The organism is Stenotrophomonas sp. DDT-1, from assembly GCF_001580555.1.
In the GTDB taxonomy this organism is placed as follows: Bacteria; Pseudomonadota; Gammaproteobacteria; order Xanthomonadales; family Xanthomonadaceae; genus Stenotrophomonas; species Stenotrophomonas sepilia.
Map to the genome: position 1 here is coordinate 55,349 of NZ_LEKR01000013.1, position 49,830 is coordinate 105,178.

General features: G+C 67.6%; 45 protein-coding genes (1 of these 45 running past the window's edge). 20 read left to right on the plus strand and 25 right to left on the minus strand.

Annotation, left to right across the window (positions count from 1 at the left end):
• The 7 genes from AB839_RS09035 to AB839_RS09065 form a co-directional block, all read right to left on the minus strand.
• A protein-coding gene (locus tag AB839_RS09035; protein WP_061479081.1) for a TonB-dependent receptor crosses the window boundary here: on the minus strand, positions 1-1,085 show its start. It extends 1,387 nt beyond the left edge of the window; 1,085 of the gene's 2,472 nt are visible here — the first part of the coding sequence; its start codon is at positions 1,083-1,085; the stop codon falls past the left edge of the window.
• Between the two features lie 64 nt (positions 1,086-1,149).
• Entirely contained in the window at positions 1,150-2,076 is a 927-nt protein-coding gene (locus tag AB839_RS09040) for a FecR domain-containing protein (protein WP_061479082.1), read from the minus strand.
• Positions 2,073-2,582 (minus strand): RNA polymerase sigma factor, encoded by a 510-nt coding sequence (locus AB839_RS09045; protein WP_061479083.1) that lies wholly within the window; start codon positions 2,580-2,582, stop codon positions 2,073-2,075. The genes AB839_RS09040 and AB839_RS09045 overlap by 4 nt, the downstream gene beginning before the upstream one ends.
• A gap of 127 nt (positions 2,583-2,709) precedes the next feature.
• Positions 2,710-3,216, minus strand: coding sequence for a hypothetical protein (locus AB839_RS09050; protein ID WP_061479084.1), 507 nt, complete (start codon positions 3,214-3,216; stop codon positions 2,710-2,712).
• Positions 3,217-3,314: 98 nt separating this feature from the next.
• Complete coding sequence (locus tag AB839_RS09055) at positions 3,315-3,539, minus strand: hypothetical protein (protein WP_061479085.1); 225 nt, start codon at positions 3,537-3,539, stop codon at positions 3,315-3,317.
• Positions 3,536-4,237, minus strand: coding sequence for a glutamine amidotransferase (locus AB839_RS09060; protein ID WP_061479086.1), 702 nt, complete (start codon positions 4,235-4,237; stop codon positions 3,536-3,538). Before AB839_RS09060 ends, AB839_RS09055 begins: the two co-directional genes overlap by 4 nt.
• Positions 4,234-5,007 (minus strand): YggS family pyridoxal phosphate-dependent enzyme, encoded by a 774-nt coding sequence (locus tag AB839_RS09065; protein WP_061479087.1) that lies wholly within the window; start codon positions 5,005-5,007, stop codon positions 4,234-4,236. Before AB839_RS09065 ends, AB839_RS09060 begins: the two co-directional genes overlap by 4 nt.
• Before the next feature lie 76 nt (positions 5,008-5,083).
• On the opposite strand from AB839_RS09065, the gene ptsJ reads away from it, so the two are divergent.
• Complete coding sequence (gene ptsJ / locus AB839_RS09070) at positions 5,084-6,370, plus strand: transcriptional regulator PtsJ (protein ID WP_061479088.1); 1,287 nt, start codon at positions 5,084-5,086, stop codon at positions 6,368-6,370.
• 169 nt (positions 6,371-6,539) lie between these two features.
• On the opposite strand, the gene AB839_RS09075 is transcribed toward ptsJ, so the two are convergent.
• From AB839_RS09075 to AB839_RS09105, 7 genes are all read right to left on the minus strand, one after another.
• Positions 6,540-7,046: a hypothetical protein gene (locus tag AB839_RS09075; RefSeq protein ID WP_061479089.1), complete on the minus strand. Its 507-nt coding sequence runs from the start codon at positions 7,044-7,046 to the stop codon at positions 6,540-6,542.
• Positions 7,047-7,127: 81 nt separating this feature from the next.
• A complete protein-coding gene (locus AB839_RS09080; RefSeq protein WP_061479090.1) occupies positions 7,128-10,238 on the minus strand; it encodes an error-prone DNA polymerase in 3,111 nt (1,036 codons plus the stop codon).
• Between the two features lie 6 nt (positions 10,239-10,244).
• Entirely contained in the window at positions 10,245-11,654 is a 1,410-nt protein-coding gene (locus tag AB839_RS09085) for a DNA polymerase Y family protein (RefSeq protein WP_061479091.1), read from the minus strand.
• A 9-nt stretch (positions 11,655-11,663) separates the two neighbouring features.
• Positions 11,664-12,278 (minus strand): translesion DNA synthesis-associated protein ImuA, encoded by a 615-nt coding sequence (gene imuA, locus AB839_RS09090; RefSeq protein ID WP_061479092.1) that lies wholly within the window; start codon positions 12,276-12,278, stop codon positions 11,664-11,666.
• Between the two features lie 340 nt (positions 12,279-12,618).
• Entirely contained in the window at positions 12,619-13,626 is a 1,008-nt protein-coding gene (locus tag AB839_RS09095) for a cyclase family protein (protein WP_061479093.1), read from the minus strand.
• 36 nt (positions 13,627-13,662) lie between these two features.
• Positions 13,663-14,313, minus strand: a complete 651-nt coding sequence (locus AB839_RS09100; protein WP_061479094.1) for a DsbA family protein — start codon at positions 14,311-14,313, stop codon at positions 13,663-13,665.
• Positions 14,314-14,405: 92 nt separating this feature from the next.
• The gene (locus tag AB839_RS09105; RefSeq protein WP_185807371.1) at positions 14,406-15,356 is read right to left on the minus strand and encodes a LysR family transcriptional regulator; all 951 of its coding nucleotides are present in this window, start codon (positions 15,354-15,356) and stop codon (positions 14,406-14,408) included.
• A gap of 102 nt (positions 15,357-15,458) precedes the next feature.
• Between AB839_RS09105 and AB839_RS09110 the strand changes: the two genes are divergently transcribed.
• Positions 15,459-16,349, plus strand: coding sequence for a sterol desaturase family protein (locus AB839_RS09110; RefSeq protein WP_061479095.1), 891 nt, complete (start codon positions 15,459-15,461; stop codon positions 16,347-16,349).
• A 9-nt stretch (positions 16,350-16,358) separates the two neighbouring features.
• Here AB839_RS09110 and AB839_RS09115 read toward each other — a convergent pair whose 3' ends face one another.
• On the minus strand, positions 16,359-17,063 hold the full coding sequence (locus AB839_RS09115) for an AraC family transcriptional regulator (protein WP_061479096.1): 705 nt from the start codon (positions 17,061-17,063) through the stop codon (positions 16,359-16,361).
• 134 nt (positions 17,064-17,197) lie between these two features.
• A complete protein-coding gene (locus AB839_RS09120) occupies positions 17,198-17,632 on the minus strand; it encodes a glyoxalase/bleomycin resistance/dioxygenase family protein (RefSeq protein WP_010485036.1) in 435 nt (144 codons plus the stop codon).
• A 338-nt stretch (positions 17,633-17,970) separates the two neighbouring features.
• Between AB839_RS09120 and AB839_RS09125 the strand changes: the two genes are divergently transcribed.
• The gene (locus tag AB839_RS09125; RefSeq protein WP_082783316.1) at positions 17,971-20,766 is read left to right on the plus strand and encodes a glycoside hydrolase family 3 C-terminal domain-containing protein; all 2,796 of its coding nucleotides are present in this window, start codon (positions 17,971-17,973) and stop codon (positions 20,764-20,766) included.
• A gap of 180 nt (positions 20,767-20,946) precedes the next feature.
• Here AB839_RS09125 and AB839_RS09130 read toward each other — a convergent pair whose 3' ends face one another.
• Positions 20,947-21,852 carry a LysR family transcriptional regulator gene (locus AB839_RS09130; RefSeq protein ID WP_061479097.1) on the minus strand — a complete coding sequence of 302 codons (906 nt, stop codon included), beginning with the start codon at positions 21,850-21,852 and terminating at the stop codon, positions 20,947-20,949.
• A gap of 105 nt (positions 21,853-21,957) precedes the next feature.
• Between AB839_RS09130 and AB839_RS09135 the strand changes: the two genes are divergently transcribed.
• The 3 genes from AB839_RS09135 (at position 21,958) to AB839_RS09145 (ending at position 25,833) form a co-directional block, all read left to right on the plus strand.
• The gene (locus AB839_RS09135) at positions 21,958-23,316 is read left to right on the plus strand and encodes an MFS transporter (RefSeq protein WP_061479098.1); all 1,359 of its coding nucleotides are present in this window, start codon (positions 21,958-21,960) and stop codon (positions 23,314-23,316) included.
• On the plus strand, positions 23,316-23,702 hold the full coding sequence (locus AB839_RS09140; protein ID WP_061479099.1) for a DUF4440 domain-containing protein: 387 nt from the start codon (positions 23,316-23,318) through the stop codon (positions 23,700-23,702). The genes AB839_RS09135 and AB839_RS09140 overlap by 1 nt, the downstream gene beginning before the upstream one ends.
• 220 nt (positions 23,703-23,922) lie before the next feature.
• Complete coding sequence (locus tag AB839_RS09145; protein ID WP_061479123.1) at positions 23,923-25,833, plus strand: CocE/NonD family hydrolase; 1,911 nt, start codon at positions 23,923-23,925, stop codon at positions 25,831-25,833.
• Positions 25,834-25,953: 120 nt separating this feature from the next.
• Here AB839_RS09145 and AB839_RS09150 read toward each other — a convergent pair whose 3' ends face one another.
• The gene (locus AB839_RS09150; protein ID WP_061479100.1) at positions 25,954-26,907 is read right to left on the minus strand and encodes an AraC family transcriptional regulator; all 954 of its coding nucleotides are present in this window, start codon (positions 26,905-26,907) and stop codon (positions 25,954-25,956) included.
• A 320-nt stretch (positions 26,908-27,227) separates the two neighbouring features.
• Here AB839_RS09150 and AB839_RS09155 point away from each other — a divergent pair, with 320 nt between their 5' ends.
• From AB839_RS09155 to AB839_RS09185, 7 genes are all read left to right on the plus strand, one after another.
• Entirely contained in the window at positions 27,228-27,986 is a 759-nt protein-coding gene (locus AB839_RS09155; protein WP_061479101.1) for an SDR family NAD(P)-dependent oxidoreductase, read from the plus strand.
• A gap of 126 nt (positions 27,987-28,112) precedes the next feature.
• Positions 28,113-28,565 (plus strand): MgtC/SapB family protein, encoded by a 453-nt coding sequence (locus AB839_RS09160; RefSeq protein WP_005413774.1) that lies wholly within the window; start codon positions 28,113-28,115, stop codon positions 28,563-28,565.
• 223 nt (positions 28,566-28,788) lie between these two features.
• Positions 28,789-30,447: an L-lactate permease gene (lldP, locus tag AB839_RS09165; RefSeq protein WP_061479124.1), complete on the plus strand. Its 1,659-nt coding sequence runs from the start codon at positions 28,789-28,791 to the stop codon at positions 30,445-30,447.
• 53 nt (positions 30,448-30,500) lie between these two features.
• Positions 30,501-31,265 carry a transcriptional regulator LldR gene (lldR, locus tag AB839_RS09170; RefSeq protein WP_061479102.1) on the plus strand — a complete coding sequence of 255 codons (765 nt, stop codon included), beginning with the start codon at positions 30,501-30,503 and terminating at the stop codon, positions 31,263-31,265.
• A gap of 4 nt (positions 31,266-31,269) precedes the next feature.
• Positions 31,270-32,409, plus strand: coding sequence for an FMN-dependent L-lactate dehydrogenase LldD (gene lldD / locus AB839_RS09175; protein ID WP_061479103.1), 1,140 nt, complete (start codon positions 31,270-31,272; stop codon positions 32,407-32,409).
• Positions 32,406-34,106, plus strand: coding sequence for a D-lactate dehydrogenase (gene dld / locus AB839_RS09180; protein WP_061479104.1), 1,701 nt, complete (start codon positions 32,406-32,408; stop codon positions 34,104-34,106). Before lldD ends, dld begins: the two co-directional genes overlap by 4 nt.
• Before the next feature lie 121 nt (positions 34,107-34,227).
• Positions 34,228-35,112, plus strand: a complete 885-nt coding sequence (locus AB839_RS09185) for a hypothetical protein (protein WP_061479105.1) — start codon at positions 34,228-34,230, stop codon at positions 35,110-35,112.
• A gap of 102 nt (positions 35,113-35,214) precedes the next feature.
• Here AB839_RS09185 and AB839_RS09190 read toward each other — a convergent pair whose 3' ends face one another.
• Complete coding sequence (locus tag AB839_RS09190; RefSeq protein WP_049414567.1) at positions 35,215-35,511, minus strand: hypothetical protein; 297 nt, start codon at positions 35,509-35,511, stop codon at positions 35,215-35,217.
• A 170-nt stretch (positions 35,512-35,681) separates the two neighbouring features.
• Here AB839_RS09190 and AB839_RS09195 point away from each other — a divergent pair, with 170 nt between their 5' ends.
• Both AB839_RS09195 and AB839_RS09200 read left to right on the plus strand, forming a co-directional pair.
• Entirely contained in the window at positions 35,682-36,341 is a 660-nt protein-coding gene (locus AB839_RS09195; RefSeq protein ID WP_061479106.1) for a hypothetical protein, read from the plus strand.
• Between the two features lie 68 nt (positions 36,342-36,409).
• Positions 36,410-37,186, plus strand: coding sequence for a CDP-diacylglycerol diphosphatase (locus AB839_RS09200; protein ID WP_061479107.1), 777 nt, complete (start codon positions 36,410-36,412; stop codon positions 37,184-37,186).
• Here AB839_RS09200 and AB839_RS09205 read toward each other — a convergent pair.
• Positions 37,183-37,818: a GNAT family protein gene (locus AB839_RS09205; RefSeq protein WP_049414571.1), complete on the minus strand. Its 636-nt coding sequence runs from the start codon at positions 37,816-37,818 to the stop codon at positions 37,183-37,185. The two genes, AB839_RS09200 and AB839_RS09205, sit on opposite strands and share 4 nt — an antisense overlap.
• A gap of 182 nt (positions 37,819-38,000) precedes the next feature.
• On the opposite strand from AB839_RS09205, the gene AB839_RS09210 reads away from it, so the two are divergent.
• The gene (locus AB839_RS09210) at positions 38,001-40,727 is read left to right on the plus strand and encodes a TonB-dependent receptor (protein WP_061479108.1); all 2,727 of its coding nucleotides are present in this window, start codon (positions 38,001-38,003) and stop codon (positions 40,725-40,727) included.
• 80 nt (positions 40,728-40,807) lie between these two features.
• Here the strand turns inward: AB839_RS09210 and AB839_RS09215 are convergent, their stop codons facing one another.
• Positions 40,808-41,452 carry a hypothetical protein gene (locus AB839_RS09215; RefSeq protein WP_061479109.1) on the minus strand — a complete coding sequence of 215 codons (645 nt, stop codon included), beginning with the start codon at positions 41,450-41,452 and terminating at the stop codon, positions 40,808-40,810.
• 182 nt (positions 41,453-41,634) lie between these two features.
• Here AB839_RS09215 and AB839_RS09220 point away from each other — a divergent pair, with 182 nt between their 5' ends.
• On the plus strand, positions 41,635-42,795 hold the full coding sequence (locus AB839_RS09220; protein ID WP_061479110.1) for an amidohydrolase family protein: 1,161 nt from the start codon (positions 41,635-41,637) through the stop codon (positions 42,793-42,795).
• A 48-nt stretch (positions 42,796-42,843) separates the two neighbouring features.
• Here AB839_RS09220 and AB839_RS09225 read toward each other — a convergent pair whose 3' ends face one another.
• The 3 genes from AB839_RS09225 to AB839_RS09235 form a co-directional block, all read right to left on the minus strand.
• Positions 42,844-43,281 (minus strand): DUF3806 domain-containing protein, encoded by a 438-nt coding sequence (locus AB839_RS09225; RefSeq protein WP_061479111.1) that lies wholly within the window; start codon positions 43,279-43,281, stop codon positions 42,844-42,846.
• A 176-nt stretch (positions 43,282-43,457) separates the two neighbouring features.
• Positions 43,458-43,931 (minus strand): DUF3806 domain-containing protein, encoded by a 474-nt coding sequence (locus AB839_RS09230; protein WP_061479112.1) that lies wholly within the window; start codon positions 43,929-43,931, stop codon positions 43,458-43,460.
• A gap of 162 nt (positions 43,932-44,093) precedes the next feature.
• Entirely contained in the window at positions 44,094-44,975 is an 882-nt protein-coding gene (locus tag AB839_RS09235) for a LysR substrate-binding domain-containing protein (protein ID WP_061479113.1), read from the minus strand.
• A 115-nt stretch (positions 44,976-45,090) separates the two neighbouring features.
• On the opposite strand from AB839_RS09235, the gene AB839_RS09240 reads away from it, so the two are divergent.
• The gene (locus AB839_RS09240; RefSeq protein WP_061479114.1) at positions 45,091-45,792 is read left to right on the plus strand and encodes an ankyrin repeat domain-containing protein; all 702 of its coding nucleotides are present in this window, start codon (positions 45,091-45,093) and stop codon (positions 45,790-45,792) included.
• Positions 45,793-45,846: 54 nt separating this feature from the next.
• Positions 45,847-47,304 (plus strand): amidohydrolase family protein, encoded by a 1,458-nt coding sequence (locus AB839_RS09245; RefSeq protein ID WP_061479115.1) that lies wholly within the window; start codon positions 45,847-45,849, stop codon positions 47,302-47,304.
• A gap of 93 nt (positions 47,305-47,397) precedes the next feature.
• Here the strand turns inward: AB839_RS09245 and AB839_RS09250 are convergent, their stop codons facing one another.
• Complete coding sequence (locus tag AB839_RS09250) at positions 47,398-48,327, minus strand: LysR family transcriptional regulator (RefSeq protein ID WP_061479116.1); 930 nt, start codon at positions 48,325-48,327, stop codon at positions 47,398-47,400.
• Between the two features lie 93 nt (positions 48,328-48,420).
• Between AB839_RS09250 and AB839_RS09255 the strand changes: the two genes are divergently transcribed.
• Positions 48,421-49,614, plus strand: coding sequence for an MFS transporter (locus AB839_RS09255; protein WP_061479117.1), 1,194 nt, complete (start codon positions 48,421-48,423; stop codon positions 49,612-49,614).
• Positions 49,615-49,830: the final 216 nt, after the last annotated feature.

A 49,830-nucleotide genomic window follows, 5' to 3' on the forward strand; every position in this document is an offset into this window, starting at 1 on the left:
AAGTCGTTTTCGTAATGCATGTGGCTCAGGTCCAGCCGATGCTGGTCGCTCGGCTGCAGGCGTGCTTTCAGCAGCCAGCTGCTGGGCTGCTGGCTGCCCGGGTCGGCGTCGTTCTTCTGCCCCCGCGCGGTGGCGTATTCGCTGCTGCGGCTGCTGCTGGCAGCGGCCAGCAGGCCGAACTGGCGATCACCGCCGTCCTCGCTGTGGCGCCAGGCGCCGGCGAAGGTGCGTCCATTGCCGTAGCTGTTGTTGCCGTGGCGGTAGCCTGCACGCAGGCCCCAGTCACGGTCTTCACCGAGCAGGTCATCGATATCCAGTGTGCGGAAATTGGCACTGCCGGCCAGCGTGCCTGCGCCATCACCACCGGCGACCGCACCGCGTTGCACGTCCACGCCGGCCAGCAGGAACGGGTCGACGTAGGCAAACGGACCACCGGAGCCATGGCCCGCGTTGTTGCGGAAGGTCTGGGTGACACCATCGATCATGGTGTTGACCCGCCCGGCGCCGGTCATGCCGCGGATGTTGACCTGCAGGCCGGGCTGGCTCCGCGAATGGAAGCTGTGGGTGCCGGGCATCGAGCGCAGCAGGCTGTTGCCGTCCTGGCGCTCGGCCATGGCTACGCGTTCGCTGCCGACGGAGGGCGCGAAGCCATCGCCGGTGGCCGGTACATATTGGCTGGCGCCGGCACCCGGTGCCGGGCCGTGCGCGGTATCGCCCTGTACGCGCAGCGGGCCGGTTCGACGGCTGCCGTCGGTGGGTTCGGCCGGCGCCGGTTCCAGCGTTGCACGGCGTGTGTCGATGAAGCGGGGGCGCAGGCCGCTGCCGACCAGCAGGCGCGACAGCGCCTGCGCATCATCGAACTGTCCGCGCAGCGCCGGTGCCGTCTGGCCACTCGGCAATGCCGCCCCAATCACCAGATCGACACCGGTCAGCCGGCTGTACGCATCCAGCGCGCTGGCCAGCGGTTGTGCAGGAAGATCGAAGTGGCGCGTGACGGTCTGCGCGTGCGCGCTGGCCGACAACAGTGGAAGCGGAATGGCGCAGGCCAGTGACAGGGCGAGGACAAGGGGGCGGTGAAACGGCATCGGGAGCTCCAGGGGATGACGCAGCGCGTCGTCATCCTGGGTAGACGCAGCGGCAGGGCCGATGTCAGGGTGCATCGCGATGTCCCTTGCGTGGCGGCAGCCACACCTGCACGCCCGCGCCCAGGCGGAGCACGCGCACACGCAGCTGTGTGGCCAGCTGGTCGCGGCTGCGCGCCGCGCCGTCGGCGCTGCCGAGCAGGGTGACCGGCTGCTGGCGCAGCTGTGCGCCGATGATCCAGGTGTGGCCGCCATGCCAGCGATCCAGGCCCTGGGTGACCTCGGTCAAGGGTGCGGAGACCCAGTGCAGGCGCCGCTCGCGCCAGGCCAGGGCAGCCCCCTCCGCTGGAAGCAGCGTGGCGGATGCCTTCGCGTCGAATCGCATCTGCTGCCCTTCGGATGCTTGGCGGGTGCTGCTGCCGGACACCACGTTGACGCGGTGCTCGGTGACCGTGACCACGCTGTCGCCGCGCAGTACCGCCAGATCGAACGCGGTGCCCAACGCGGTGACGGTACCGTGCGGGGTATGCACCTGGAACGGTCGCGCAGCGTCGGCGCTGACCTGGAACCAGGCCTGGCCGCGCTCCAGCTGCAGCTGTCGGCGCTGTGCATCGATGCGGACATGGACTTCGCTGCCGGGCGAGAGCAGTACGCGCGAGCCATCCGGCAGTACTTCTTCGCGGATCTCGCCTGCCGCCGTCCGCATCGTCTGCGCGGCCGGTGGCGCGGCTTGGTGGGTATACAGGCCGAACGCACAGAGCAGCAGCACGGCCGTACCGGCGTCGCGCAGGCGCCGGCGCTGCCGCCGGAGCTGGTGCCGCTGCAGGCTGGGTGTTGCATCACCGGCCAGCCAGAGCGCCTGCAGGTGCTGGTACTGCGCGGCGTGGCGCGCATCGGCGTGGTACCACTGGCTGAACGCACGCTCGTCACGGCCGCCGTCGCGGCCGTCCAGCCACCAGCGTGCGGCCTCGCGCGCGATCGCCTCCTGGCTCATGCGCCGGGTACCTGCTGCAGCGCGACCAGCGCACGCAGCAGATGGCCGTGCGCGGTCTGCCGGCTGATCCCCAGCTGTCGGCCGATCTCTACCAGTGCCATCTGCTCCACCCGTGCCAGCAGGAACACCTGGCGCGACCGGGGCGGCAAGGCGGCAATGACCGCGTCGAGGTGGCGCAGCTGTTCGGCATCGAGCAGGCGCTGCTCCGGAAGGGGCGAAGGATCAGCGATGGCGAGCAGCTGCGCGTCATCCAGAGCGTCTTCGCGCCGGCGTTGGCGTTGCCGGTAATGATCGGCGATCAGGTTGTGGGCGACGCGGTACAGGTAGGCGCGGCCATTGCTCAGCAGGCCACTGGCGGCGATTCTGACGACGCGCAGCCAGGTTTCCTGGACGACGTCATCGGCGTCGCTGCGTTGCGGGAGTTTACGGCGGACATGGGCGTGCAGCGGCCGGTAGTGGGCCGCGCACAGCTGCGCGACATCCGTCGGTTCGACAGGCGTGGACACGGGGCGGGCGACAACTGGGAAAGGGAAAACAGCCCGCGGCGGCAAGGGCAGCGGCTGCACCTTACAGCAAAAGAGAATCATTTGCATCCATGAGCGCAAGGCGCGGCATGCATGGCCGACTGCGAGGTCAGCGCGGACGATAATCGCAGTGGATCTGCAGGGCTTCGGTGGGGTTGCGATGCAGCTCGAAACCGCAGTGCTGGAGGCTGCGCTTCACCCGGGCGATCGCTTCGGCATGGCGGGCGGTGCGACGATGCTGCCAGCGCGGCGGGGTGAACACGCCCAGTGGCAGCAGCCGTAGCCGCTTGCCGTGCAGTACCACTGAGACATCGATATGACGGCCATCGATGTCGTGGCCGTTGGCGCCGAAGATGGCATCGACTTCATCATGGCGCTGCGGATAGCAGGCGCGGAACACTGCGATGCCGAGCCAACGCACGCCACGACGGAAGCTGCCGAGCCGGCTGTGGCTGGGTTCGAAGCCGCGCGTGACGAGCAGGCGCAGCCCGGCAGGCAGCAATGCCTGCGCGTCGAGCAGGCGTTGCAGTACCTCTTCTTCCAGCTGGATGCGGGTGGAGGGCCAGCGCGGTGCGATGAGCAGTCCGTGGTGGCGGCCGCGTTGCAGGGTCAGCATGGGTCAAGCCTCGCATGCGGGCGAACAGCCGGGGGTAGTGCCGGCAAATCTGTTCCCCGTCGGGTGCCGGCCAGCGGCCGGCACTACCGTGATGATCGTCAGAGGTCGCGGTACAGGATCTGCGAAGCCAGTACGCGCAGGCCATCGGCATTGCTGGACAGGATGCGCTCTTCGCTGATGCCTTTCTGCCGTTTCAGCTGGAAGCCCTGGGCTGCAGGCAGCTGCGCGGCGATGCTGTCCATGCGCTGCAGGGCATCAGGCCCGCTGCAGTCGAAGTGGCCCCAGTAGGCGCCATCGCGGTGAATCTGCAATCGGTAGTTCATCGCGGTAGCTCCGGCAGGTCCTGCAGCCAATGGTCGAACATCGCGGTGGCGGCCGCGGCCAGTGGCGCGCCATAGCGACGCGCCTGCGTGCGCAGGTCGTTCGGATCGATGCCGGCCTGCGCCAGTTCCAGGGTGTGACCGATCAGCCAGCGCTCGAACTGGCGCGCGTCCAGCTCCGGATGGCATTGCAGTGCCAACGCATGGTTACCGATGGCAAAGGCCTGGTGGCGGCAGGCCGGCGTGCTGGCCAGGCGGCGTGCACCCGGCGGGAGTTCGAACGCCTCGCCATGCCAATGCAGTACCGGAATGCCCTGCAGGGCCTGCAGTGGCGAGCGCTGGCCGTCATCGGTGAGCAGCAGTGGCGCAAAGCCGATCTCCTTGCCAGCACTGGCGGCGACGTCGGCACCGAGTGCACGCGCCATCAGCTGCGCGCCCAGGCAGATGCCCAGCGTGGGCCGCTGCTGCTGCAGCCGACATTGCAGCAGCGCGATGCTGTCATCGAGGAAGGGATAGAGATCAACGTCGTTGACGCTGACCGGACCGCCCAGCACCACCAGCAGGTCGGCGGCTTCGGCCGGATCGAGGGCGTCGACACCGGCTTGCAGCACCTGCAGCTGCCAGCCCTGTGCCATCAGCAGAGGCTGCAGGGTGCCGAGGTCTTCAAAGGCGACGTGTTGCAGGACGACCGCGTGCTTCATGCCAGGGCTCCATTGCTGGGCCAGTAGAAACTGTCCGGGGTGGCGCGTGCGCCGAAGATGGCCTGCCCGACGCGGACCACGGTGGCACCTTCCTCGATGGCCACTTCGAAGTCACCGGACATGCCCATCGACAGCTGCGACAGGTCGATGCCGGGAGGTGCAGTGCGCTGCAGCTGGTCGCGCAGTTCGCGCAGGCGCACGAAGCAGGCACGCACGCGCTCGACCTCGGGGGTGAAGATGGCCAGCGTCATCAGGCCGCGTACGTGCAGGCGGTCGAACGCTGGAAGCTGCTGCACAAAGGCCTCGACGGCAGCGGGTTCCAGACCGTACTTGCTGGGTTCGGCGGAGGTGTTGACCTGTACGAACACATCGAGCGTGCGGTCTTCCAGCTGCAGGCGCTGCTGCAGCGCTTCGGCCACGCGCAGGCTGTCAAGCGCCTGGAACTCGCTGGCGAAGCGCGCCACGTAGCGCGCCTTGTTGGTCTGCAGATGCCCGATCACCGACCAGTGCACGCCCAGATCGGCCATCGTCTCGGCCTTGCGCTGCGCCTCCTGCACCTTGTTCTCGCCCAGCTCGCGGCAACCGGCGGCCACTGCCATGCGGATGCGGGCGTCATCGACGGTCTTGCTGACCGGCAGCAGGCGCACGCTGGCCGGGTCCCGGCCGACGCGGGCGCAGGCAGCGGCGATGCGTTGGCGCACCGTGACCAGGTTGGCGGCGATCTGTTCAACGGACTGGGCGATGGGCCAGTCGGCGGCGGCAAGGGGCACGCGGGCACCTCCAATGCAGGATGGCCAGGGTGGGATACACTGGCACAGGACAAGAATTATTTTGGCATAGGACAAAATGAAAATCACCGGGCATAGCGCCGAGTCGATCTTCGACAGCATCCGTGATGGCATCGGCAAGGGCCGCCTGCCGGCGGGCAGCGTGCTGCCGCCGGTGCGCGAACTGGCCGATCAGCTGGGGGTCAATCGCAACACCGTGGCTGCTGCCTACAAGCGACTGGATGCGGCCGGCCTGGCCAGTACCGCGGGCCGACGCGGCACGGTGGTGCGTGGCCTGCCGCCGACGCTGGCGCGCGAGGGCAGTACGCCGGGGTTGGCGCTGCAGGACCTGGCCGGTGGCAACCCGGATCCTCGCCTGCTGCCCAGCCTGCGCCTGGCCCCGGCGGCGCCACGGCTGTATGGCGTGGGCACGGTCGCCCCGAGGTTGCAGGCGTTGGCACGCGCCTCGCTGGATGCGGATTGCCCCGAGGGGTACGCGCTGGAGCTGACCCATGGCGCGGTCGATGGCATCGAGCGCCTGTTGGCGGCATGGCTGCTGCCGGGGGATCGCATCGCGGTGGAGGATCCATGCTTCCTCGGCAGCCTCAATGTGCTCAATGCCGTGGGCCATGCGCCGTTGCCGGTGACGGTGGATGCGCATGGCATGCAGGTTGAATCGCTGCGACAGGCGCTGGAGGCCGGGGCACGCGCGGTGCTGCTGACCCCGCGTGCGCACAACCCGACCGGGGCCAGCCTGGATGCGAAGCGGGCACGGGCGTTGCGCCAGCTGCTGACGGCCTACCCGCAGGTGGCGGTGCTGATCGATGACCACTACGCACTGCTCTCGCAGCAGGCCTACCACTCGGTACTGCCGCTGGATGGCCGGCGCTGGGCGCTGCTGCGTTCGCTGTCCAAGCCGCTCGGCCCCGACCTGCGCCTTGCCTGGCTGGCCTGTGATGACGAGACCGCGATGCGGTTGCGGTTGCGGTTGGCGTCCGGCATCGGCTGGGTCAGTCATCTGTTGCAGGATGCCGCCACTTCGGTGCTGGCCTCGGCGCCGCAGCGGGCGAAGATCGCCTCGGCAGGCGAGCGGTACCAGCAGCGCCTGCAGTCGCTACAGGAACTGCTGCGCGCGCGTGGCGTGCCGACGCCGTTGCCGATGGAGGGATTGAACCTGTGGCTGCCGTTGCCGGCCGACAGCCATCCACAGGTACTGGCGCTGGCTGCGCGCGGATGGCATGTGCGTGCTGGCGAAGTGTTTGCGGTGGCTGCACCAGGGCATGGCCTGCGCATCACCTGCGCGGCGCTGGGGTCGGCGCAGCTGCGGCAGCTGGCCGATGACCTGGCGGCGGTGTGTGGGGTATAGCGCCCAGCCATGCTAGACGCTACTTCGCCTTGTAGAGCCGAGCCATGCTCGGCTGCTGTTGGTAGAAGCAGCAGAGCATGGCTCGACGCTACATGGCCGGCAGCCGAGCATGGCTCGGCGCTACAGGGGCGAAACAAAGTCGAGCATGGCTCGACGCTACAGAAGCAGATCAGGGCGCGGCGTTGGCGCCGGGGCGCACGTAGTAGGACTGGCCACTGTCATCGACGAACATCAGCTCCGGCTTGCCCTGCCAGGAGGTGAGCATGGCGCCGGTATTGTTCTGGTGCTTGACCATCAGGCTGGCGCCACGGTCCGGGTTGGCGACGACCTTGAAGACTTCGGTGGTGCCGGTGGCATCGTCCAGAGTGAGCAGGGCTTCGCCGCCGCGGTCGCTGGTGCCATAACCGCCGCGCTCGGAACCGTCGGGGCCAAGCAGGATCAGGCCGGACAGCGCGGTTGCACGCGGTCCTTGGGTGCGGCCCCTGCTGAGGGGGTCCGGCACCGGCGCGCCGAGGATCAGCCGTGGTTGGCCAGTGTCATCGTGGATGACCAGGCCGCGCGCTTCGATGATCCGCTCAGGCGATTGGCTGCGATGCAGGCTCCAGGCGGTCCAGCCGGAAACGAGCAGGGCAAGGGTCGAGACCACCAGGGTGGTCAGCAGCAGCACACGGGGCATCGGGTCGTCCTTCCTTGGATAGGCCGACGATAGCGGATGCCGGCGGGCAAAGGCCAGTTCGTTGTGTGACGATGTGTATCGTCAGTGGAAATCGCGGCTGTGGCTGCGCAGTCCCTGCAGCAGCTCATCCAGGCAGTGCATGCGCTGCACGATGACATGCTGCACGCCATCAACGCGCTCCAGGCGGCCATCGATCTGCATCAGCTGGGTGTCGACCAGCACCCGGTGCTGGCGGTCGGCCAGGTGGCGCCAGACCACGGCGTTGACCATGCCGGTCTCGTCTTCAAGGGTGAGGAAGGTAACGCCACTGGCGGTCTGCGGGCGCTGGCGCATGCGCACCAGTCCGGCGATGCGCACACGGCGGCCGTGGCCGTGCCCGGCCAGCTGTGCGGCATCCAGGCAGCCACGACTGCGCAGCTGCGCGCGCAGGAACGAGATCGGGTGGCGGCCGAGGGTGGTGCCCGTGCTGCGGTAGTCGGCCTGCATGTCCTCCCAAGCGCTGGGCAGTGGCAGAGGCACACGGGCTTCGGCAGTGGCACGGGCCTGGTCGAACAGCGGCAGCCGGTTCTCTACGCCGGAGATATCCCAGCGTGCACGATGGCGATGGCCGCTGAGCCCGCGCAGTGCCCCGGCATCGGCCAGCAGGCCTTGCTGGCGGCGGTCCAGCGCGGTGCGCTGGCACAGGTCGCCGACGTCGTCGAACGGGCGCCGCGCGCGCTCGCGCATGATGGCCTGCACGGCATCTTCGTTGCAGCCGTCGATCAGGCGCAGGCCCAGACGGATCGCCGCCGGCCCCTTGCTGAAATCCAGCGTGCAGTCCCAGTCGCTGTGGCGCACGTCCACCGGCAGCACGCGGATGCCATGCCGGCGCGCGTCCTGCAGCAGCTGGTCGGGGCTGTAGAAGCCCAGCGGCTGGCTGTTGATCAGGCTGGCGGTGAACGCGGCCGGGTGATGGCACTTCAGCCAGCAGCTGGCATAGGTCAGCAGGGCGAAACTGGCGGCGTGGCTTTCCGGGAAACCGTAATCGCCGAACCCCTTGATCTGCTCGAACAGGTGCTCGCCGTATTCGCGGCTGAAGCCGTTCTTCAGCATGCCGGACAGCAGCTTCTCGCGATGCGGCTCCAGGCCGCCACGGCGTTTCCATGCGGCCATCGAGCGGCGCAGGGCATCGGCCTGGCCCGGCGTGTAGCCGGCCGCTTCCACCGCCAGCTGCATGACCTGTTCCTGGAACAGTGGCACGCCCAGCGTACGCGCGAACACGCGTTCCAGCCGCGCTGGATAGAGTGGATTGTCTGGATCGTTCAACGCGTCAGGACCCTGCTCGCGCAGGATCCTTCGCCGTTCCAGGTAGGGGTGCACCATGTCACCCTGGATCGGGCCAGGGCGCACGATCGCCACCTCGATCACCAGGTCATAGAATTCGCGTGGCTGCAGGCGCGGCAGCATCGCCATCTGCGCGCGCGACTCGATCTGGAATACGCCGATGGTGTCGGCGGCGCAGATCATGTCGTAGGTGGGCTTGTCGTCATCCTCGATCGCATCCATGCGTCCACTGTGCAGGCCATGCTGCTTCAGCATCGCCAGACATTTGCGGATGGCGGTGAGCATGCCCAACGCCAGGCAGTCGACCTTCATCAGGCCGGTGGCATCGAGGTCGTCCTTGTCCCACTGGATGACGGTGCGGTCGGCCATCGCTGCGTTCTCCACCGGTACCAGCGTCGACAGCGGGTGCTCGGAGATCACGAAACCGCCCGGGTGCTGCGACAGGTGGCGGGGGAAGTCGATCAGTTCGGTGGTCAGTGCCAGCAGGCGCTGCATCAACGGCGTGTCCGGATCGAAGCCGCGCTCGCGCAGGGTCTCAGGCAGCGGTACATGACCGCCCCAGTGGTCCATCGCCGCGCCCAGTTCGTTGACCTGGTCCATCGGCAGGCCCAGTGCGCGGGCCACGTCGCGGATCGCGCTGCGACCACGGTAGCTGATCGCCACCGCGGTCAGTGCGGCGCGCTCGCGGCCGTAGCGCTTGAACACGTACTGCAGCACCTCCTCGCGACGCTCGTGCTCGAAGTCGATGTCGATATCCGGTGGTTCGTCGCGCTCGGCGGAGATGAAGCGCTCGAACAGCAGGTTGCTGCGTGCCGGGTCGATCTCGGTCACGCCCAGCACGAAGCACACCGCCGAGTTGGCCGCTGAGCCACGGCCCTGGCAGAGGATGTCCTGGCTGCGCGCAAAGCGCACGATGTCCTGCACGGTGAGGAAGTAGGAGGCGTAGTTCTTCTGCTTGATCAGCGCCAGTTCGTGCTCGATCTGCGTGCGTTGCTTCGCTTCGATGCCGCCTTTCCAGCGCCACCGGATGCCGCGCTCGACCAGCACGCGCAGCCAGCTGTCCGGATCGTGTCCTTCGGGCACCAGCTCACGCGGATAGGTGTACTGCAGCTGTTCCAGGGTGAAGTGGCAGCGCTCGGCGATGCGCAGGGTTTCAGCCAGCAGTTCGGGCGGATACAGCTGGGCCAGCGCGGTACGCGGGCGCAGGTGGCGCTCGCCATTGGGAAACAGGCGCCAGCCGGCCTCGGCCACGCTGCAGCGGTGGCGGATCGCGGTCAGTGTGTCCTGCAGGGCACGGCGGCGGCGCACGTGCATGTGCACATCGCCACTGGCGACCAGGGGCAGGCGGTGGCGTTCGCCGAAGGCCTGCAGCTGCTGCAGGCGGCGTGCGTCATCGTGTTCGCGGTGCAGTTCCACCGCCAGCCACAGCCGATCATCGAAGCCGGTGCGCAGCAACTCGAGATCGGTGGCGGATGGCTGCCGGTCCAGCCACAGGCACAACAAACCGTCGGGCAGGCCGAGCAGATCGTCGCGCAGGCAGCGGTATTCGCCCTTGGCAGCCCGCCGCCGACAGGTCGTGATCAACTGGCACAGCCCCGCATAGGCGGCCTGGTCGGTGCACAGCAGGGCCAGCTTCGGCCCGTCCTCGACCTGGAATTCGGCGCCGACGATCAGCGCCACGCCATGGGTCTTGGCTGCCTGCCAGGCGCGCACGATGCCGGCCAGCGAGCATTCGTCGGTGATCGCTAACGCGCGGTAGCCCTGGCCAGCGGCGCGCGCGAACAACTCTTCGGCGATCGAAGCACCGCGCTGGAAACTGAAGGCCGACAGGCAGTGCAGTTCGGCGTAGCCGGGCAGTTCGCTGTGCATGGCGGCTCAGCCGAACCAGCCGTGCAGCATCCACGGCGCATGCGGATCGTTGCGCACGCGGAAGGCCCAGCCGCGCTGGCCATGCGCGGTTTCCACCACGTAGTAGTCGCGGCGCGCGTCAGCCTGGTCCCACCAGCCCGATTCGATCCGCTCCGGCCCGGCGATGATGCGCAGGCGCGGGTCACGCAGCGGCTGTGGAGCGTCCAGCAGCCAACCGGGGCGCAGTGGCCAGTATGCCGGTGGCCTGGCCGCTGGCTGGGTGCCGCTGGCGCGTTCGGGGCGATGGTCGGCCTGCACTGCCAGCGGCTGCACGGCATCATCGCCGAGCCGCGCGCGCAGGCGCTCACGCAGCTGGTTCCACGGCATCGCCTGCGCCGGACGGGTATCGAACAGGTCACGCGCGGCGGGTACGAACGGCGGCAGCTGTTCGGCCTGCAGGCGCAGTGCGCGGCTGCCGGCCGGCAGGGCGAACGCTTCCATGCGGTTGCGCGCGATCTCGAACAGCAACGCGGGATCGCGTTCGGGCGCCAACAGGCCGATGGTCAGCACGCTGGCCGGCAACAGGTCATGCTCGAAATGCAGGTCGAAGCGCTGCACGCCGCCATCGCGCGAGCACAGGAAGGCGGCCAGGTCGAGCAGCAGGCGGCGCAGCGGGAACAGCAGGGCCTGGCTGGATTCGATCTCGTACTCGAATTCGATGCGCGCATCGAAACGGTCTGGTGGCTGGTAGTAGCGCAATGGCGCGGTGGGCAGCCCGCGCAATGCATCCAGCTGCTGCAGGACCTCGGGGGCGAAGCGCCGGGCCAGGCTGTCGCGCGGCAGCTTGAGCACCGCGCCCAACGTGCGCAGGCCGGAGCGGCCGAGCACCGTCACCGCCTCGCTGGGCAGGCCGCAGCGCGCCAGGGGCAGCTGCGCCAGCACCGCCGGCAGTTGCTGCGCATCGATGCCGAGGCCATCGTGGACGTTGGCCAGCACGCGCGCGGCATGTGGGGTAGGCGCGGCCACCAGGCGGTGGCGGAAACCGAGTTCGTGCAGTTCATTGCGCAGGCGCTGCTGGATCGTCAGCCAATCACCGAACAGGGCGCGGCTGGCACCGATTTCCAGCACCAGTGCATGCGGAAAATCGAGGCTGACCTGCGAGCTGTAGGCATAGGCCCAGCTGGCCAGCAGCTGCCGGGTGTGCTGTTCGGCATTGGGGTCGTAGTCGTGCAGGTGCATGTCCTGCACCAGTACCTGTGCAGCCGACAGCAGCATGCCCGGGCGCAACCCCGCGGCGCGTGCCGACGGGCTGACTGCACGCACTACGCGTCGCTGTGCCGGCCCCTGCAGCAGCACCAAGGGCCGCTGTTGGTCGGGCTGCAGGCGCAGCACGCTGTCCAGCGCCAACTGCGGCAACAACAGGCAGGCCCAGTGCATGGCGCGGCCTCAGTGGGCGATGGCCAGCGGCAACGGTTGTGCCGGCGGCAGGCCGCCACGGCACTTCAGCACCCGCACCTGGCCGTGGTCGAGCTGCAGGCGCAGGCTGGCCGGGGAGGGATTGCGCGCGGCCTGCGCCTCGCGGAACACGAAGCCCAGGCACTGGCCGCTGTCGGCGGCCACCTGCAGGCGGCGCAGGGCGCGGTCGTCGGCTTGATGCGGCCAGCACAGTACCGCCGCGCAGGCCGCAGAGCGCAGGCACTGTTCGGCGGCCCACAGTGCCTGCTTCGGCGCGGCGTGGATGATCTGCAACTGGCCCAGGTCCAGCCCGGCGGCGGCCCAGGCCGGGGCATGCGGACGGTACGGCGGAGCGACCAGGACGATCGGGCGGTCGCGCTGGCTCAGCCTGGCCAGTGCCGGCCATACCAGCGCCAGTTCGCCAACGCCGGGCACCGCCTGCAGTACCTCGCACAGTCCGCTGGCCGGCCAGCCACCGCCGGGCAGGCGTGCATCCAGTGCCGGATGGCCGCTGGCCAGATGGTCGCTGGCGGGGCCCTGGCGGGCCGGGCCACGCCACAGCTGGCGCCCGTCCAGCAGCCGGTCGAGGGCGACGACGGCACCCATCAGTCAGCCCTCCAGGGGAGGCGCCGGGCGGGCTGGAAACGGCAGGAACGGGCGGAAACGGCGGGCATGGCGCGAGTATCGACGGACCGGTATCAGGGGCTGAGACCAGACATGCTACTCGCGTTGTAAGTAGAATTACTAATGAAATCGGAGGGTCCGGTTTCAGGTTGCTGAAGGGGGAAAGCATCCACGCATGGCGTGGATCTACTGGAGAGAGCCCCGGCAAATCCATGCCGCAGCCTGGTAGATCCACGCCATGCGTGGATAGCGGTAAAGCGCGGTGCCGACCAAGGTCGGCACCCACCCGGCATGGACCGTTGCTACCCGGGGATGCCCCTGGTTACGGGCGCACCGGCAGCGCCACCGGGCGCAGCGGCGCGGCATCGCCACCGCGGATCTTCAGCGGGCCGCCGATGAAGGCGAATTCGTAGACCTTGTCGCGGGCCAGTTCGTCCAGCGCCACCAGCTCGATGATCGGCGCACCCTGCTGTGCCAGCAGGTAGGTGTGCAGCGGCACGTAGTCGTCGGACACCTCCGAAGGGAAGGTCTCGAAGCTGAGGTTGTCGGCACCGACGATCATCGCGCCGCCGTCCTCGACCAGGAAGCGTGCCGCGTCCAGGCCCATGCCCGGCGGGTTGGCCATGTAGGCCCTGGGCTGCTCGAACAGGCGCATGCGGCCGGTGCGGATCAGCACCACGTCGCCCTGCTGCAGTTTCACCTTCTGGCGTGCCAGCGCATCCTTCAGGTCCTGGCGGGTGACGCGGTAGCTGTCCGGCAGCATGTCCACGCCCTTGGCGCCGGCCACGTCGATCAGCACGCCACGCGCGATCAGCGGCGGGAACTTCTCGATGCCGGTGACATTCCAGCCACGGTCGCCGAGGTGCTTGTCGGCCTCGAAGCCGTTCCAGATCTTCCCGTGGATGCCGAAGTGGTTCAGCGCATCGATGTGGGTGCCGGTGTGGCTGTACATCGAGAACGCGGTGCCGGTGTAGCTGCGGGTGAGATTCATGGCCTCGCCCACGCCCATCGGATCGTCCATCACTGTGCCGCGCGGGGTGTGGGTCATCCAGAACTGGTAGTGCGGGTCGCCGGCATCCTGCCAGCTGGGCATGCCGACGTAGTATTCGGTGGCCAGGTCATAGGCCTTGCCGCCGCTGACCCGCGACAGGATCGCGGCGCGCGAGGCTTCGGTGATCAGGTTGAGGCGGCCGATCTCGTCCTCCGGCCCCCAGGGGCTGGTGCCGACCTGCTGGCCGGAGGGAACGCGTTCGTGCGCGGATACGGTGGTGGAAGCGGCGGTGGCGGCCAGCAGCAGGGCCAGCGCGGTGGACAGGGTACGTGGGGTCATGGGGAAATCTCCTTGCAGGGTGGGGGAGGGTGCGGCTCAGGCCGCGACCAGGGGCGCCAGGGCCTGGCGCAATTGCGGCAGCGGCAGGGTCTGCAGGCGCAGGCCGTTGCCGCCGATCACGGTGGGGATGGACCGGATGCCGAGCGCGGCAGCGTCGGCGCGATCAGCCTGCACGCGCTGGCGCACCGCGTCGCTGCGCATGTGGTCAGCGAAGGCGCCACGTGGATGGCCCAGCGATTCGGCAATATCCAGCAGTACTTCCGCGTCGCCGATGTTGCGGTGCTGGTGCAGGTGCGCCCATTGCACCGCGTCGAACATCGCGCCATGGGCATCATTGCCACCGATCAGCCCTGCGGCCTGGCAGGCCAGTGCGCCGAGCCAGCCGGAGGGATACTCGAAGTCCTGTGCGCGCATGCCTTCGATATCGATGCGCGCGGTGTCCTCATGCGCGGCGCAGTCGGTCCAGTGGCGCAGGATGATCGCCTTGGCGCGCGCCATCGAGCCGAACACCTCGACCATCTGCGCGCGCGAGTCCTGCAGCACGAAGCTGCGGTGGCGCACCTGGATGCCGAGTTCGGCCGAGACCTGCTGCAGGCGCGGGGCCAGCACGAAGCACCAGCCGCAGACCACGTCGTGGAAGAAATCGACCACCGGCGCGGCGGTGGCGGGGGAAGGAACGGAAGACATCTGCCTGCCATCGGTGATAGGGGAGGCGGCAGAGTAGGCAGCGCGGCGTGGCCGAAACAGCACGCCGTGGGCAGCTCAGTTTTCGCTGGCGGTTACGAATCCAGGCCGGCGCAGCCGGGCAGCTCGGCGTGCAGGAAGTCGATGAAGGCACGCACCTTGGGCTGCAGGTGGCGCGAGGTGGGGTAGACCGCATGCACGAAGCGCGGCGGATAGCGGTGGTCGGGCAGCACCTGCTGCAGTTCGCCACGGGCCAGCGCTGGTGCCGCCAGGAACGAGGGCAGGGCGCCGATGCCCATGCCGGCCACCAGCAGGTCACGCAGCAGCAGGCTGTTGTTGACGGTCACGCGTGCCGGCAGGGTGATCGTCACCTGGCCATCCGGGCCGAGCAGCGGCCAACTGCCCGGTGAGTCGGACAGGCTGTAGGCCAGCACGCTATGGGCCTGCAGATCGCCTACTGCCTGGGGCGCCGGATGCTGCTGCAGGTAGGACGGCGCCGCGCACAGCACCTGCTGCAGCGAGGCCAGCCGGCGTGCCACCAGGCGTGAATCATCCAGCTCGGCACGCAGCCGCAGCGACACATCGAAACCCTCGCCGACTGCATCGAGCAGGCGGTCTTCCATCACCAGGTCCAGCGACAGCTGCGGATGCTGCTGCAGGAAGCGGGGCAGCAGCGGCGACAGCGTGCTCAGCGCGAACGACTGCGGCACATTGACGCGCAGGCGCCCGGTCACCTCGCCACGCTGCTCGGCGATGCCACGTTCCAATGCGTCCAGCTCGTCGAGCAGGCGGCAGCATTCGCGGTAATAGGCGTGGCCGGTCTCGGTCAGGCTCATGCGCCGCGTGGTCCGCTGCAGCAGTACCACGCCCAGATGCGCTTCCAGCGTGCGCAGCTGTTTGCTGAGCCCGGCCGGCGACATGCCCAGGTCTTCGGCGGCACGAGCGAGCCCGCCGCGTTCGACGATGCGACGGAAGGCACGCATCAGGTTGAAGGAATCCATGCCGGCCCCGGGCGCGATGAGGGCGCCATTGTAGATCCACGCCATGCGTGGATGTGGGAAGCGTGGTGCGGCAGGGTTGCGCCGTTTGTTCAAGCCAGCAACCCGCACGCCACGCCAGCATGCAGGCCCTCATTTCCCGGGTTGCCCATGAAACACTGGATCCTCCGCCTGTATGCCCCGCTGTTCCTGCTGGGGTTCGTCGCCACTGCCGTCGTCTGGGTCGGCCACTGCCATGGCGATCCGTTGTGGCTGCTGGCCCTGCTGGCGGCCGCCATTGCGCTCTCGTTCGCCGCCGAGCGCGCGTGGCCGTACGATCCTGCGTTCAACCACGATCATGGCGACCGCCTGCGTGACACCCTGCATGCGCTGGTCAACGAAGGCCTGAACCTGTTGTCGATCGCGGCGGTGCCGCTGCTGGCGGCGATCATTCCGTGGCAGGTCTGGCCGCTGCAGTGGCCGTTCGCACTGCAGGTACTGGTGGCGATCATCGCTGCCGATCTCGGCATTACCCTGGTGCACTACGCAAGCCATCGCATCGGCTGGTTGTGGCGCCTGCATGCGGTGCATCACAGCGTGACCCGCATGTATGGCTTCAACGGCCTGATGAAACACCCACTGCACCAGGCGGCCGAAGCGGTGGGCGGTGTGCTGCCGTTGCTGCTGTTGGGCCTGCCGATGCCGGTGGCGGCGGTGCTGGCGTTTGCCATCGCCATCCAGCTGCTGCTGCAGCACTCCAACGTGGATATGCGCCTGGGTGTGCTGGGCCGGGTGATGGCGTGGGCACCGCTGCATCGCTTCCATCACATGCGTTACGGTACCGCCGGTGACGTCAACTTCGGCCTGTTCCTGACCGCATGGGATCATCTGCTGGGGACCGCCTTCGATGCGCCCGGTTATCGGCTGCAGCAATGCGATCTCGGTATCGGCAGCCAACCGGACTATCCACGCGATTACGCGGGGCAGCTGCTGGCGCCGTTCCGCGAACTACCGCATGGCGAGGTGCCGGAGCTGCCCGAAGGCCTGCGCAGGCGTGGGTGATCGGCCGTGTCAGGTCGCATGCAACTGCAGGCCCTGCAGCTGTGCGGCACCGATGCCGAACATGCGGCGCAGGCTGCGCGAGAGATGGGCCAGGTCGGCGAAGCCGGCGGCATGCGCGCTGGCGGTCAGGGTGTGCCCGCGCAGATGATGCGTGAGCGCAGTGCGTAGCCGTTGCCACAGCACCCAGCCGCGCAGGGTCACCGCCAGCTCGGACTGGAAACGCCGGTGCAGCTGGCTGGTCGACAGGTGCGCCGCCTCGGCGATATCGGCGGCCGGCACCGGGCCCGGAAGGTGCTGGGCGATGCGGGCCAGCGCTGCCTGCACCCGCCGGTCCAATGGCTGCGCGCGGCTCAATCGCGGCAACCAGTCCTGCAGTTCCATCGCAGTGCCGGGCAGCACGTGCAGGTGCTGCTGGATCTGTTCGAGGTCGGCATGCGCCGGCTCAAGGAACACCGTGCAGCCTGCTTCCGGTGCCGACAGGATCGCGTGCGGCTGGAACGAAGGCAGCCATAGCCGCTGGCCCTGCTGCTGTACGCCATCGATCTCGACGTGCCAGGGCGTACCGTCGCTCAGCAGCAATTGATGGGCGTAGTGCGCATGCAAAGCGCTGTCACCAGCATGGCCGTGCAGCACGGCGGCGTGCGCATCCAGCAGCAACGTGCCGTTCCAGGGCAGGGCGGGGGAGGACATGGAGGGATTGTAGATCCACGCCATGCGTGGATGAATCTCCATCGAAATCGAATATTCCGACAGTTGAACGAAGAGCAGCCGAGCATGGGCTCGGCTCTACAGCAGGCCGTGCAGGGAACTGTCGAATCTGCGGGTACCGGCGCCGCCCGGCCGCGCCCTCACCGCCCGTGCGGATCCGGCCGGTGATGCACGTACTCGACCACCGTGCCATCGGGATGCACCGCATTGAACGCCGCCCCGGTCGGCACCACCTGCAGCGGGAAGATGATCTCGGCACCGGCGGCGACCAGTTTGTCGTGATAAGGCCGAACGTCATCGACCAGCAGCGTCCCCGTGGTCGAAGTGAATGGCGCCAGCGCCTCATCGCAACCTTCGATCAGCAGGAATGCACCGACCATCGCCAGGCGTAGGCCGGCATCGGGAAACGGGAAGCCCGCATCGGCCACCACACCCTGCAACTGCTCGTAGAACGCCACGCTGCGCTCCAGTTCGCCAGGGGCAACGAATACCCGGATCAGCACGCGTGGGCTGCGCTGGGTGGAGGTATCACAGCGGTCACGCCAGAGATGATCGAAGTCGCGGTGTATGTTCATGGGCGGGGTCCAGGGCCGGTGACACCTCATTATCGGCAGCCCCACGCGGCCTGCTGATGACCGCCGGTGATGGCCTGATAACCGCTGGCCGGGTTGCCTCTGTGACTTAGGTCCTGTTGACAGGTGTGAACACCCTCGCACAATCTTCACAGGATTGGGTCGCCCTGCGCGGCCCGGACAGGCAGGTTGTCACGCCGGGAGGAGGGTCCCAGGCGCAGACCGGCCCGTCCTTCGGCCTGCGGGAGGTTGCCTGGCAATTCCTGCGCGGCATGAACGCTGCACCCTTCGGCGGCACTTTCCCTGGACCGATTGCCTTGGCAACGGAATTACGCCTGCCGATGAAAACGTTTACAAAGCCGCTTGCACTGTCCCTGGCCCTGTCTGTCGCACTGGCCGCCCCGGCCTGGGCCGACCCTGCCGCGTTCACCGTGCTGACCCTGGAACAGGCCCCGACCGCCGAGGCGATGCCGGCCCTGGCCGCCCAGCTGAAGACCCTGCAGGTGGACGCGGTGAGCGTGCGCCAGGTGCAGCGCGGTATTGGCCAGGTCGATCCGCTGCAGGTGCTGGCCGACGGACTGGGTTACGAATACCGCTTCATTGCTGCGGGCAAGGACGATGGCCAGACCCAACGCGGCCAGGCCGTGCTGACCCGGCTGCCGATCGCCGCTGAATCCGGCCCGGACCAGCCGGGTCTGAACTACCTGCGCCTGGACGATGGCCGCCACACCGTGGCGGTCTATACCGACGCCGGCGCAGGTGCCGCGCAGCTGCCGGCGCTGGTCACCCGTTCGCGGCTGGGTGCACCGGCGGTGCTGCTCGGCGCAGTGGCCGGTGAATCGGCCAAGGCCGCCGGCTTCGATCCGGCGCGTGTGGCGCTGGAAGCGGATGCCAGCTATTTCAGCGACGGTTTCCAGGCCGCCAGCAGCGCACCGTTCAAGGTGGAGGGCAGCACCCTGCGCGCCACCCTGCTGACACTGGCCTATGCCGCCGACAAGCACGGCGAAAAGCCATGGATGGACACCGCCCTCAACGCCGATGCGCGCGCTGCGCTGCTGCTGAAGGCGATGACCGAGGATGAGAAGTTCCAGATGCTGCACAGCTACTTCGGGCTGGGCAAGGATGGTGGCCCACTGCCGGAAGGTGCGGTCGGTTCGGCCGGTTTCGTGCCGGGCGTGGCGCGGCTGGGCATTCCGTCGCAGCAGTCGGCCGATGCCGGCGTCGGCGTGACCAATCCGGGCGGCATCCGTCCGGGCGATTTCGCCACGGCAATGCCCTCAGGCCCATCCACCGCGTCCAGCTGGAACCGCGAAGTGGCCTTCGCCGGTGGCGCGACCATGGGCCGCGAGGCATGGCAGCAGCGCTTCAACATCCTGCTGTCAGGCAGCGTCAACCTGCAGCGCGACCCACGCAACGGCCGCAATTTCGAATACGCCGGTGAAGACCCGCTGCTGGCCGGTTCGATGGTCGGCGCGCTGATCCAGGGCGTGCAGAGCCAGCACGTGATCTCCTCGATGAAGCACTTCGCGCTGAACGACATGGAGACCCGCCGCAACTTCCACGACGTGCGCATCGGCGAACAGGCCATGCACGAATCGGACCTGCTGGCCTTCGAGATCGCGCTGGAAGCCGGTCGCCCGGGCGTGGCGATGTGCTCGTACAACAAGATCAACGGCACCTACGGCTGCGAGAACGGCTACCTGATGAACCAGGTGCTGAAGCAGGAATGGAAGTTCCCCGGTTTCGTGATGTCCGACTGGGGCGGCGTGCACAGCGGTTCGAAGGCGGCGCTGGCCGGCCTGGACCAGCAGTCGGCCGGTGAAGTGTTCGACGCGGCGGTGTTCTTCGACGAGCCGCTGCGTCTGGCCGTGCATGGCGGCGTGGTGCCGCAGGCGCGCCTGAATGACATGGTGGCGCGCATCCTGCGCACGATGTTCCTGCATGGCAACTTCGACAACCCGCCGCAGCACCAGAAGGTGGATGCCGAGGCCGGCTTCGCCGTGGCCCAGCGCACGGTGGAAGAGGGCAGCGTGCTGCTGCGCAATGAGGGCAACCTGCTGCCGCTGGCCGACAGCGTGAAGCGCATCGTCATCATCGGCGGCCATGCCGACAAGGGCGTGATCGGCGGCGGTGGTTCGTCGATGGTGGGCGTCACCGCCAAGGGCACCAATGCGGTGCCGGGCGTGATGCCGACCACCTGGCCGGGCCCGGTGATCTTCCACCCGTCCTCGCCGCTGGAATCGCTGCGTGCGGTGCGTCCGGACGCGACTATCACGTATGTGGATGGCACCAACGCAGCTGCTGCGGCCAGGGCGGCCGCGCAGGCCGACGTCGCCATCGTGTTCGCCACCCAGTGGGCCGCCGAATCGGTGGATCTGCCGGACATGCAGTTGCCGGACAACCAGGACGCGCTGATCTCGGCGGTGGCCAAGGCCAACCCGAAGACCGTGCTGGTGCTGGAAACCAATGGCCCTGTGCGCACGCCATGGCTGGCGCAGGTGCCGGCGATGCTGCAGGCCTGGTACCCGGGCATCCGCGGTGGCGAAGGCATTGCCGCGCTGTTGACCGGTCAGGTCAATCCGTCCGGCCGCCTGCCGGTGACCTGGGTGACGGACGAATCGCAGCTGCCGCGCCCGCATATCGATGGCCTCGGCTTCAAGCCGGCCAAGCCGTTCGGTGATGTGTTCGATTTCGATATCGAAGGCGCCAACGTCGGCTACAAGTGGATGGCGGCCAAGGGCCTGAAGCCCACCTTCGCGTTCGGTCATGGCCTGTCCTACACCTCGTTCGCCTATGAAAACCTCAAGGTGAGCGTGGAAGGTTCGCGCCTGGTCGCCAGCGTGGACATTCGCAACACTGGCAAGCGCGCCGGTGCCGACGTGGCCCAGCTGTACCTGAAGCTTCCAGCTGGCAGCACCACGCCGATCCGCCTGATTGGCTACGACAAGGTGAACCTGCAGCCGGGCGAACAGCGCCGCATCCGCATCGAAGCCGAGCCGAAGACCCTGGCCCACTACGATGCGCAGGCCCGCCAGTGGAAGATCGACGGCGGTACTTACCAGGTGCAGCTGTCGCGCAATGCCGCCGAACCGCTGCAGAGCGTGGACGTGCAGCTGGTGGAACAGGTGCTGCGCTGATGCTTGAAGACACGGCCCCGTAAGGGGCCGTGTCCGTTTGTAGATTGCCGCTGCGCTCGCCGGGCACGGCCCGGCGCTACCGGATATCTACTGTAGCGCCGAGCCCATGCTCGGCTGTTGTAGAACGGAGCCGAGCGTGGGCTCGGCTCTACAGAACGCCGCGCCCGGCGGACGCCGTCATCACCCGGGCGCGCTGCCAAACCACCTGCGCAGGAAATCGATCAGCTGCCGCACCTTCGGTGAAGGCTGCGAACTGTGCGGATAGACCGCGTACACGCTCTGCTGCGGGAAACGGTGCTGGCGCAGCACCGGGCGCAGCCGGTCCTGGGCCAGGTCGTCCTCGATCAGCCAGCGTGGCAGCACGGTGACCCCGGCGCCGGCCACGGCGAAGGCACGCAGGCTGCTGGCACCATCTACGCGCACCACGGCATTGCCCGGGTTGGTGGCAAACAGGGCATCGCTGCCGTCAGGTGCAACCACCGGCACATCGGCCAGGCGTGGGTAGCCCAGGCGGGGCAGGGTGCCCAGCTGCACGGGGTCATCGGCCGCATCGGCAGAGGGCAGGCGCGCCAGTAGTGACGGCGCCGCTACCGCGCACAGTGGATGCCGTTCCAGTTCATTGGCGTGCAGGCCCGAGTCCGGCAGGCGGCCGAGGCGAATCGCCAGATCGAAGCGTTCGGGAATGAGGTCCGCTGGCGCTGGAGAAGTTGAAAGGTGCAGCTGCAGGGCCGGGTGCTGCGCGCGGAACGCCTCCAACGCGGGAATCAGGCGTAGCTGGGCGTACTCCGGCGTGGTCGTCAGGCGCAGCACGCCCTGCAGCTGGTGCTGGTCGCGGCGCGCGGCATCGATCGCCGCCTGCGCAGCATCCAGTGCCTGCACGCAATGTTGCAGGAACTGCTCGCCGGCCTCGGTCAGGGCTAGGTGGCGGGTACTGCGCAGCAGCAGGGCCACGCCCAGCTCCTGTTCCAGCCGCTTCAGGTTGAAGCTGACCACCGCGCGGCTGAGGCCGCGGCGATCGGCGGCGGCGGTCAGGCTGCCGGCCTCGACCACGGCGCGGAAGATATCGAAGCGGTCGAGGCTGACCATGGCGATCCATTGTCAAAATAGATTTGACAGTGTTGCAGCTGTCGTCGTGTTTTTCCAACAAGGCCCGCACGGCATGCTGGCGACTTCTCCGCTGGAGCGCCGCCGATGCCGTCCCCCCGCCTGCGCCATGAGGCGATTTTCCTGCTGGTATTCGCCCTGGATCTGGTCAACATGTTCATCGCCACGGTGGCCTATCCGGCATTGGCAGCGGAGCTGCACGCCGACGTCAGCACCCTGGCCTGGGTCGGCACGGCGTACATGCTGGGCCTGAGCGTGGTGATTCCGCTGGCGCCGTGGCTGGCCGCGCGCTGTGGCGAGCGTCGCTTGCTGCTGGTGGCGTTGCTCTTGTTCGCGGTCGCCGCTGTGCTGGCCGGCGCTGCGCCGGGTATCGGCTGGCTGCTGGGCTGGCGCCTGCTGCAGGGGCTGGCCGGCGGCCTGCTGATTCCAGTGGCGCAGGCCGCGGCCTACCGCCAGTGCACGCCCGAGCAGCGTGGCGCGTTGACCCGGCGCATCCTGCTGGTGGCGCTGCTGGTGCCGGCACTGGCGCCCGCGTTGGGCGGGCTGCTGGTGCAGTGGTTGTCCTGGCGCGGTGTGCTCTGGGCCAGCCTGCCCTTGGCGGTGGTGGCGATCGGGCTGGTGCTGGCCTGGATGCCGGCCGATGGCGCGCGCAGTGCGCCGCGCCTGCAGGCCTATGCGCTCTCCACGGCGATGATGGCGCTGGGCGCGCTGCTGCTGGCGCTGACCTGGCTGGGTGAACCCGGCCATCGGGCCGCCGGTGCCGTACTGCTGTTGATCGCAATGCTGTTGGCGGCGGCCCACCTGCGGCATGCACGTCAGCAGGCGCAGCCACTGCTGCGCTGGTCGCTGCTGTCCCATCGCGGGCTGCGGCTGGCGATGCTGGTGTATCTCGCCGTACCCGGTGTATTCATCGGCAGCCAGCTGGTCAGTACCCTGCAGCTGCACCAGGCCGGCTACAGCGCGGCACGCATCGGCGCGTTGATGCTGCCCTGGGCGCTGGCCTCGGCCATTGCGATCACCGCCAGCAAGCGCCTGCTGGCTCGCTTCGGCCCGGCCACGGTACTGCGCGCCGGCATGCTCCTGCAGGCCAGCGGCCTGTTGTTGATGGCGCTGCTGCCACAGCCGTCCTTCGTGCTGGCTGGATTGTTGTTCGCGCTGATGGGCGCCGGCGGCAGCCTGTGCAGCAGCACCGCGCAGACGCTGGCCTTCCATGGCGTGGAACGTGAGGCGTTGGGCGATGCCAGTGCACTCTGGAACCTCAACCGCCAGCTCAGCTTCTGCCTCGGCACCGCCGCCATCGCACTGCTGCTGGCATTGGCCATGCAATGGCTGCCGGCACGCGCCACCAGCGTGGCGCTGGGTTTGGCTGCTGCAATGACGCTGCTGCCGATGGCGCTGCTGCGCCGGTCGGACGCAGTTTCCCTTTTCCAACCTGAGAATGCTTGATGGACATCAGTGCAGAACATGAAATCCACCTCCTGCACGACAAGCTGCAGGCTTGGCTCCGTGCCGACGTCGGCACCGATGCGCTGGAGGATCTGATGGCGCACTTCAGTGCGGACTTCAGCATGGTCGGTATCGCAGGACGCCGAATGGACCGGAAGGCCGTGCAGGCACTGTTCGCGGGCGGTCATGGCGCGCGTCCAGGACTGCAGATTTCCATCGACGCCGTGCAGGCGGTGGAGGCGCCATCACCGCTGGCGGTGCTGCGCTATCGCGAAGGGCATTCGGTCGACGGCGGCGCACCCGCATGGCGGGAGTCGCTGGCGGTACTGAGGCACGAGCAGGGGCGCTGGTGCTGGCTGGCGCTGCATGAGGTGACGGCAGCCTGATGCTGTAGAGCCGAGCCCACGCTCGGCTGCTCTTCGGAGGTTGCGGTGGCCACAGCCGAGCGTGGGCTCGGCTCTACAACGGCCAGATCGATGCGTGCCCGTCGAGCCGCACATGTGCCATCAGTCCTGCCTGCATCCACCGAAGAATGCAAAGCCTGCACACACTTCACGGCGCCAGGCAGGAGTAGGCTTGGGGCTTTCCTGCCGGGAGGGGTTGTCCATGCGTGTGCGTGCCGTCGCTGTAGCCATTGCCCTTTGCCTGTCCAGCACCGTGCTGGCCGCCGATACCCCGCCGATGACCCCGGACATCAGCGGCAAGCCCTTCGTTGCCCCCGATGTCGGTCGTGACTACGACAAGCGCGTGGTGATGGTGCCGATGCGTGATGGCACCAAGCTGTATACCGTGATCGTGGTGCCCAAGGGTGCCCGCAACGCGCCGATCCTGCTGACCCGCACACCTTACGATGCCGCTGGCCGCGCCAGCCGCAGTGATTCGCCACGCATGCGCGACCTGCTGCCGCAGGGCGACGAGGTGTTTGTCGACGGCGGTTACATCCGCGTGTTCCAGGACATCCGCGGCAAGTACGGCTCCGAAGGCGATTACGTGATGACCCGGCCGCTGCGCGGGCCATTGAACAACACCCAGGTCGACCATTCCACCGACGCCTGGGACACCATCGACTGGTTGGTGAAGAACGTGCCGGAGAGCAATGGCAAGGTCGGCATGCTCGGCTCGTCGTACGAGGGCTTCACCGTGGTGATGGCGCTGACCGACCCGCACCCGGCACTGAAAGTGGCCGCACCACAGAGCCCGATGGTCGATGGCTGGATGGGTGACGACTGGCTCAACTACGGTGCGTTCCGCCAGGTCAACTTCAACTACTTCGCCATGCAGACCGAGAAGCGCGGCAAGGGTACGCCGCTGCCCAGCCTCGGCTACGACGATTACAGCACCTTCCTGCGCATCGGCTCGGCAGGCGACTACGCGCGTTTCACCGGCGTGGACCAGTTGACCTGGTGGAAGAAGCTGGTCGAGCATCCGGCCTATGACGGCTTCTGGCAGGGCCAGGCGCTGGACGCGGTGATGGCAAAGACACCGCTGAAGGTGCCGACCATGTGGCTGCAGGGCCTGTGGGACCAGGAGGACATGTGGGGTGCCAACCACGCCTATCAGGCGATGGAAGGACGCGATAGCGGCAACAACCGCAATTACCTGGTGATGGGCCCGTGGCGCCACAGCCAGGTGAACTACAGCGGCAGCGAACTGGGTGCGCTGAAGTTCGACGGCGATACCGCGCTGCAGTTCCGCCGCGACGTGCTCAAGCCCTTCTTTGACCAGTACCTGGTGGATGGCGCGCCGAAGGCCGATACGCCACCGGTGCTGATCTACAACACCGGCGAAAACCACTGGGACCGCTTGAAGGGCTGGCCGCGCAGCTGCGACAAGGGCTGTGCCGCCAGCAGCAAGCCGCTGTACCTGCGCGCCGGGGGCAAGCTGGCGTTCCAGGCACCGGCGGCGGGCGAGGGTGATTTCGAGGAATACGTGTCCGACCCGGCCAAGCCGGTGCCGTTCGTGCCGCGCCCGGTGCGCTTCGGTGACCGCGACATGTGGACCACCTGGCTGGTCAAGGACCAGCGCTTTGTCGATGGTCGCCCGGACGTGCTGACCTTCATCACCGAACCGCTGACCGCGCCGCTGCGCATCGGCGGCGCGCCGGTGGTGCATCTGCAGGCCTCGACCAGTGGCACCGACAGTGACTGGGTGGTGAAGCTGATCGACGTGTATCCGGACCAGGAAGCGTCCACGCCGGAGATGGGTGGCTACGAGCTGCCGGTGTCGCTGGCGATCTTCCGTGGCCGCTACCGCGAGAGCTTCACCGATCCGAAGCCGCTGGCCGCCAACCAGGTGCTGCCGTATCGCTTCGATCTGCCCAACGCCAACCATACGTTCCAGAAGGGCCACCGGGTGATGGTGCAGGTGCAGTCCAGCCTGTTCCCGCTGTACGACCGCAACCCGCAGACCTACGTGCCGAACATCTACCTGGCCAAGCCGGGCGATTACCAGAAGGCCACGCAGCGCGTGTGGCACAGCGCTGCGCAGGCCAGCTACATCGATCTGCCGGTGTATTGAGGCCCGCAGGGTGGCGCCGGGCCGTGCCTGGCAGCACGTGGTAGTGCCGGCCGCTGGCCGGCATCCGCAATGGCGCAGGAGCATGTCGACCAAGGTCGACACCTACCAGGGCCCGGGCCTTCAGCCCACCTTCGACGGGCCCGTGCGCCAGCGGCTGGGGACCAGGCCGAAGCGCTTGCGGAACGCGGCGGCGAAGTTGCTGGGGTGGCGGTAGCCGCTGGCGGCGGCAGCCTGCTCGACGGTCCATCCGTTTTCGCGCAGGCCCTGTTCGGCATGGCGCATGCGCTGCTCATGCAGGTAGTCGAACACCGAGCTTCCATATTGCTGGGCAAAATGGCGGCGCAAGGAACTCGGACTCATACAGGCCAGCTGGGCCAGTTCGATCAGGCTGTGGGCATGGCTGGGGTCGTCATGCAGGTAACTGCGCACCCGTTCCAGTCGCTCGCGCTGGCCGGCGCGCAGCGTGCGTACATGCTCGGTCTGCATATCCTGGGCCTGCAGGCCGACGGCCAACACCTGAAGGGCCACGCCTTCGCGCCACAGCGCATCGATGTCGTCCTGCCAGGGGCTGTCGAACAACTGGGCGAGCGTCGGCAGCAAGGCATGCGGAATGGCCCAGTGACGGCACTGCAGAGGGGAATGAAGGACCCGTTGCAGTGCCGGCAGGCGCAGCATGTCCACGTCCAGATCGGCCGGTACGCTCAAGCTGACCCCCCGCAGGTGGCTGCCACCGGGATGCAGTCCGGCCATCGACACTGGTTCATGGTGGCTGGTGGTCATGCCTGTGCCGGCGCGCAGGGTGAATCCCTTGCGACGAGGAAACTGGACATCCACTTCGCCCTGCAGCATCAGGCGGATGGTCAGGCCGGCACCGTGCACAGCGGTGGCCGTGTAGGTGAACCGGTTGTGCACGTCCGAGGCGATCAGGCCCAAGCCACCGCGCAGTGACTGTTCGTGGACGTCGCCACGCCCTGCCCATTGGTCGTCGCGCAGTTCACTCCCTTCGATCCGGTAGTCGTAGCCATGGCGTTCGCCGAACTGGCGGTAATCAGCAAAAGTGAAATATCGGGACATCGCTCTGCGCAAACACAGGTTGAATTGAAGGTGTCGAAGAAACTGGAAGCGTTTCCCATTGTCGCCGCGATTCGCGCGCTATTGACTTCAATAAGGTCAAACCGATTGGCGATTACGGCCAAAGTGAAAATGTCGACGAGCATACGCCGGCGTTTTGCACGCATATCCGTACGTAATTCCATACATAAACTGCAGTTGAGGTTTCATGGCTGGAACGATCTGGAGACGCGGTGTCAGCCCGGCCATCACGGGCGCGCGCGTAAGGTGGGTGGGTTGGCTGTTGCAGGCCACTTCGATACCCCCGCATATGGAAAACGCAGATGATTGACTACCAGCTCACCGGCAAGACCGCGATCGTGACCGGCGGTGTGTCGGGCATCGGCCTGGCCGTGGCCCAGACGCTGGCCGCATCCGGTGCCCGTATCTCGGTCTGGGACCTCAAGCAGGATGCAGTGGATGCCACCGTGGCGCAGTTGCGCAGCACCGGCACACAGACCATCGGCATCGCGCTTGACGTCACCGACGACGCGGCGGTGGAGGCAGCGGTGCAGCGCACGATCAAGGAACTCGACGGCCTGCACGTGGCGGTCAACAACGCCGGCATCAGCGGGCCGGCCGCCGCCAGCGGTGACTATCCTATCGATGGCTGGCAGCGCGTGATCGATGTCAACCTCACCAGCGTGTTCCTGTGCCAGCGTGCGCAGATCCAGGCCATGCGCGCGGCCGGCACGGGCGGCAGCATCATCAACATGGCCTCGATCCTGGGCCAGGTGGGCTATGCCGGTTCCACTGCGTACGTGGCGGCCAAGCACGGCGTGGTCGGGCTGACCCAGACCGCCGCCTGGGAGCATGCGGCCGACGGCATTCGTGTCAACGCGGTCGGCCCGGGCTTCATCAGCACACCGCTGCTGGAGAAGATGGACCCGAAGGTGCGCGCCACGCTGGAAGGGCGGCATGCGTTGAAGCGGCTGGGTACGCCGGAGGAAGTGGCCGCATTGGTAGCCTGGCTGGCCAGCGACGATGCCTCGTTCGCGACCGGCACGTACTACGCCATCGATGGTGGCTACCTCGCGCAGTGAGCGAATGCGGCCCGCAGATCCACGCCATGCGTGGATGAAAGCGGGCGGTGAAGAAGGCGTGCCATGGCCTTCACCGCCGTCCCACAATCGCCGCGCGACGCTCCGGGAAAATTCCGGAGCTTTCCCATGGAACTTACCCAGGATGTCTCGATCCTGCTGCGCGTTGCCGCAGCGATGCTGTTCGGCGGCGTGCTCGGCGTCGAGCGCGAGATGGGCAAGCACGCCGCTGGCCTGCGTACGCACATGCTGATCGCAGGGGCCGCCGCGTTGATCGTCGGCCTTGGCGACTCGGTGGCCGAGCATTTCCAGCAGGAGCGCTACCGCGACTTGCTGCAGGTTGATCCGGTGCGCCTGATCGAAGCGGTGGTCGCCTGTGTCGGCTTCGTTGCCGCTGGCACCATCCTGCGTGGGTCACGCGAGGACCAGGTCAGCGGCCTGACCACGGCCAGCTCGTTGATCATGGCGGCGGCCATCGGCATCGCGGTGGGGATCAGCAAGTACGTGATCGCTATCGGGGTCAGCGTGCTGTGCGTGCTGGTGCTGGCGGTGATGCGGCGGTTGGAGAAGCGGATTTCGTAGGGAAGGTCGAGTTGCCGGCCAGCAGCCGGCACTACCAGCAAGTCCATAATGGTCGGACCAATATGAAGGCTAGCCCTATGGTCTAATAGGCTCTTCGTCGGAGAGGCGGTTAAATCCGCCGCAAGTGGTCGGATCGCAATCATTAATGGTAATACCAATGATCAGCGGCCACGGCGACCCACCGCCTGCGGTGGGCCCCTTCCGTTTCCAGTCGAGAGTCTTCATGCAGCCCTGGCAACACCTGTACGACCCCGCCGGCAACCTGTGGTTGTCCAGCCTGATCGCGCTGCTGCCGATCGCGTTCTTCTTCGTTGCCCTGGCCGTGCTGCGCATGAAGGGCTGGCTGGCCGGCACGATCACCGTGGCCATCGCACTCGGCGTGGCCCTGTTGTTCTACCGCATGCCGTTGCCCCAGGCGCTGGGCGCGGCCGGCTTCGGCTTCGTCTACGGCCTGTGGCCGATCGCGTGGATCATCATCGGCGCGGTGTTCCTCTACAAGGTCTCGGTCAAGACCGGACAGTTCGACATCATCCGCGCCTCGATCCTGTCGGTGACTGAAGACCAGCGCCTGCAGATGCTGATGGTCGGCTTCGCCTTTGGTGCCTTCCTGGAAGGTGCGGCCGGTTTCGGTGCGCCAGTGGCGATCACCGCGGCGCTGCTGGTCGGGCTGGGCTTCAAGCCGCTGTATGCCGCCGGCCTGTGCCTGATCGTCAACACTGCGCCGGTAGCGTTCGGCGCGATGGGCATTCCGATCATCGTGGCCGGGCAGGTCACCGGCCTGGATGCATTCGAGATCGGCCAGATGGCCGGTCGCCAGCTGCCGTTCCTGACCATCATCGTGCTGTTCTGGATCATGGCGATCATGGATGGTTGGCGGGGTATCAAGGAGACCTGGCCGGCGGTGCTCGTTGCGGGTGGTTCGTTCGCCATCGCGCAGTACCTGACCTCCAACTTCATCGGCCCGGAGCTGCCGGACATCACCGCCTCGCTGGCGTCGCTGGTGTGCCTTACCCTGTTCCTGCGCCGCTGGAAGCCGGTACGGATCTTCCGTTTCGACACCGAAACCAGCGCCGAGGCGGCCGCACAGGCACTGGAGGCACCGCGCCACAGCGTCGGCCAGATCGCCAGGGCATGGTCGCCGTTCCTGATCCTCACCGCGATGGTCACGCTGTGGAGCATCAAGCCGTTCAAGTCGCTGTTCGCGGCGGGCGGCCCGCTGGAAGGCTGGGTGCTGAAGATCCCGGTGCCGGGCCTGGATCAGCTGGTGCAGAAGATGCCACCGATCGTGGATGCGCCGCTGAGCTATGAGGCGGTCTATAAATTCGACTGGTTCTCGGCCACCGGTACCTCGATCATCCTGGCCGCGTTGATCGCCATCATCGCGCTGCGCATGCCGGCCCGTTCGGCGCTGCAGACCTTCGGCGAGACCGTGCGTGAGCTGCGCATGCCGATCTACTCGATTGGCATGGTGCTGGCGTTCGCCTTCATCGCCAACTACTCGGGACTGTCTGCCACGCTGGCCCTGGCGCTGGCGCATACCGGCGACGCGTTCCCGTTCTTCTCACCGTTCCTGGGCTGGCTCGGCGTGTTCCTGACCGGTTCGGACACCTCGTCCAATGCCTTGTTCTCGGCACTGCAGGCCACCACCGCACAGCAGATCGGCGTGTCCGACGTGCTGCTGGTGGCGGCCAACACCACCGGTGGTGTCACCGGCAAGATGATCTCGCCGCAGTCGATCGCCATTGCCTGCGCGGCGGTCGGCCTGGCCGGCAAGGAGTCGGATCTGTTCCGCTTCACGGTCAAGCACAGCCTGATCTTCACCACGATGGTCGGCCTGATCACCCTGGCCCAGGCTTACTGGCTGACCTGGATGATTCCCTGAGCCATGCGCGGCTGGCCGACCACCCGCTGCGCGCTTCGGGCCACAATGGCGCCATGAGCACGCAACGTATTTCCGACAAGGTGGCCGCGCAGCTGCGCGGCCTGGTGCAGGAACAACGGCTGCAGCCGGGTGACCGGCTGCCCGCAGAGCGCACCCTGGCGGTGCAGCTGGGGGTCTCGCGCACGGCCTTGCGCGAGGCCATCGCGCAGCTGGCCAGCCAGGGCCTGCTGACCGCACGCGTCGGTGGCGGCACCTACGTGGCCGAGCCTGCGGCACGCGCGCGGCAGGCGCTGGATGAACCGCTGGCGCCGTACCTGCCGCTGTTCCAGGGCGACCCGGAATACCGCTTCGACGTGCTGGAGATCCGCCACGCGCTGGAAGGTGCCACCGCCTGGCATGCGGCGCTGCGTGCCACCGACGAGGACCGCGCGCGCATCGCACAGGCCTTCCAGACCATGATGGACGCGCACGGTAAGGACGACCCCACCGGCGAAGCCGAGGCCGACGCGGCCTTCCACCTGTCCATCGCCGAGGCCTCGCACAACCTGGTCCTTCTGCAGGTGATGCGCGGCCTGTTCGAACTGCTGCAGACCAACATCTCGCAGAGCCGCGAAAAGCTCTACACCTCGGCGAGGACCTTCTCGCCGCTGTCCGACCAGCACCGCGAGATGATGGATGCGGTGCTGGCCGGCGACGCCGAACGCGCGCGCGCCGCCGCGCATGCCCACCTCGAGTTCGTGCACACCACGCTGCGCACCCTCGATGACAACGAAGCCCGGCGTGCGCGGGCCTCGCGCCTGCCTTCCCCCCACGGTTGACCCCATGATCATCTCCGCCTCCACCGATTACCGTGCTGCTGCCGAACGCCGGCTGCCGCCGTTCCTGTTCCACTACATCGATGGCGGCGCGTATGCCGAGCACACGCTGAAGCGCAACGTTTCCGACCTGTCCGACATCGCGCTGCGCCAGCGCATCCTGCGCAACATGTCCGACCTGAGCCTGGAAACCGAGCTGTTCGGCGAAAAACTGGCGATGCCGGTGGCGCTGGCGCCGGTCGGCCTGACCGGCATGTATGCGCGGCGCGGCGAGGTACAGGCGGCGCGCGCGGCCGACAGCCGCGGCATCCCGTTCACCCTGTCCACGGTGTCGGTGTGCCCGATCGAGGAAGTGGTACCGGCCATCCAGCGGCCGATGTGGTTCCAGCTGTACGTGCTGCGCGACCGTGGCTTCATGCGCAATGCGCTGGAGCGTGCACAGTCCGCCGGCGTGACCACGCTGGTATTCACCGTGGACATGCCGGTGCCGGGCGCGCGCTACCGCGATGCACACTCGGGCATGAGCGGCCCGAATGCCTCGCTGCGCCGCATCGGCCAGGCCATCACCCATCCGCACTGGGCGTGGGACGTGGGCCTGTTCGGCCGCCCGCATGACCTCGGCAACATCTCCACCTACCGCGGCAACCCGACCGGGCTGGAGGACTACATCGGCTGGCTGGGCAGCAACTTCGATCCCTCCATTTCGTGGAAGGACCTGGAGTGGATCCGCGAATTCTGGAAGGGCCCGATGGTGATCAAGGGCATCCTCGACCCGGATGACGCGCGTGATGCGGTGAAGTTCGGTGCCGATGGCATCGTGGTCTCCAATCACGGTGGCCGCCAGCTGGACGGCGTGCTGTCCACCGCACGTGCACTGCCGGCGATTGCCGACGCGGTACAGGGCGATCTGAAGATTCTCGCCGATTCGGGCATCCGTACCGGCCTGGACGTGGTGCGCATGCTGGCGCTGGGGGCCGATACCGTGCTGCTGGGGCGTGCCTTCGTCTATGCGCTGGCCGCGCAGGGCGAGGCCGGCGTGGCCAACCTGCTGGACCTGATCGCCAAGGAAATGCGCGTGGCGATGACCCTGACCGGTGCGCGCCGCATCGCCGACATCGGCCGCGATTCGCTGGTCAGCCTGCCATGAGCGGCCACGACGCCGTGCTGGCACAGTTGCGCGATGCGGTCGGCAATCGCCATGTACTGACCGGCGACAAGGCCACGCGGCGCTTCCGTCGCGGCTACCGCTTCGGCGATGGCCCAGTGCTGGCGGTGGTGCGACCGGGGACGCTGCTGGAACTGTGGCGCGTGCTGCAGGCAGCGGTGCAGGGCGGCGCCGCGATCATCCTGCAGGCGGCCAACACCGGGCTGACCGGTGGCTCGACCCCAGACGGCGATGACTACGGCCGGCCCATCGTGCTGGTCAGCACGCTGCGCCTGACCGGCATCCAGCTGTTGAACGAAGGCCGCCAGGTGCTGTGCCTGCCCGGTGCGACGCTGGACCGACTGGAGCAGACGCTGGCACCGCTGGGTCGCGAACCGCATTCGGTGATCGGCTCGTCCTGCATCGGCGCCTCGGTGCTGGGCGGCATCTGCAACAACTCCGGTGGCGCGCTGGTGCGTCGCGGCCCGGCCTACACCGAGCTGGCGCTGTATGCGCAGGTCGATGCGCAGGGCCAGTTGCAGCTGGTCAACCATCTGGGCATCGCGCTGGGTGATACGCCCGAGCAGATCCTGCAGCGCCTGCAGGCCGGTGACTACACGGCCGCCGACGTGGGCGATGGCGACGGCCGTGCGGCTTCCGATCCACGCTATGCCGAGGAAGTACGCAAGGTCGATGCCGATACCCCCGCACGTTTCAACGCCGATTCCAGCCGCCATTTCGAGGCGGCCGGGTCCGCGGGCAAGCTGGCGGTGTTCGCGGTGCGCCTGGACACCTTCGAAAAGGAGGCCGCCGAAGTCTTCTACATCGGCAGCAACCGCACCGACAGCCTCACCGCGATCCGTCGCCAGCTGCTGACCGGCTTCGAGCGCCTGCCGATCGCGGGCGAGTACATTCACCGCGATGCCTATGACATCGGCGAGCGCTACGGCAAGGACAGCTTCCTGCTGATTGATCGCCTCGGTACCTCCCGTGTGCCCGCGGCGTTTGCATTGAAGAGCCGCATCGATGGCTGGTTCGAACGGCTGGGCCTGCGCGGGGTGACCGACCGGGTGATGCAGGTGCTGACCGGCCTGCTGCCCTCGCACCTGCCAAAGCGCATGGGCGAGTTCCGGCAACGTTACGAGCATCACCTGTTGCTGAAGGTCTCTGCCCAGGACGCTGCGGAAACCGAGGCCTGGTTGCGCGGGTTCTTCGCCGGGCACGAAGGCGGCTATTTCCACTGCACGGCCGAGGAGGGACGCAAGGCGTTCCTGCATCGCTTCGCGGTGGCCGGTGCGGCAGTCCGCTATCGCGAAGTGCATCGTGAGCAGGTGCAGGACATCGTCGCGCTGGATATCGCATTGCGCCGCGACGATACGGATTGGTTCGAGCAGCTGCCACCCGATATCGACGCCCGTCTGCTGCACAAGCTGTATTACGGGCACTTCCTGTGCCACGTGTTCCATCAGGACTACATCGCGCGCAAGGGCGAAGACCCGATGGCGATCGAGCACGCGATGTGGGCGCTGCTGGACCAGCGTGGCGCCGAGTATCCGGCCGAGCACAACGTCGGCCACCTGTACCCGGCCAAGCCGGCGCTGGCCGGGTTCTACAAGCAGCTGGACCCGAGCAATACGTTCAACCCGGGCATCGGCCAGACCTCGAAGGCGAAGGGGTGGGGCAGCTGCGACTGCGGATGATGTAGAGCCGAGCCTATGCTCGGCTGCTCTTCCTGATAAACAGCAGTCGAGCATGGCTCGACTCTACAAAAATGATGGTGGGCAACGGTTACCATCGGAAGCCCAACCGCAGGAGCCGTCCATGCCCACCGCTGCCGCCCGCGCCACCCTGTGCACTGCATTGCTGGCGATCCCGCTGCTGGCGCTGGCCCAGAGCGCGATCCTGCCGCAGCAGCGCGATGCCGCCGGCAACATGATGGAGCCGCTGGGACAGGTACTGATCGCGAGTGAGACTGGACCGTCGGGGCTTTATGACTGCACGCGGGACGGCAACTGGTGCGTACGCGTGCAGCCGGTGGCCGAGGAGGGAGACCGGCCGACCGTGCTGGAAGTGCTTGAGAAGGGGCCGGGCCAGGGCAAGCCACACACCTACCACGTCAGCATCGACGTGCCGCAGGAAGCCGACCTGTCACTGTGGCCGTGGATCGTGCGCCTGGCGCCGGGCGTGGGCAGCGACGAAACAGTGACCGACCCGCAGCAGCGCGCCCGCCAGAATGTGCTGGTAGGCGGCATCGTCAAGTTCAGCACCATGTACTCCGGTGGAGGGGCCGACGCGTCCACGCTGCAGTTGGCACGCGTGCGCCACCTGCAGGACGACATCCAGGTGGACGACGACGTGCTGACCGTGCCATGGCTGGGCAATGCGATGATCCGCGCCTGTTTCAGCGAGCAGGACATGAAGCAGCGCGCAGGCGCCTGCCACGACGAATACGGGTTCTCGGCCAAGCTCGGGCTGGATCCGGTGGCCGAGGGCATGCCGGTGCTGCGCTACCAGACCGTGGCGACCCGGTTCCCGGCCGGTGTTTCGCGCTTCGAGGATTCGCTGGCCAAGGGCCCGCTGAAGAAGAAGGACCTGCGCACCGAACAGGACCCGGCGTGCAGCTATACGCGGCTGTTCCGCTTCAGTGATGGGGTGTTCCACCCCGACCAGGCGCTGCCGGACTGCGCGGGGTATACCGAACCCTGACATGTAGCGTCGAGCCATGCTCGACTGGGGTTTTCTGTAGAGCCGAGCCTGCGCTCGGCTGTCACGGAAGCGCAGCCGAGCGTGGGCTCGGCTCTACAGCGCCTACTCGCAGCGCGTGGAAGTGATGATGTTGTCCTTGTCCACGAACACGCGCAGGCGGTCCTGGCGGATGTCCTTGGTGGTGATGGTGCTGGGGCCGATCGGGTTGACCAGGCCGGCGCCGCTCTCGCTGGACAGGCGGCGGATGTTGGGTTCGTTGGCCGGCTGGCCGATCGCCCAGCCCAGCTGGCTGGCATCGCAGTGGCCGGTACCCTTGACCTGCGGGCCAGGGGTGCTGACGCAGGCCGACAGCAGCAGGGCCGACGCAGGCAGTAGCAGGGACAGACGGAAGGCGGACATGCGAGCGCTCCTGCGCAGGGAAGATGGGCGGAACGATAGCACCCGTCGCGCGAAAGGCGTCAGCACTCCGGTCATTGCCGGCACAGCGTGGTCATTGCATAGTGGCAGGGATGGCTGGCAGCACGCCAGCGGGCAGGCCGGGCCATTCCGGTGCAGGTGTTGGATACGCTATGACGGCAGGCAGTTTGCGCGACAAGCGCAGGGCAAGAAGGGTACTGGCAGTGTCGGTGCTGGGCGTGGCGTTTGCCGCCTCTGCCATCGAGCCGGCGCCGGACGCCGTTGCGGAAGCGCCGGTGTTCGGTGCCTGGCGCAACCTGCAGACCGAGGCAGGCTACGCACCCGCTCAGCGCAACCTGGCGTTCGCGATGCTGCCGCAGGCCGCCACCCGTGGCGATCGATTCGCCATTGTCGATCGTGAGGGCAAGCGCGCGGTGTGCTGCCTGCAGGTGGCCAGCCCGTCGCTGGGCGTGGCCGCACTGCGCGAGCAATACCACCTGCCACAGGCCTGGGTGACCGACCTCAGCAATGGCCGCAGCCCGGCACGCCCCTACCTGCCGCATGTCTATGCGATGCAGCGCGTGGATGAACTGGCCGACTATGGTTTCACCGATGTGCCGGGGGCCTACAGCGACCTGGGTGGGCTGCTGATTCCCGAAGGTGCCGCGCTGGAGGCCGATGGCAGTGCCGTGCGCCTGGGGGATGACCGCTATTCCCTGCATTTCCAGCGCCAGCCGCACGCCGAAGATGATGGCGCACTGGACCGCTACACCTTGCAGGCGGGCGAGGGCGTGGCCCCGATCGTGGTTGAAGTGCCGTTCGGCACCTACTGATTGCAGCACCGCGCTGGCTAGAATGCAGCGCGGCGCCGCCTGCCGTGCCTGTTCCGTGAGTCGCCGCCGTGTCCCTGCGCCCGTTGCTGCTGTCGCCCCTGCTGCTGTTGTCCGCCTGTGCGAGCGCGCCTCCGCCGCCCGCCCATTCCGATGCACTGTGGCGCCTGATCGAGCGTGACTGCCAGGCAGCTGACGGCCCGCGCGGCAGCTGCCTGCGGGTGGAGACGGCGGCCGGCCGCCGTGACGTGCTGGTCAAGGATGCACACGGTGACTACCAGTTCCTGCTGATGCCGCTGGACAAGGTAAGTGGCATCGAGAGCCGCGGTCTTTACCAGCGTGGGGCGCCCAACTATTTCGCGGCCGCCTGGCAGGCGCGCGCGCACACCGAACAGGCCCTGGGCCAGCCATTGCCGCGCAACGTGGCCAGCCTGGCGCTGAACTCACCGCACGGACGGTCGCAGCACCAGTTGCATATCCATGTCGATTGCCTGCGCACGGACGTGTTGCAGGCCCTGGATGCACACGCCGGCACCCTGGGGCCACGCTGGTCACCGTTGCCGGTACTTCTGCGCGGGCATCAGTACCAGGCCTATCTGTTGCCCGGTGCAGAAATGACCGCCAATCCGCTCAACCTGCTGGCCTATGGCCTGAGCGGCGTGGGCGATGTGGGCCAGTGGAGCCTGGTGGTGGCCGGGCGCGATGACGTGCAGGGCAGCCCCGGCTTCATCCTGCTGGCCACCCGCGTGGATGCCGCCAGCGGCAACGATGCCAGCGGCGAAGAACTGCAGGACCACGCCTGCACGGTGCTGACCGGCGCGGGTGCGGCACTGGAGCGGGTGCGCTAGCCGATCCGCTGCAGATTGCTGCGCCACGCCGGCGCGGTAAGCGCCAGCAGCTGGCGGTCATGCCATCCCTCGGCGTCCAGGTGGTAGTCGCGCAGGATGCCTTCGCGCATGAAGCCGTGGGCCTGCAGTGCCTGGGCGAAAGGGGTGGTGCAACCCGGTGGCAGTAGGACGAAGATGCGATGCAGGCCGACATTGTCGAACAGGAACGGGCACAGCGCGCGCAGTGTGGCCTGTGGATGCGCGTTGCGGTGCTGCAGCGACTGCAGTTCTGCGCAGCGCGAATGCAGCGACTGCAGGCGGACATGCAGCTGGTCGTGCAGGATGCCCTGCGCGTCGTCGAACACGCCCAGTACCAGCAGATCGTTGTCTTCCTGTAGGCGTGAACGATGGACGCTGGCGAGGAAGCGGGCCTCTTCATCAATGCCGTAGGACGGCCGTTGGCCGCGCTGGCGACGGTCGTCGAAGGTGCGCCAGCGCGGCAGATCGGTGCGCTGGAACGAACGCAGGGTGATGGGCGTTGCCTGGAGGTGCAGCAGGTGGCGGCGCAGGACGGGGCGCAGCGGGGCGAGGTGAGTGTAGGTGGCGCGGTTGGTCATCCATGCACGATGCGTATCGGAAAAGCGCCAGACCATGCAATTCATTGCAAAAGTGTGGCGGTGCCGTGGGTCCGTCTGATTCGGTTCAGGCATAAGCCCATCAGGGCTGGTCATTTCCGTTGAAACCACCCATTCAGGACACTTTCGTTACGGGATCGTTATGTGCCGCACAGGCCACGGCTCCCCCGTACCACCCGCCCACTCCCCCCAGGAAGCCCATGTCCGCCTCCCACAAGGCGTTGCGCCCGCGTCCGCTGGTGCTCGCGCTGTCGTCCCTGATGCTGGTCTCGCTGCCGGCCTTCGCGCAGGAAAGCGCACCCACCACATTACAGGAAGTGAAGGTCACCGGCTCGCGCATTCCCCGTGCCAGTGTCGAGGGGCCCTCGCCGGTGACGGTGATCAGCCGCGAGCAGATCGATGCGCAGGGCTACCGCAACGCCTTCGACGCGCTGAGCGCGCTGACCGAGAACACCGGCAACGTGCAGGGCGAGGACTTCGGCAATACGTTCACGCCGGCCGCCAACACCATCAACCTGCGCGGACTGGGTCCGAACCGCACGCTGGTGCTGGTCAACGGCCGCCGCCAGGCCGACTACCCGCTGGCCTACGAGGGCTCGGTGAATGTGGTCAACCTGGCCAACATTCCCAGCGCCCTGATCGAGCGCATCGAGGTGCTCGCTGCGGGTGCGTCGGCGGTGTATGGCTCCGATGCCATCGCCGGCGTGGTCAACATCATCCTCAAGGACCGTTTTGAAGGCGTGGACGTGAGCGTGCGCGCCGGCGGCACCCAGCAGGGCGGGGGTGACAACCAGCGCGCGCAGGTGGTCGGTGGCAGTTCCGGCGAGCGTTGGGATGCGCTGTTCGGCTTCGAGTTCGACGTGCGCAAGGCGATCCACGCGCGCCAACGCGACTTCATGGATTCACTGGACGATGATCCGGCCGGCAAGGCGCCGCAGGCGACCGCGATCGCCTATCGCCGCAATGCTGCCACCGGCCGCAACATCGATCCGGGCGTGAGCGGCTGCGACGCAGCGTCGGGCATCTATGGCGGCAGCGTGTTCCGTGCCAACAACCCGCGCCAGGGCTGGTACTGCGGCAGCAACGAGGCCGCCGCCAGCTACTGGACCGTGCAGACCCAGAAGCGCAACCTCAATGGCTATGGCCTGTTCACCTTCCACCTCAACGAGACCACCGACCTGTTCGCCGATGTCGCCGTGGGCAGCGCGCGCATCTACAACAACACGCGCGCGCCGACCTGGACGTCGTCACGCAACTACTTCTACAACCAGAACAGCGGGAACCTGGAGAGCTGGTACCGCCGCTTCGCGCCGGAAGAAATCGGTGGCCTGCCGCGCAATGCCAATCGGTTCCTGGAGAACTCGTGGTCGTTCAACGTGGGCGCACGCGGCCAGATCGGCGACAGCGGCTGGGACTACGAGGCGGTCTACAGCCGTTCGCGCTACGAGAACCGCACCCGTCGCCCGGTGCTGCTGGCCGGCATCAACGAGTACCTGCTGGGCCCGAAGCTGGGCGTGCGCAATGGCGTGGAGGTCTATGCGCCGGACCCGGTGCGCCTGTTCAAGCCTTTGACTCCGAACGAGTACGAGGGCCTGTCCGACTATCAGGAAAGTCGCAACGCGGCGTGGCTGCAGACCTTCAGCGCCAGCATCAATGGCCGCCTGTTCGCACTGCCGGGCGGCGATGCTGCGCTGGCGGCGGTGGTCGAGGCCGGCAGCCAGGGCTACCGCAACCGCCCGGACCCGCGCCTGGGCACCGGCGAGTTCTGGAACACCAGCGCCGGTATCGGTGCCGGCGGTGATCGTGACCGCTATGCGGCCGGCGTTGAACTGCAGTTGCCGCTGCTGCAATCGCTGACCACCACGCTGGCCGGCCGCTACGACCAGTACCGCGCAGGCGGCGAGCACATCGGCAAGGCGACCTGGAGCTTCGGCGTCGAGTTCCGCCCGATCGAGAGCCTGTTGATCCGCGGCTCTGCCGCGACCAGCTTCCGTGCGCCGGACATGAACTACGTGTTCGCCACCGAGACCCGCGGCTACAACCCGGGCATGACCGATTACTGGCGCTGCCGTACTGCAGGCCAGTCGTACGACAACTGCGACTACAACGGCCTGTCGATCGACTACAGCAACCGTGCCAACGCACAGCTGCAGCCGGAAACCGCCAAATCCTATGGGTTCGGCGTGGTCTGGTCGCCGCTGTCCGGGCTGGACTTCAGTGCCGACTACTACGACATCCGCATCGACAATGAGGTCACCAGCCTCGACACCAGCCGTATTCTTCGTGATGAAGCCGATTGCCGCCTGGGACGCACGTTGGGTGGCGAAGCGCGCGATATCGGTTCACCGCTGTGCCAGGACGCGCTGTCGCGGGTGATCCGCAACCCGTCCAATGCCACGGTGCAGCCGGACCAGGTAACCCGCGTGCTGATCAATCCGATCAACGCGGCCTCCGAGTCGGTGCGCGGCCTGGACCTGAAAGGCAACTGGCGCTTCGACGCCGGCCGCTATGGCCGCTTCACCACGCGCCTGGCCTATACCGTGGTGCTGGAGCATAAATACCGGCAGTTCTCCGATGATCCGGAGCGTGACATCCGCAATTCACTGGATGACTACCAGTGGCGCAGCAAGGCCAATGGCAGCATCACCTGGAACCAGGGCGACTGGACCACCACGCTGTACGGCAATCGTTTCGGTTCACTGCCGAAGACCGATGGCAGTGGCCGCATCGCGCCGTACATGACCTACAACGCCAGCGTGTTCCGCCAGTTTGGCGAGAACCTGTCGGTGGGCGTGATCGTCAACAACCTGCGTGACAGCCGCCCGCCGGCGGACAGGAACGGGGGCGGCTGGCCGTTCTACCCGGTCGGCAACTACGACCCGTATGGCCGCCAGTACTGGCTGCAGCTGGACTACCGGTTCCGCTGATCGGGCGGGCAGACAGAAGGCCCGGCAATGCCGGGCCTTCTGCTGTGCCCCTATCCGCAGTGATGGCGCGCGCCGGTCGGCTAGGGCAGCGCCTGTTGCAGGTACGACTCGATGACGTAGCTGAAGGGCTGCTGCTGGCGATCGCGCAGCAGCGCGCGCACTTCCAGGACCACGCCGTGTTCGCCTTCGCCACGCGGTGGCCAGAACGTCTGGTCGGCCAGTGTCTGGCGCTGGAAGCCGAGCGGGCCGACCACGCGGCCAAAGGGTTCGTCGGTGCTGTCCAGCACCTGGTTCATGGCCGGGCTGAGATGGTCCGGCAGGTACCAGTTGTCGGCCTCGGAGAGGACGCGGCTGCCACAGACCAGCTGTACCCGGCGGTAGCGCAGCGCGGTGCCAGGCTTCGTCGCACCCAGCGCCTGCAGCACATCGGCGGGGGCAGGCTTGTCCTGGCCATGCACACGCACGGCGCGCACCCGCGCCTGTTCGGCCAGGCCGTGTTCGGCGCACCAGTGTTCCAGGGTGGCGGTGGCGCTCTGCCCGGACAGCACGCGCTGGTGCAATCGCTCGACCAGAGCAGCCGATGCGATGCGCTGTTGGCCCGGCGGCGCCTGCAGCGGCGCGGTGGCGGCCGCATCGGCGGCGGACAGGCTGGCCATCGGGGCAGCAGCGAGCAGGGACGCGGCCTGCCAGCGGCGGAGGCGATCGTGGCGGTCGGACGGGCCCATGCGGCATCACAGCGGAAACAGGCGCCCATGTTACCCGTTCAGGCGTGTGCACGGCGTGGCTGCGACCGGTTGTCGCACGGTAATCATCGTTCTGGTGAATGCGTTCCATCCAGATATTTCGTTGGCCGATGGCAGCGCCGGCGCTCAGGATGGCGCCATGGCTTGGCTTTCCCGGAGTTCCGATGACGCTTCAGTTCGTCCATGGCGGCGTAGACCGCTACGGCGCGCCACTGCATTTCCATGTCCGTGACGGCCGCATCAGTGGCCTCAATGTCGAGGCCTCGCCGGCCGACGGGGCGGAATGCGTCGACCTGCAGGGCTTCGCGGTCCTGCCCGGGCTGGTCGACGGCCACATCCATCTGGACAAGAGTTTTGTCGGCGACCGCTGGCACCCGCACCAGCCGGTGAACAGCCTGCGTGAGCGGTTGGCGGTGGAGAAGGCCGCAGTAGCGGGTGCCGCGCCGATGGTGGACCGTGCCGAGGCATTGATCCGCCAGTGCAGCCGCTTCGGCACGGTGGCCATGCGCTGCCACGTCGACATCGACGGCAGCACGGGTCTCGGCCATCTCGAAGCGGTGCGCGAGGCGGCGCTGCGCTGTGCCGACCTCATGCGCATCCAGTTGGTAGCGTTCCCGCAGGCCGGGGTGATGTCCTGTCCGGGTACCGCCGCCGTGCTTGAGCAGGCCCTTGCAGCGGGCGTGGAGGTGCTGGGAGGCATCGACCCGACCATGCTGGATGGCGATGCTGAAGGCCAGCTGGCACTGCTGTTCGGCCTGGCCGAGCGCTATGGCGTGCGCCTGGACATCCACCTGCACGAGCCCGGCGAAACCGGACTGGCCCAGTTGCTGCGCATTGCCGCGCGGACCCGGGCCGCTGGCCTGCAGGGGCGGGTGGCGGTCAGTCATGCCTACTCGCTGGGCGACGTGCCGCTGGCGCGCGCGTTGCAGGTGGGCGAGGCGCTGGCCACGGCGGGTGTGGCGATCATGAGCAACGCGCCGGGTGATCATCCATTTCCGCCTTTGCGCGCACTGCATGATGCGGGCGTGCGCGTGTTCGCCGGCAACGACAACATCCGCGACTGCTGGTGGCCTTACGGCAACGGCGATCTGCTGCAGCGGGCGATGCTGCTGGGCTACCGCTCGGGCTTCTACACCGATGCCGACCTGATGCTGGCGCTGGACATGGTCACGACCCATGCGGCGCAGGTGATCGGGCTGCCGCAATACGGTCTTGTGGAAGGGCATCCGGCCACTTTCGTGGCCGTGCGGGCCGATCATGGCCCGGCTGCCGTGGCCGGGGTGCCGGTGGAGCGCCGCGTAGTGGTGGATGGCCGCTGGCTGTAGATCCAGGCCGCACCAACCTCTGTAGCGCCGAGCCATGCCCGGCGGCTTTCAGGCGTAATCGTCGGCGCGGGTAGCGACGAATTCTTCCAGCCACGCCAGCAGATGGGCGATGTCGATGACCTCGCCCTGCTCCACGCGCTTGAGCAGCAGGGTGCCGGCGCCGATCTGCAGGCTGCTGTCGGCATAGCGCAGCACCGCGTCGATGCCCCAGGCATCGGTAACCTGCATCCAGGCCAGGCCTGGCACGCGCTGGGCCAGGGTGTCACCGAGCGCCACGCCCAGGGCTTCCCAGCCGCCGCAGTCGTCACGATCGATCAGCTCGGCATCGACCACGCGCTGCAATGTGCTGGCGGCCAGCGGCCATTGCACCGGCAACGTCGGGAAGCTGGCGGCCACGCGCGCGGCGATCAGTGCACGCTGGTGCTGCAGGTGCGTCTGCAGGGCTGCAGGCAGGGGATCGAAGCGCGTCGGGGGTTGGTCGGACATGGCGAGGCGCCGTGGAGCACGGAAACAACAGGTACTGTAGCCGGTGATGTAGTGCCTTGGTGCGGCAGGTCTGATCAGATATCGATGATCAATGCGCGAACTCTGATTGCATCCGCAGGTGCAGCATCAAGGTCCGCATACGTCATTCTGCGCGGCTCAATCGTCCTCTCATGGGCTCAGCTGGACTTTAGCGCTTGCTGGATGATGATCTCCTCGAGGGCCTCAAGCAGATGATTGATCTCGATGGCCTCGCCTTCTTCGACGCGCTTGATCAACAGGGTGACGGCGCTGACGATGCTATTGGCCTCTCCATAGCGGAGAACCGCATCGACGCCCCAGGCATCGGTTACCTGGATCCAGGCAAGTTCCGGTACACGCTGTGCCAGACAGTCACCGAATGCGACCCCTAGTGCTTCCCAACCGTCACAATCATCGTGATCGATCAGTTCCGCATCGACTACGCGTTGCAGCGTGCTCGGCAGCAGCGGCCATTGAACAGGAACGGTGGGGAACGCAGATGCGACGAGGGCAGCAACCTGTGCACGCTGCTGCTGCATGTGCGCGATGAGTGCAGGTGGCAGCGGATCGAACCGCATGTCGGCTTCGTCCTTCGAAGCAGGGGTCAAAGTAACCTGGTACGTGCTGGTCATAGGCGGGGTAATCCGGAGAAGGGCGTTCACCACCCTATCGCCCAGACTTTGGGTACGCCATCAGTGGGCCGTTTGCGACAAGCATGTATTTGCTGGCGCACCAGTGCCCTTTTCGATGCCGGAGGGTCGTTTCGATCCACACATGGCGTGGATCTACTGTGGTCAGTCCGGCTCGCGCTGCACCTGCCGCCACAGCTCGCTGGCCAGTGCCCGCACCGCATCATCGGCATCGGCACGATGCAGCAGGCCGATTTCGTAGTTGTCGATCACCGGCAGCCCACGCTCGCCATCGATGATGCGGTGCTCGCGCGTGACCGCGCGGCGCGGCAGCAGGCTGATGCCGATGCCATCGGCCACCGCGCCCAGGATGCCACTCAGCGACGAACTGGTGAAGGCAATGCGCCAGCGCAGGCCCAGCGCTTCCACGGCGTGGATCATCTCGTCGCGGTACAACCCTCGCGGCGGAAACGTGACCAGCGGCAGTGGGTCCTGCTGCAGGCAACTGCTGCGCAGGCTGTCGATCCAGTGCATCGGCTCGCGCCGGCAATGCACCGCCTGGCGACTGTTGCGGCGCTGCTTGACCAGCACCAGGTCCAGCTCGCCATGGTCGAAGCCCTGCGCCAGATCACGGCTCAGGCCGCTGCTGATCTCCAGCTTCACCTGTGGGTGGCGACGGCTGAAGGCGGCCAGCATGCGGGTGGTCTGCGGGTTGACGAAGTCTTCGGGTACGCCGATGCGGACCGCGGTCTCCACCATCGCGCCGGCCAGCGCCTGGGCCATTTCCTCGTTCAGGTCGAGCATGCGCCGCGCGTAGCCGAGCAGGGTGTGGCCGGCGTCGGTGGGGTGCACATCGCGGTGGCCGCGCTCGAGCAGGCGATGCCCGGCCAGTTCCTCCAGCCGCCGCACCTTCTGGCTGACCGTGGACTGGGTCGAATGCAGGCGCGTGGCCGCCGTGGTGAAGCTCCCGCAGTCGGCCACCATCACCAGCGCCCGCAGCAGGTCCAGTTCGAACAGGGTTCTATTCGATTTGGCACTGTCTTGCATTTGAACATTTCACTTCTGGATACCCGGGCCGACTTCTACCATGCGGGGCAGGGGCCGGCAATGCGCGGCCCCTGTGACCATCGCCCTGCGGCGATGGAGAAAAGGAGACACCGTGATGCGCTTCCATTGCCCCGCTGGCTGGCCTGCACCGTTCACGCGCGTGCTGTTGTTGTGTCTGCTGGCCATGGTCGCCCCTGCCTGCACTGCTACGTCCAGGGCCGACGCAGACGCGCGCCTGCGTGATGCCGCCAGCCGCGGCGATGCCGGGGCGGTGCGCGGAGCACTGGCCGATGGTGCTGATCTGGAGGCGCACGATGGCCAGGGCCGCACGGCGCTGCTGCTGGCCACGCAGGGCAACAACGTGGATGCCGCGCGCGAACTGATCGAGGCAGGGGCGGACGTCAATGCCAAGGATGCGCTGCAGGACAGTGCCTACCTGTATGCCGGCGCGCGCGGCCTGGATGAGATCCTGGCGATGACCCTGGCGCACGGCGCCGATCTGCGCAGCACCAACCGCTATGGGGGCACTGCGTTGATTCCGGCCGCCGAGCGCGGCCACGTCAGCACCGTGCGCATGCTGCTGCGTGCAGGTGTGGCGGTGGACCACGTCAACCGCCTGCACTGGACCGCGCTGCTGGAAGCGATCCTGCTTGGCGACGGTGGCGAGCGCCATGTGCAGATCGTGCAGCTGCTGCTGGAGGCCGGTGCCGACCCGGAGCTGGCCGACGGCGATGGCGTAACGCCACTGGCGCACGCGCGCCAGCGTGGCTATGCCGGTATTGAAACCCTGCTGCGCCAGCACGGCGCGGCGCGCTGAACCGCTACTCCTTCCACCCGCACGCTGGCCGTGCCCACCAGGATGCTGTCCATCATGTTCCGTTCCCGCCTGTTGCCCCTTGCCATCCTTCTTGCGGTGGCGCCGCTGTCGGCATCTGCTGCCGAGCGCGCCGACCTGCTGATCCGCAGTGCCACCGTGGTCGACGTCGAGCACGCCAGCACGCTGGCCGGGCAGAGCGTGGTGATCCGCGGCGAGGACATCGTCGCGGTGGGCCCGGACGCGCAGCTGCGCAGCCAGTGGAGCGCGGCCCGCCAGATCGATGCCAAGGGCAAATACCTGATCCCGGGGCTGTGGGACATGCACGTGCACTTCGGGGGTGGCCCGGCGCTGATCGAAGAGAACAAGGCACTGCTGCCGCTGTACATCGCGCACGGCATCACCACCGTGCGTGACTGCTCCGGCGATCTGCCCGAGCAGGTGCTGCAGTGGCGTGGCGAGATCGCCAGGGGCGCGCTGTTCGGCCCGCGCCTGCTCAGTTCCGGCGCGAAGATCGAAGGCATCAAGCCGGTGTGGAAGGGCACGATCGAAGTGGGTAGCGAGGCCGACGTCGACAAGGCGATCACCCGACTGCAGCACGATAAGGTCGATTTCGTGAAGATCACCGACAGCACGCTGAAGCCGGATCTGTTCCTGTATTCGGCCAGCGCCGCGCGCAAGGCCGGCTTCAAGGCTTCGGGCCACATTCCGATGGCGCTGACGGTGGAGCAGGCGGTCGATGCCGGCCTGGCCTCGATCGAGCACCTGGACTACGCATTCAAGGCCGGCAGCAGGGACGAAGCGCAGATCGCCGCCGACTTCGGCGCCGGCCGCATCGACCGCGCGGAAGCCAATCGCCGCCTCGACGCCAGCTTCGACCGTGACACCGCGATGCACGCCTACCGTGATTTCGCCAAGCGCGGCGTATTCGTGACCCCGACCCTCAACGGTGGCCGTATCCTCGATTTCCTGGACCAGGATGACCACGCCAACGATCCGTACCTGGCCTACATCGGCCCGGGCCTGCGCGCGACCTACCAGTGGCGCGTGGACCGCGCCGCGAAGGCGACGCCGGCACAGATCGAGGCGCGCCACGCGCAGTACCACCAGGTGGCGGCCGTGCTGCCGTTGCTGCAGGAGGCGGGCGTGACGATCATTGCCGGCACCGATGCGGGCTTCCTCAACTCGTTCAACTTCCCGGGCATCGCCCTGCACCAGGAACTGCAGCTGTTCGTGAAGGAGGGCCTGAGTGCGCCGCAGGCGCTGTCGGCCGCAACCCGTTCCGGCCCGGCCTGGTTCGGCCAGATGGACCGCTACGGTGCTGTCGCGCGGGGCAAGGCCGCCGACCTGGTGCTGCTGACCGCCAACCCGCTGCAGGACATCGCCGCCACCGAGAAGATCGACAGCGTGATCCTGCGCGGCAACGTGTATGACCGCGCCGCGCTGGACAAGATGCTGGCCGACACCAAGGCCAAGGTCGCAGCGTGGAACGCCGAGGCTGCGAAGGCGCAATGATTGGCAGGGTCGCATCCCTTCCCAACGGGAAGGGCTCTGACCCTGTGGTCTTGAACGAAATCCACGCCATGCGTGGATGATGCGGCCGGTGACCTAGCGCGGTGCCGGCCGCATGCCGTGCAGCTGCGGCAACGCAGCCTTCATCGCATCGATGAAGGCGCGCAGCCGTGGCGGCTGCTGGCGCGCGGCAGGAAACACGACGTGGACCGGCAGTGCCGGCGCCTGCCAGTCCGGCAGCAGCTGCACCAGCCGCCCTTGTGCGAGGTCGTCGGCCACCAGCCAGACCGAGACCACCGCTGCGCCCAGCCCGGCGCGTGCAGCCTGCTGTACCACGAACAGGTTGTCGCTGAGCAGGCGCGGGCTGATTGACAGCGTATGCGCCCGGCCCTGCGCATCATGCAGCAGCAGGCGTTCGCGGTAGTAGGTGACCAGCGAGATCCACGGCAGTGACTGTGCCTGTTCCGGCGTACTGACCGCCGTGGCGTCCACCAGCGAGGGCGCTGCCACGACGATGCGCGGCACTTCCGCGAGCGGCAGTGCAACCATGCGCGGTTCGTCGACCGGGCCCACCCGGACCGCGCAGTCGATGCCTTCGGCGATGAAGTCCGGGCGGCGATCTTCCAGGATCCACTCCAGGCTCAGCTGCGGGTGCTGGGCAAGGAATGCGAGCATGGTCGGCAGCAGCTGCGCCTGGCCAAAGGCGTGCGGCACCATCACCCGCAGGCGTCCGCGCAGCGTTTCCGGTTCGCCGTTCAGTTCGGCCTGCAGCGACTCCCATTCGTCGACCACGCGCTGCGCATGACGCTGGCAGCGCAGGCCGTCCTCGGTCAGTTGCAGGCCATGGGTGGAGCGCTGCAGCAGGCGCAGGCCGAGCTGCCGCTCCAGTGCCTGCAGGCGTCGGCTGACCGTCGGCTGGGTGGTGCCCAGCTGCAGGGCCGCAGCAGACAGGCTGCCGGCATCGACAATGCGCAGGAAGGTGCGCAGCAGATCCAGGCGATCAGCGCCGGTGGCGAGGTCATTCATGCGTGTGGCGTATGAAAGATATGCACCAGAGCCTACTACAGACGTTTGGCGAATACAGGCAGGATACGCCCACTTCCTCTACCGGGCTCCCCCATGTCTACCTCCTCGCTGTCTGTTGCGGCCGCACCGGCGACCGTGCCTTCCGCCCCATTGGTGCTGGCGATGGCGGCCGGTGCCGGCTTCTCGGTCGCGTCGCTGTATTACAGCCAGCCCATGCTGGGCCTGATCGCCCAGGACCTTGGCGCCGGTGAGCGCGCCGTCGGCCTGGTGCCAACCCTGACCCAGCTCGGCTACGCGCTGGGCATCCTGCTGCTGGCCCCGCTGGGCGACCGCTTCGACCGCCGCAACCTCATTCTGTTGAAGTCCGCGCTGCTGGCGCTGGTACTGGGCGCCGCCGCGATGGCCGGGCACCTGCCGGGCCTGCTGATGGCCAGCCTGCTGGTCGGGCTGATGGCAACGCTGGCACAGGACATCGTTCCCGCCGCTGCGGTGCTGGCACCGGATGCGCAGCGCGGCCAGATCGTCGGCCGGGTGATGACCGGCCTGCTGCTCGGCATCCTGTTGTCGCGGGTGGTCAGTGGCGTGGTGGCTGAAGCGTGGGGTTGGCGCACGCAGTTCGTGCTGGCGGCGGTATCGGTGGCGGCGATGGGCGCGGTGATGGCGCGTGCGCTGCCGCGTTTCGCGCCGACCAGCACGCTGCGCTATCCGGCGTTGCTGGGCTCATTGCTGGCGTTGTGGCGTGAGCAGCCGCAGCTGCGCCGTGCAGTGGCCAGCCAGTCGCTGCTGGCGGTCGGCTTCAGTGCGTTCTGGTCGACCCTGGCGCTGATGCTGCATGCACGTCTGGGGCTGGGCAGTGCGGCGGCGGGTGCGTTTGGTATTGCGGGTGCGGCCGGTGCATTGGCCGCGCCGTTTGCCGGCCGTTTCGCTGATCGACTGGGGTGCCATGCGGTGGCACGGCTGGCGATTGCGGTGGCGCTGCTGGGCTTCGGCCTGCTGCTGGCCGAAGGCTGGTTGCCGGCTGCCGCGCTGCTGCCGTTGCTGGTGGTGAGTGCGCTGCTGTTCGACTTCGGCTTCCAGTCGGCGCTGGTGGCCCACCAGACGCTGGTCTATGGTCTGGTGCCGCCCGCCCGCAGCCGGCTCAATGCGCTGTTGTTCACCGGCATGTTCATCGGCATGGCCGCCGGTGGTGCGCTGGGCAGCCTGGCGCTGGCGCAGTGGGGGTGGCACGGCGTGGCCTGGCTGGCGGTGGTGTGTGCGGGCGGCAGCCTGCTGCTGCGTTTGAAGTAAGGGGGGGGCGTTCGGCAGGGCTTGCAGCCCTGCACCTGCTGGGAGCCACAGCAACATCAACATCAACAGCGTGGATTCCGTGGGGTGGTGGGGCGGTGTCGGAGTGCGGGGACGCCGCAAGTACGTCCGTGTAGGCTTGGCAGCCGCTTGCTCGTGTGCGCTTTCCTGCGCACACGGCAAGACCGGGGTTGGGCGTCCTGCCCAACCCGCCCGAGG

What these genes read in the sequence shown, in the direction of transcription:
- AB839_RS09195 (WP_061479106.1), top strand. Translation starts at nt 35,682, where the DNA reads ATGACGGCAGGCAGTTTGCGCGACAAGCGCAGGGCAAGAAGGGTACTG.
- AB839_RS09120 (WP_010485036.1), bottom strand. Translation starts at nt 17,632, where the DNA reads ATGAACATACACCGCGACTTCGATCATCTCTGGCGTGACCGCTGTGAT.
- AB839_RS09075 (WP_061479089.1), bottom strand. Translation starts at nt 7,046, where the DNA reads ATGCCCCGTGTGCTGCTGCTGACCACCCTGGTGGTCTCGACCCTTGCC.
- AB839_RS09205 (WP_049414571.1), bottom strand. Translation starts at nt 37,818, where the DNA reads ATGGTCTGGCGCTTTTCCGATACGCATCGTGCATGGATGACCAACCGC.
- lldR (WP_061479102.1), top strand. Translation starts at nt 30,501, where the DNA reads ATGAGCACGCAACGTATTTCCGACAAGGTGGCCGCGCAGCTGCGCGGC.
- imuA (WP_061479092.1), bottom strand. Translation starts at nt 12,278, where the DNA reads ATGGGTGCCGTCGTCGCCCTCGACCGGCTGCTGGACGGGCGCCAGCTG.
- AB839_RS09215 (WP_061479109.1), bottom strand. Translation starts at nt 41,452, where the DNA reads ATGGGCCCGTCCGACCGCCACGATCGCCTCCGCCGCTGGCAGGCCGCG.
- AB839_RS09140 (WP_061479099.1), top strand. Translation starts at nt 23,316, where the DNA reads ATGGACATCAGTGCAGAACATGAAATCCACCTCCTGCACGACAAGCTG.
- AB839_RS09060 (WP_061479086.1), bottom strand. Translation starts at nt 4,237, where the DNA reads ATGAAGCACGCGGTCGTCCTGCAACACGTCGCCTTTGAAGACCTCGGC.
- AB839_RS09235 (WP_061479113.1), bottom strand. Translation starts at nt 44,975, where the DNA reads ATGCAAGACAGTGCCAAATCGAATAGAACCCTGTTCGAACTGGACCTG.
- dld (WP_061479104.1), top strand. Translation starts at nt 32,406, where the DNA reads ATGAGCGGCCACGACGCCGTGCTGGCACAGTTGCGCGATGCGGTCGGC.
- AB839_RS09245 (WP_061479115.1), top strand. Translation starts at nt 45,847, where the DNA reads ATGTTCCGTTCCCGCCTGTTGCCCCTTGCCATCCTTCTTGCGGTGGCG.
- AB839_RS09135 (WP_061479098.1), top strand. Translation starts at nt 21,958, where the DNA reads ATGCCGTCCCCCCGCCTGCGCCATGAGGCGATTTTCCTGCTGGTATTC.
- AB839_RS09220 (WP_061479110.1), top strand. Translation starts at nt 41,635, where the DNA reads ATGACGCTTCAGTTCGTCCATGGCGGCGTAGACCGCTACGGCGCGCCA.
- AB839_RS09145 (WP_061479123.1), top strand. Translation starts at nt 23,923, where the DNA reads ATGCGTGTGCGTGCCGTCGCTGTAGCCATTGCCCTTTGCCTGTCCAGC.
- AB839_RS09240 (WP_061479114.1), top strand. Translation starts at nt 45,091, where the DNA reads ATGCGCTTCCATTGCCCCGCTGGCTGGCCTGCACCGTTCACGCGCGTG.
- AB839_RS09050 (WP_061479084.1), bottom strand. Translation starts at nt 3,216, where the DNA reads ATGCTGACCCTGCAACGCGGCCGCCACCACGGACTGCTCATCGCACCG.
- AB839_RS09185 (WP_061479105.1), top strand. Translation starts at nt 34,228, where the DNA reads ATGCCCACCGCTGCCGCCCGCGCCACCCTGTGCACTGCATTGCTGGCG.
- AB839_RS09225 (WP_061479111.1), bottom strand. Translation starts at nt 43,281, where the DNA reads ATGTCCGACCAACCCCCGACGCGCTTCGATCCCCTGCCTGCAGCCCTG.
- AB839_RS09255 (WP_061479117.1), top strand. Translation starts at nt 48,421, where the DNA reads ATGTCTACCTCCTCGCTGTCTGTTGCGGCCGCACCGGCGACCGTGCCT.
- AB839_RS09110 (WP_061479095.1), top strand. Translation starts at nt 15,459, where the DNA reads ATGAAACACTGGATCCTCCGCCTGTATGCCCCGCTGTTCCTGCTGGGG.
- AB839_RS09230 (WP_061479112.1), bottom strand. Translation starts at nt 43,931, where the DNA reads ATGACCAGCACGTACCAGGTTACTTTGACCCCTGCTTCGAAGGACGAA.
- AB839_RS09105 (WP_185807371.1), bottom strand. Translation starts at nt 15,356, where the DNA reads ATGGCGTGGATCTACAATGGCGCCCTCATCGCGCCCGGGGCCGGCATG.
- AB839_RS09155 (WP_061479101.1), top strand. Translation starts at nt 27,228, where the DNA reads ATGATTGACTACCAGCTCACCGGCAAGACCGCGATCGTGACCGGCGGT.
- AB839_RS09210 (WP_061479108.1), top strand. Translation starts at nt 38,001, where the DNA reads ATGTCCGCCTCCCACAAGGCGTTGCGCCCGCGTCCGCTGGTGCTCGCG.
- AB839_RS09040 (WP_061479082.1), bottom strand. Translation starts at nt 2,076, where the DNA reads ATGAGCCAGGAGGCGATCGCGCGCGAGGCCGCACGCTGGTGGCTGGAC.
- AB839_RS09125 (WP_082783316.1), top strand. Translation starts at nt 17,971, where the DNA reads ATGAAAACGTTTACAAAGCCGCTTGCACTGTCCCTGGCCCTGTCTGTC.
- AB839_RS09055 (WP_061479085.1), bottom strand. Translation starts at nt 3,539, where the DNA reads ATGAACTACCGATTGCAGATTCACCGCGATGGCGCCTACTGGGGCCAC.
- AB839_RS09150 (WP_061479100.1), bottom strand. Translation starts at nt 26,907, where the DNA reads ATGTCCCGATATTTCACTTTTGCTGATTACCGCCAGTTCGGCGAACGC.
- AB839_RS09250 (WP_061479116.1), bottom strand. Translation starts at nt 48,327, where the DNA reads ATGAATGACCTCGCCACCGGCGCTGATCGCCTGGATCTGCTGCGCACC.
- lldP (WP_061479124.1), top strand. Translation starts at nt 28,789, where the DNA reads ATGCAGCCCTGGCAACACCTGTACGACCCCGCCGGCAACCTGTGGTTG.
- AB839_RS09095 (WP_061479093.1), bottom strand. Translation starts at nt 13,626, where the DNA reads ATGACCCCACGTACCCTGTCCACCGCGCTGGCCCTGCTGCTGGCCGCC.
- AB839_RS09160 (WP_005413774.1), top strand. Translation starts at nt 28,113, where the DNA reads ATGGAACTTACCCAGGATGTCTCGATCCTGCTGCGCGTTGCCGCAGCG.
- ptsJ (WP_061479088.1), top strand. Translation starts at nt 5,084, where the DNA reads ATGAAAATCACCGGGCATAGCGCCGAGTCGATCTTCGACAGCATCCGT.
- AB839_RS09130 (WP_061479097.1), bottom strand. Translation starts at nt 21,852, where the DNA reads ATGGTCAGCCTCGACCGCTTCGATATCTTCCGCGCCGTGGTCGAGGCC.
- AB839_RS09190 (WP_049414567.1), bottom strand. Translation starts at nt 35,511, where the DNA reads ATGTCCGCCTTCCGTCTGTCCCTGCTACTGCCTGCGTCGGCCCTGCTG.
- AB839_RS09100 (WP_061479094.1), bottom strand. Translation starts at nt 14,313, where the DNA reads ATGTCTTCCGTTCCTTCCCCCGCCACCGCCGCGCCGGTGGTCGATTTC.
- lldD (WP_061479103.1), top strand. Translation starts at nt 31,270, where the DNA reads ATGATCATCTCCGCCTCCACCGATTACCGTGCTGCTGCCGAACGCCGG.
- AB839_RS09080 (WP_061479090.1), bottom strand. Translation starts at nt 10,238, where the DNA reads ATGCACAGCGAACTGCCCGGCTACGCCGAACTGCACTGCCTGTCGGCC.
- AB839_RS09115 (WP_061479096.1), bottom strand. Translation starts at nt 17,063, where the DNA reads ATGGCGTGGATCTACAATCCCTCCATGTCCTCCCCCGCCCTGCCCTGG.
- AB839_RS09085 (WP_061479091.1), bottom strand. Translation starts at nt 11,654, where the DNA reads ATGCACTGGGCCTGCCTGTTGTTGCCGCAGTTGGCGCTGGACAGCGTG.